Below are 55536 nucleotides of genomic sequence, written 5' to 3' on the forward strand. Positions count from 1 at the left end.
GATATGCGCGGTCAGAACGGCCTCGCGATCCTGGAAGACGATACCGGCCTCGAAATCGTCCTCAGCCACGCAATCGCAAAATTCGGCACCGCCGATCAGGTGGAAATGGGGCGCCAGACCTATCACATCGGCTTCATTCTGCCCGAGAGGGCGGATGTCGATGCGGTCCATGCCGGGCTTGCGGCTGCCGGTGCTGATCTGTCCGGCCCGCCGGCCGCCATGCGCGGCGGCTGGCTGTTTTATTGCACGGCGCCCGGAAACATCCTCGTCGAGGTCGGCTGGCGGCCGGCTTAGACGATACCTAAAAGGAAAGGGCGGCCGCAGCCGCCCTTTCCAATGCCTGTTTTGACCGGCTCAGAATTCCGTCCAGTCCGCATCTGGGCTTGACGATGGTGTGCTGCTGCCGGCGCCGAAGGCGTTGGCGATTTTCTGGCCGAGCGCGCGGGCCGGCGAGGCGGCCGGACGGGCGGTGCCTTCTTTGGCGACGCGGATCGGGGCTGCCCTGACCGCCGGGCGCGGGGCCACGCGCGGTGCTGCGGCCGGGATCGGCGCGCTGGCGGTGAAGCCGCCTGTGCCGGTCAGCCTGAACTGGCCGAGCAGATTGTTCAGCGCCGCCGCTTCGGTGGCGAGGCTGTGGCTGGCGGCGGTGGATTCCTCGACCATCGCCGCATTCTGCTGGGTGCCCTGATCCATGGTGTTGACGGCGGTGTTGATCTCCTGAAGCCCGATCGATTGTTCGCGGGAGGCTTCGGCGATCGCGTGGACATGCTGGTTGATTTCCTGCACTTCGGCAACGATCGCATCGAGCGCCTTGCCTGTCTCGCCGACCAGCGAGACGCCGGTCTGCACATGCGTGCCGGAATTGGTGATCAGCCCCTTGATCTCCTTGGCGGCATTGGCCGAGCGCTGGGCGAGTTCACGCACTTCCTGGGCGACGACCGCAAAGCCCTTGCCGGCTTCGCCGGCGCGCGCCGCTTCGACGCCGGCGTTCAGGGCCAGCAGGTTGGTCTGGAAGGCGATGTCGTCGATGACGCCGATGATGTTGGAGATTTCGCCCGAGGACTTCTCGATCTGCTGCATGGCGGAGACCGCCTTGCGGACGACCTCGCCGGATTTCTCGGCGCCGAGGCGGGTGCGGGCGACGAGCTGGCTCGCCTCCTCGGCACGCTTGGCGGCGTCGCGCACCGTCGTGGTGATCTCTTCGAGGGCCGCTGCCGTCTCTTCGACCGAGGCCGACTGCTGTTCCGTCCGGTGGGAAAGTTCGTCGGCGGACGAGCGGATCTCGTTGGCGCCGGCGCCGATCGCCCGGGCATTGGCGCCGACCGTGTGCATGGTTTCGTTGAGCTTCTCGACCGAATTGTTGAAATCCTCACGCAGCGCATCGAGATGCGCGACGAAGGGCTCGTCGATATGCGAGGCGAGATCGCCAGCGGCAAGGCGGCGCAGGCCGTCGCCGAGTGCGGCAACGGCGCGTTCGAGTTCGGATGCTTCGCGGGCCTTCTGCGCCTCGCGTTCGCGCCGCTCGCCATCGCTGACATTACGGTCGGTTTCGGCGCGCGCCTCGATCTCCGCCCGTTCGATCGCGTTGTCGCGGAAGATCGAGACGGCCTTTGCCATCTGGCCGACTTCGTCGCGGCGGTCGAGGCCGCTGACTTCGCTTGTCGTATCGCCTTCGGCAAGCCGCGTCATGCGCTGGCGCAGCTGCGTCATCGGGCCGGCGATGCCCATCTGGGCGACGACCACGCTGACGCCGACGGCAATGAGAACGGCGATGCCGATCAGCACGAGGCAGAGGACGATCCGCCCGTTGACGGAAGCCGAGAGCGCATCGCCGCCATCATTGAGCATCGCCATCATCGCATCATTGTTGGCGATCATTTTCGGCGTCAGGGCATCGAGCTTGGCATTGATCAGGGCAACATTCGAAAGCGCGCCGGCGCTGTCCTTGGCCTTGCTCTGTTCGATGATCTTGTTTGCCAGGATTTCGATTTCGTCGATGCCGGCCTGGATCTCATCGATCGCCGCCTTGCGGCTGGGCACCAGCGCCAGCGCCTGCTTCATCCGGTCACGCGCCTGCGGCAGCTTGCTCGGCGTGGCGAGCGCCGTCTGGAATGCCGGCGTATCGGGCTTCATGTCGGCAATCAGGGTTACCTGCAGCACCGAGGCCACCGCCGATGCGCTGGCGCGCGCGCTCAGCATCGAGGCCTGCGCTTCATGATCGATGAAGGCGCTGTAGGCGGCGTCCGCACGGCGGAACTCGGAGATGACGTAGATCAGCCCGGCCATCGTGATCAGCCCGAGCAGCGCCACGACCGAGATGATTTTTGTGCGGATTTTCAGATGCTTCAGCATGGAAATGTCACCCGATTGACGGGGCGTGTCGCGCGCCCGGTGCTTTTGAAATCAATTGCTGCAGAAAGGACTGCTTCAATATTGCGGTTCAAGGATAGGTTTGGACTGACGCGTGCATCATGCGATCGGCTGGCGGGGTCCGATGTCGTCGCAACAAATAAAAGGCGATATTCTTTAATTCCGCGCTAACACGGCGGCGCGGATGCCCGCAATTTTTAGGGGCAAGAGCTGCGCGCCATGGCACCCAGGATCAAGCCTCGGAACCGGCATGCAACAGAGCCTCATTCTGAGGTGCTCCGCCGGCCTCGAAGGGCGAGGCGGGTGTGCCGACGCGACTGTCATTCTGCTCCCCCACTCCCACACATATTCCCCGCCACGCATGACTCTGATACATCTCGCCGCAACGCTTCCCACTGAGCCCCGAGATCAAGATCACGATGACGCAATCCAAGCTGGCATCCCTGACTCTGAAGGTTTTCTTCGCGTTCGGCCTGTTTTTGCCAGCGCTCTTTTCGAGCCTTGCCGCATCCGCCCAGCAGGCATCGCCCTCGCTGCCGCTGCTTTTCGATGCGCGCGAACGTCTTGCGAGACCGGATCTCTCCTCGCTGGTGCGCCTGCGCTTCCTGACGTCGGTCGATTTCCCGCCCTTCAATTTCACCGATCAGAACGGCAAGCTCTCCGGCTTCAATGTCGACCTCGCCCGCGAAATCTGCAGCGAGCTGGAGATCTCGGACAAGTGCCAGATCCAGGCGATCCCCTTCGCCGACCTCAAGGATGCGCTTGCCGCCTCGCAGGGCGATGCCGTCATTGCCGGCCTTGCCGTGACGCCGGAGCTGCGCCGGCAATTCGTCTTCTCCCGACCCTATCTGATGCTGCCGGCGCGCTTCGTGCGCAATCTCGCCGTGCCGCTCGACGGCAAGACGGCTGCCGCCCTTTCCAGCCATCCGGTCGGTGTCGTCCGGGGGACGGTGCATGAGGCGATGCTGGCCGCCTTCTTCCCGGCGATCAAGGCGCAAGCCTTCGACACCAAGGACGCCCTGCTGGCGGCACTCAAGGACCGCAAGGTCGATGCCGCTTTCGCCGATGCGCTGCAGCTTTCCTTCTGGGTCTCTTCGCCGGCTTCGGCCAAATGCTGCGCGCTTTTCGACGGTCCCTATCTCTCCGAACATTTCCTCGGCGAGGGCATGACGATCATGCTGCGGCAGAAGGATGGCGTGCTGACGGCGGCCATCGACCACGCGCTCGCCACGCTGTCGCGCAACGGCCGTCTTCAGGAAATCTATCTGCGGTATTTCCCCTACGGGCTCTATTGACGCCGCGGTCCGAACTGCGCGCGCTCAGCCCTTGCGGAAGCGCGCAATCGCGCTGCGCTCGATCGCCGCGCAGGTGAGCTTGTCGAGACCGAGCCGGTCGCGCAGCAGGCTGAGCAGCCGCAATTCTTCCGCCTTGACCGAAAGGTCGGCGGAGGCCACTTCGACGGCCAGCGCATAGGCCGTGTCGTAAAGCTTTACCGGCAGGGTGTCGCGCACGGTTTCGAGCACGACGTCGAGGCCTTCCGGCCCGGCCAGCAGCGCGGCGCAGTCGCGCGCCACCGAAATCAGCTTGTCGTCGTCGAAATCCCGGAAAACCGGCAGGAACCCGATCAACTGGCCGATCCTTGTCATCTCCCTGTCGTTCATCGTGCTGTCGACGGCGGATGCCATGACCATCACGTAGATCAGCGCATCATGGGCGGAAAGCGGCTTGTTCATCTCTGATTCCTTTTTCGATCTGCCCAGATTAGGAATTGGTTGCAGTCATTACAAGAGATCGGCCATATCCGCGGCTGTTCGCGCTTGTCATGGCGGCCGGTCATTTGCGGCGCGGATCGGCGCCATAGACGCCTTTTCCCGCCTGCCTGGCCGTCTCGGCGATCCCCGCAAGCGGCGACCCCGCCGCCGCTTCCGCCCAGCCATTTTCGGCAAGCCATGAGCCGAGATCCTGGGTGCCGAGCCGGCAGGCGGCCGTCACCGTTTCCTTCCATTCCGCTGTCTCGACATCGCAAGTGACGCTGCGGTTGCGCAGCAGCTGACGCAGCGCCGTCTTCGCCATCATGCCGCAGGGCCATTGCCGGCCCGCCGGCCCGCATATTCTGTCCGCCGGCGTCGGCACGATGCCGGTAAGCTGAAGTTTCCGCTCGCCAAAGGAAAGCATGCCGGCATTTTCGACCATCGGCCGCGCCAGTTCCATCGGTTTTTTCGCGGCCGGGCCGGCCGCCTGCCCGGCCGTCGTCTCCGCTTTTTGCGCTATATTGGCGGGTTTGGGTGCGACATCGCCGCCTGGATCCGGAGCGGGCGGAACCGCCGGTTCCGCTGACCGGGCGATCATTTCGGCTTGATCGTCCGAAATCGCAGCGGCTTTGCCGGCTGCGGGGGCAGCCTCCGCCGCAGTCGCCGTTTCCTCTGCGGACGTCGTCTCTTCCCCGACTGCGCCGCTGCGAAGTCTTGCTTCGCCCGCCATCAGCAGGCCGGCCACCACCACCATCCCTGTGAGACCTGTGAAGATGGCGGCAGGGCGCATGGAATATCTTCCTATTGGCTGGCCCAGATGATGCGGGCGATCCAATCGACGTCGGAAAGCTCGAGGGTGCGGTTGGGATGTTCGGGATTGAGTGACATCAGTTCGATCGACCGCGGGCTCTGCCGCAGCAGCACCTTGGCCATCACCTCGCCCTCGTTTGTGCGCACGACGATGCGGTCGTTGCGGCGCACCTGGGCGCCGGGCTCGACGATCAGCACGTCGCCGTCGCGGTAAAGCGGCATCATGCTCTCGCCCTGCACCTCCAGCGCATAGACGCCCGCCTTCTGTGCCGGGGCTGCCGGAAATTCCACCACGTCCCAGCCCTGGCCGGCCGGAAAACCGCCATCGTCGAAGAAGCCGCCGGCGCCGGCCTGCGCGAAGCCGAGCAGTGGAATGGAGCTGCCTTGCGGCGGAAACGCGCCGTCAGACTGTCCGGCCGGCTGGCCCGGCCCGGCGTCCGGCCGCATGAAGGCAAGAAACTCCTCCATGCTCGCCCCTGTCGCGTCGAGCACCTTGGCGATCGATTCCGTCGAAGGCCAGCGCAAGCGCCCGTCGGCGGAAAGCCGTTTCGACTTGTTGAACGAGGTCGGGTCGAGCCCGGCGCGGCGCGCAAGACCGGATGGCGTCAGCTCGCGCCGTTCGGCAAGCCTGTCGATCGCTTCCCAAATCTGGTCGTGTGACAGCATATGCGCCCGATCCCTGCGCGGCTGATTCAGCGGCGCGCTTCAACCGGGCGGAATGTTAACCGACCGGCCCGCCCGAGTAAAGATCAGGAGGAATAAAATCCTGTCACATCAGGCGTGCCACGTTCAGGCAACCATCGCCATATTGATCTTGCCGAGCTGAATCACGGCCTGCGTCCGGCTGTCGACATCGAGTTTCAGCAGGATCGCCGAGACATGCGCCTTGATCGTCGCCTCGGAGACGCCGAGTTCATAGGCGATCTGCTTGTTCAGCAGCCCTTCGCCGAGCATGGTCAGCACCCGGCTCTGCTGCGGCGTCAGCGTATGCAGACGGTGGATCAGGTCGGCGACATCGGGATCCTGCTCCTGCCCGTCGCGGTAGCTTTCCGGCGTGGCGATGTCGCCGGCAAGCACCGTCTGGATGCTGCGGCGGATATCGTCGATGCCGGAAGATTTCGAAATGAAGCCGGAAGCCCCGAGCTCCAGCGCCCGGCGGATCGTCGTCGCATCGTCGGTGGCCGAGACGATGACGATCGGCAGGCTGGCGAATTCCGAGCGCAATGCCATCAGCCCGGAAAAGCCGCTGACGCCGGGCATGGCGAGGTCGAGCAGCATCAGGTCGGCATCCGCGTGGGCGCCGGCGGCCCGGCGTGCGGCCGCGAAATCGCCGGCTTCGACGATCGACTGCCGGCCTTCCATGCCGATCACCGCCTGGCGTAGCGCGTCGCGGAAAAGCGGATGATCGTCGGCAATGATGATGGTTTGTTCCTGCATCGAAAACTCCCTCCCAAGAGCCCGATCATGCCTGCATGCGACGCCGTCCCTCCGCGTTGCATGCTGGCTTGCTGGCATAGGACTATATCAATCAGGTCTTCTGCGGAAGGGGATTGGTGTTTTCCTCAGCCTGGAACTCCTTCACCATCCCCATGAAACTCTTCATCATCCGCTCCATGATGCTGATCGAGCGCTCGACCTCGGCGTCGCTCGGCAGCGCGCGCTGGGCGACATTGCCCTGTTCAAGCGCCGTCACCCGCTTTGCCAGCCGGTCGAGTTCGTCCTCATAGGCCGCCCGCTCGTCGGCCGCCATCCGGCAGACGAGGGCGCCGTCCTTGTCCTGGCAGATCGACATGGCGCCGGTCTGCCGGTCGAGACGGACAAAATGATCGCCGCTCTTCTCCAGCTGGAAGCGGCCGGCGTCGGTTTCAGCCGCCGAGGCCGCCAACGGCAGGAGAAAAACGCCAAGTGTCAGAACTAAAACCTTCATCGTCTCATCCTCCGGATTTTGCTACTGGAGCATGATGCCGAAAAGTGTGCGCGGTTTTCGGACGACATCATGCTCTAATTCTGTTCCAGCGGTCCCGTTTTTCGCGCCGGGGCGTGGACATCGCCGCCTCTTTCCGGCAAAGCCTCGTGACCAAGGACCAGCAGTCGCGAGGCCATGATGACCCTGACACCGACCCTTTACAAGATCGTGACGGAAACGCTCTGGCAGCAAGCCAGACAAACCGGCACTTTTCATGGCGCCGGCATCGATCTCACGGATGGCTTCATCCATTTCTCGACGGCAGCCCAGGTGAAGCAGACCGCCGCCCTGCATTTTGCCGGCCAGTCCGGCCTGCTGCTGATTGCGGTCGATGGCAGCGGCTTCGGTGACAAGCTGGTCTTCGAGCCTTCGCGCGGCGGCGATCTCTTCCCGCATCTCTTCGCCGATCTGCCGCTGGCGGCCGTGCTCTGGGAGGCGCCTCTGCCGCTCGACGAAGCCGGCGCCCATATTTTCCCGGAGCTTAGGCCATGATCGATCCTTTCAAGCGTCTCGCCCGCAAGGGTCTCTTCCTGTTCGATCCGGAAACGGCACACGGCATGTCGATCGCCGCGCTGAAATCCGGCCTCGTGCCCGCCTGCCAGCTCAAGCCCGATCCGCGCCTGCGCCAGACCGTCGCAGGCCTTACCTTCGACAACCCGCTCGGCATGGCCGCGGGTTACGACAAGAATGCCGAGGTGCCGGAGGCGCTGCTGAAGCTCGGCTTCGGCTTTACCGAGATCGGCACGGTGACGCCGAAACCGCAATCCGGCAATCCGCGGCCGCGCATCTTCCGCCTGGTGGAGGATGAAGGCGTCATCAACCGTCTCGGTTTCAACAATGAAGGCCATGATGCCGCCTTTGGGCGCCTCGCCGCGCTAACGGGCGGTGGCATGATCGGCGTCAATATCGGCGCCAACAAGGACAGCGAGGACCGCGTCGCCGATTATGTCGCCGGCATCCGCCGCTTCTATTCCGTCGCCCGCTATTTCACCGCCAACATCTCCTCGCCGAACACGCCCGGCCTGCGCGACCTGCAGGGGCGCGAAAGCCTGGCGGTGCTGTTGTCATCCGTGCTTGCGGCACGCGACGAGATGGCGGCGACAACAGGCCGGAAGATCCCGGTCTTTCTGAAGATCGCCCCCGATCTGACCGAGGAAGGCATGGATGATATCGCCGCCGAAGCACTCTCGCATGCGCTGGATGGCCTGATCGTTTCCAACACCACGCTGTCGCGCGACGGGCTGAAGGATCAGCGCCAGGCGAAGGAGGCGGGCGGCCTTTCCGGCGTGCCGCTGTTCGAAAAGTCGACGGCGGTGCTCGCCAGGATGCGCAAGCGCGTCGGCCCTGATCTGCCGATCATCGGCGTCGGCGGCGTCTCCTCGGCCGAAACCGCGCTGGAAAAGATCAGGGCCGGCGCCGATCTCGTCCAGCTCTATTCCTGCATGGTCTATGAAGGCCCGGGCCTCGCCGGCGATATCGTCCGCGGCCTGTCGAAACTCCTGGACCGCGAAAAGGCCGGCTCGATCCGCGACCTGCGCGATACCAGGCGGGATTATTGGGCGGCGCGGAAGGTCTGATCGGCGCGCCGCTTGACCAGCATCGCCAGGAAGACGCCGCGGAAGAGCAGGAAGGCGTTCATCGCCAGCCACAGGCCATGATTGCCGAAGAGCGGCACGAAGACCGCGAGCATCAGCAGATAGCCGGCAAAGGACATCAGCATCCGGTTGCGCATCTCGGCCGACCATGTCGCGCCGATGAAGACCCCGTCCATCAGGAAGGCGAGCGCGCCGGTCAGCCCCGTCACCGCCGCCCAGGGCAGATAGGTTTCGGCGGCCTGCCGGACCTCGGGTGAAGTCGTCAGCACCGAGATCAGCCAGGGTCCGGCGAGGAAGAAGAAGGCGGAGCCGATCGCCGCCAGCCCGAAGGACCACAAGATCGTCAGCCTCAGCCCGCGGTCGAAGGCCGGCCGGTAACGCGCGCCGATCGCCCGGCCGATAATCTGTTCGGCGGCATTGGCAAGCCCGTCGAGATAGTAGCCAGACAGCAGGAAGAAATTCATCACCACGGCGTTGGCGGCAAGCGTCACCGCGCCGAAGCTGGTGCCGATCCGCGTCATGATGGTGAAGGCGCCGATCAGCACGAAGGTGCGGATCAGGATGTCGCGGTTGAGCGCGAAAAGCTCGGCCAGCCGATGCCGCGAAACGATCTCCGCCCATGCCGGCCGCTCTGCCTTGTTAAAGCCGCGCAGCACGATGACAAGCCCGGCAAGCGCGCCGACGGTTTCGCCCGCCATCGTTCCCCAGGCGACCCCCGTCACGCCCCAATCGAGGGTCAGGCCGAGATAGATGGAAAGCAGGATGTTGATGCCGTTGATGATCGCCTGCAGCAGCAGTCCGATATTGCCCTGTCCGCGTCCGAGCACGAAGCCGAGGATGGCGTAATTCGCCAGCGCCGCCGGTGCCGCCAGCATGCGGATGGAGAAATAGGTGCTGGTCGCCTCTGCGATCGCACCCTCCGCGCCCATCAGCGTCAAGCCCGCCGCCATCAGCAGTGGCGAAAGACAGAGCAGCGCCAGTCCGCAGCCGAGCGCCGAGATCATCGCCCTGGAGAAAACCGCCTGCTGTTCGTGCTGATCCCGGCGGCCATAGGCCTGCGCCGTCAGCCCTGTGGTCGAAGCGCGCAGGAAGTTGAAGCTGCCGAGGATCAGATCGAAGAGCATCGCGCCGATCGCCAGCCCCGCCAGCGCCTCCGCATTGCCCATGCGGCCGACCACGGCGGTGTTGGTCAGCCCGAGCAGCGGCGTCGTCATGAAGCCGAGCGTCATCGGAAGGGCGATCGACAGCACCAGCCGGTGGGTCACGTCGAAAGCGAGCCTGTTGTCGTCGATCCTGCTATCCATGCCTGCCTCGCCGCGACAGCGCCGCGCGTCCTGGTGAGAGGCGCTAGGGACGCTGTAACATTCTGAATTGCTGCAGGCGGAATCGCCTCAGCTGGAAAGCACCATGGCCCAATAGGGCAGGTTCCGGGAAGAGGGATTATGGGCGACGGCGACACCGAGGCCGTCATAACGCCCGAGCATGTTTTCCAGATGATGCGGCGAGTTGATCCAGGCCGTCACCACGGCATCGACGCTCTGCTGGCCGGAGGCGATATTCTCTGCCGCCGGCAGCCGGACACCACTTGCTTTCACACGCGCGCCAAAACTGTCGGTCATGCTCATGAGGTGCGCCATCTTGCCGGCACTCGCCATGCGCTTCGCCTGGAAGAGAGCAGCCGTACTCGCTGCCGGGTCGACGGCCAGCGGCGGCAGGCCGTTTTTGGCTCTGAGCTGGTTGACGAGCGGCAGCACCCGCGCCGTCTCGTCCTCGCCGTCGGACGGCGTCCCGGCGATCCGCGGGGTCGTGGTGCAGCCGGCGATGCCGGCGGCGAGCGCAAGTCCGGAAAGGCGCAGCAGCCCGCGCCTGGAAAGATCGATGGATGTCATGTTACCGGCGGTAGCTGAAAAGACGAAGGATGACGAAGAGCGGGATGACGATCGTCGCGCCGAGGATCAGATAGTCGCCGACGCGCCCGAGTGCCGAAAAGCCCCGGTGCCAGACTTCCAGGATGAAGTCGCGCACGCCGTCGATGATGCTCCACGGCGTCAGGCCGAAGACGGTCATGACGAAACCGACGATCAGCGACACGACGATAAGCTTTATCACTGTGCGGCCGATTGAATCGCCGAGGAACCTGTTCGCCTGATCGGACATAAGCCATCTCCTGTTTGCCCTTGGAATAAGGTCGCGGCCTTCAGCCCGCAAGCCCTTTCCGGAATTGGCCGCTTCGCCTCTGAAATAGGACTTGAGTTTTTTTGTGGCCGCCGCCAAATGCGGGCCAACCAATAGGTCCGTTGATGCACCACCAGCTTTCCTCCGGCGATGTCATCGCCGACCGCCGCGCCGACTATGCCAGGATGCTCGAAGAAGGCGGTGAGCCGGACGCGGCCGCCGAACTGATGGAACAGGCGCTCGAACTCGTGCCGGCCTGGGCCGCCGGCTGGTATCGCCTCGCCACCTATCTGGAAAAGGCGGGCAGGGCGGATGCCGCGATCGAGGCCTACCGCAGGACGCTTGCCTTCGATCCCGATGATATTTTCGGCGCAACGCTCAAGCTCGCCATTCTCGGCGACGTAGCCACGCCCGACCGGCCGCCAAGCCGCTATGTCGAGCGCCTTTTCGACGACTATGCCGATCGTTTCGAATCAGCCCTTGTTGAAAAACTCGACTACAGCGTCCCGCAGAAGCTCGCAGCGCTGATCGCCTCCACCGGCAGGCGTTACGAACGCGCCGTCGATCTCGGCTGCGGCACCGGCCTGCTCGGCCCGGAGATCCGTGGCCGTGTCGACCGCCTGGAAGGCTTCGACCTCTCGCAGAACATGCTGGTGAAGGCGGCCGAGAAACAGGTGTATGACAGTCTCGCCCAGGCCGACCTCTCGCTCGCACCCGATCTCTCCGGTCTCTTTGCCGATGCCGCCCGCCATCGCGCCGATCTGGTGACGGCGGCCGATGTTCTGATGTATCTCGGCAATCTCGAAAGCGTCTTTGCCATCATCGGAGAACTCGCGGCATCAGGCGCCGATATCGCCTTTTCCGTCGAGGATGCGGGAGACGGCGAGGGCTTCCATCTCGCCCCGTCGCTGCGTTACGCCCATTCGGAAAGCTATGTCAGGGCGCTTCTTGCCCGTCACGGCTTGCAAATCCTTGCGACCGTCAAGTCGGTCATTCGCAAAGATGGCGGAAAACCGGTATCCGGCATTCTGTTCCTTACGCGCAAACCAGCGTGAGCGAACATTTCTTGCGATTTTTTAATAGGTCAGCATTGCTTACCTATTTTGCTTGATCAAAAGACCGAAAAACCCGATACTGCGCTGCATCATCAGAGATGCCCGGCAATTATCGCCGAGGCGCTCCGGCTTCTTTCATTATGCAAAATTCCGTCGCGCCCGGGTCTCCCCCAGCGCGTTTTTTAACATCGTCTGCCGTGGAGATTGGCGACATGACACAGCTCATCAATGCTCTTGGCGTCTGGAACACCAGCGCGACGCGCCACACCCCGATCGAGGATGTGCAGGGCATATTCTCCGGCAGCCTGGTTGCCGCGCTCGGCCTCTACGTGCTTGCCAGCGCCGGCCTTCTCACCGGCAGCACCGCCGGTGTGGCCTTCCTTCTGCACTATGCCTTCGACGTCAATTTCGGCCTCGCCTTCTTCCTGCTCAACCTGCCGTTCTTCTATCTCTCGTGGAAGCGCCTCGGCATGGCCTTCACCATCAAGACCTTCGTCGCCATCGGCCTGACCTCGGTGATTGCCGATGTGCAGTCGCGCTTCTTTTCGATTTCGAGCATTCATCCGGCCTGGGCCGCCCTGCTCGGCGGCCTGCTGCTCGGCTTCGGCCTGCTGGCGCTTTATCGCCACCGCGCCAGCCTCGGCGGCGTCGGCATTCTCGGCATCTATCTGCAAGAGCGTTTCGGCATCCGCGCCGGCCTCGTCCAGCTCGCCATCGACATGTGCGTGCTCGCCGCCGCCTTCTTCGTCACCATCCCGCCGGTGGTCTTCTATTCGGTGCTCGGCGCCGTCGTCCTCAACCTCTTCGTCGCCATCAATCACCGCGCCGATCGCTACATCGCGCTCTAACCTTACAAAACGGTAAGCCATTCTAAACAAATCGTAACTTGCCTCAGATCGGCCCCGGCGCGACACTCCTCCCGCGCCGGATTTGATGAGGTGAACTATGTCAGATTTGGAAAAGCTTGTGAGACGCCGTATGCAGGAAGAATACGCCAAGGGCACTTCCGCAGAGGAAATTGCGAAAGTCGTCCGAGACCTGTTCAACAGCATCGACCTCTCGGACAATCGGTTTGACGCCGTTGCCGTACGGGCCACCCGGGATCACGAGTGACCCGATATTCGACCGACCCGAGTTTTCGGGTCGGTTGCCAGAGGATGTTTCCCCTCCAGCAAATATCTCACGCAGCCTTCGTTGCCGCATCAATCGGATGCTGCGAGCGGAAGCCGACGGCAAGCCGGTTCCAGATGTTGATCGCGCCGATCGCCACCGTAATCTCAGTCATCTCCTTCTCGGAGAAATGCGCCTTCAGCGTCTCGTAGTCGCCATCCGGGGCGCCTGTTTTGGCGATGTTGGTCACGGAATCCACCCAGCCGAGCAGCGCCCGTTCACGGGCGTCATAGACCGGCGATTCCCGCCAGACGCACATCAGATTGATCCATTGTTCGGAGAGCCCGTCATGGCGGGCTTCCTTCACATGCATGTCGACGCAATAGGCGCAGCCGTTGATCTGCGAGGCGCGCAGCTTGATCAGGTGGATGAAGCGGCGCTGCAGCCCGGAGGACTGGACATATTGCTCGAGTGCGGCGACCGCCTTGTAGGCATCGGGAGCGGCTTTGGCGAAGTTGAAACGTGGTTGCATGGTCTTTCTCCTGTGTGAGTGGCTCAGCGAGCCGTCTTGCGTTCATGGATTTCGAGGAAAGCGCAGCCTCTGGCTGCGATCGATCCGTCGTCGAGGGCATTCAGTTCGATGCCGAGATCGGCAATGCTGGTCTTGGCAAGTTCGGCCCGATAGACCCGTTCGGCTCTGAGCATCGCCGCACTGATGGTGCAGGGTTGGGCAAAGAACCGATCGGAGACCGGGTTCGGTCCGCGCTGGCGGATTTCGGCGCAGCGGAAGGCCGGCGCCGGTCCTTCGACGGCAAGCAGGATGTCGAGCAGCGAAATCTCTTTCGCCGCCTTTGCCAGCCTGTATCCGCCTTTCGGCCCCGGCACGGTATCGAGGATGCCAGCGCCCGACAGCGCCTGCAGATGCTTCAACAGATAACTCGTCGAGACGCCGTGGAATTCCGCCAGCGCGGCCGCCGAAAGCACGCCGCCTTCGGAGAGGCCGGAAAGCATCGCCACGCTGTGAATGGCCTGCTCGACCCCGTCGCTCATCTTCATGCAGGATGCCTCCTCAATTCGTGGATAAAAAATATCCACGATTATATCGGATGTCAAGAGGCGCGCTTGCTGCTTGCCACTTGCCTTTATCCTGACCCCGGATAGAAGACGGAAAAGCCGACAGGGGAACAACATGGCATCCAACGCTTTCGCAGGCCTTCTGAATTCCAGCGCCGATCGTCATTCGCTCTTCGACGACGCCCAGGGCATCGTCGCCGGCAGCATGCTCGCCGTGCTCGGCGTAACGCTTCTCTCCGGCGCCGGGCTGCTTGCCGGCGGCACGGCGGGCATGGCCTTCCTCGCCCATTATGCGACCGGCTTCAGCTTCGGCCTCTGCTTCTTTGTCGTGAACCTGCCCTTCTATTATCTTGCTTTCCGCCGTTTGGGTCTCGCTTTCACCATCAAGACCTTTGCCGCCATCGCGCTGACCTCGGTCCTGTCTGAATTCGTCTCGGGCTTCATCACCATTGCCCATGTCGATCCGATAGCCGGCGCGCTGTTCGGCGGCCTCGTCATCGGCGCCGGCATGCTGGCGCTCTTCCGCCACCGCGCCAGCCTCGGCGGCATCGGCATTCTCGCCCTCTATCTCCAGGATCGCTTCGGCTGGCGCGCCGGCTTCGTTCAGCTCGGCTTCGACGGCATCATCCTGGCGCTTTCCTTCTTCGTCGCCACCCCCTTCATCATCGCCTGCTCCGTGCTTGGTGCGATCGTTCTCAACCTCACGATTGCCATCAACCACCGCAAGGACCGCTATATCGCCATGTGAAGGCCCGCGGCTCTTCTTTTTCCCTGGCATTTCACTACCTTCCAGGCGTGGACCAGATCGATTCCGAAGCCCGTGCCCTGCTGCCTGCCGCCTTTACCCGCTGGTTTGCGGAAAAGGGCTGGCGGCCGCGCGCCCATCAGCTGGAACTGCTCGCCCGCGCCGAGGCCGGCGAAAGCACGCTGCTGATTGCGCCGACCGGCGCCGGCAAGACGCTCGCCGGTTTTCTGCCCTCGCTCACCGATCTCACCCGCCGCGGCAAGATCCCGCCCGGCTCCGCCTTCACCGGCATCCACACGCTCTATGTCTCGCCGCTGAAGGCGCTCGCCATCGATATCGAGCGCAACCTGATGAAGCCGGTCGCGGAGATGGGCCTGCCGGTCACGATAGAAAACCGCACCGGCGACACGCCGAACGCCAAGCGCCAGCGCCAGAAGCTCAACCCGCCGGATATTCTGCTGACTACGCCGGAACAGGTCGCCCTGCTGCTGGCCAACCGCGAGGCCGAACGCTTCTTCAAGGACCTGAAATATATCGTCCTCGACGAGTTGCATTCGCTCGTTACCTCCAAGCGCGGCCATATGCTCTCGCTCGGCCTGGCTCGTCTCCGCCGCCTTGCCCCCGACCTCAAGACCATCGGCCTCTCGGCCACCGTCGCCGAGCCCATGGACCTGCAGAAATGGCTGGTCGGCCAGGAGGAGGGCAGGGAGCATCATGCCGGCCTCGTCGTCGTCGAAGGCGGCGCCAAGCCCGATATCGCGATCCTGTCGACCGAGGAGCGCATTCCCTGGGCCGGCCATTCCGCCCGGTATGCCATTCCCGACGTCTACAACAAGCTCCTCGAACACAAGACGACGCTGCTTTTCGTCAACACCCGCAGCCAGGCCGAAATGCTGTTTCAGGCGCTCTGGACGATCAATGACGACAACCTGCCGATCGCGCTCCATCACGGCTCGCTCGATGTCGGCCAGCGCCGCAAGGTCGAGGCGGCGATGGCCGAAAACCGGCTGCGCGCCGTCGTTGCCACCTCCACCCTCGATCTCGGCATTGACTGGGGCGATGTCGATCTGGTCATCCATGTCGGCGCGCCGAAGGGCGCCTCGCGTCTTGCCCAGCGCATCGGCCGCGCCAATCACCGCATGGACGAACCCTCGAAGGCGATCCTGGTGCCGGCCAACCGGTTCGAGGTCATGGAGTGCCAGGCCGCCCTCGACGCCAATTATATCGGCGCCCAGGACACCCCGCCCGTCGGCCGCGGCGCGCTCGACGTGCTCGCCCAGCACGTGCTCGGCATGGCCTGCGCCGAACCCTTCGACATGCTGGAACTCTACGACGAGGTCACCAGCGCCTCGCCCTATGCCGATCTCAGCTGGGAGACCTTCGAGCGCATCGTCGATTTCGTCGCGACCGGCGGTTATGCGCTCCGGACCTACGAGCGTTATGCCCGCATCCGCAAGACCAAGGAGGGCCGCTGGCGCGTCTCCAATCCTGCGGTCGCCCAGCAATACCGCCTCAACCTCGGCACCATCGTCGAAAGCCCGATGCTGAATATCCGCATGGTCAAGCGCGGCGAGGGCGGCAGGATCGGCCGTGGCGGCGCCACGCTGGGCAAGGTCGAGGAATATTTCCTCGAGCAGATGTCGCCGGGCGATACGTTCGTCTTCTCCGGCAAGGTGCTGCGTTTCGAGGGCATCCGTGAAAACGAGTGCCTGGCGTCGCAGGCCTTTTCGCTCGATCCGAAGATCCCCTCCTACAATGGCGGCAAGTTTCCGCTGTCGACCTATCTCGCCGAGCAGGTGCGGGCGATGATCGCCGATCCCGACCGATGGCAGCGCCTGCCGGATCAGGTGCGCGACTGGCTGTCCTTACAGAACGACAAGTCGATGCTGCCGAAGCGCGACGAGTTCCTGATCGAAACCTTCCCGCGCGGCAGCCGCGGCTACATGGTCGCCTATCCCTTCGAAGGCCGTCTCGCCCACCAGACGCTCGGCATGCTGCTCACCCGCCGGCTGGAGCGGGCCGGCGCCAAGCCGCTCGGCTTCGTCGCCACCGATTATTCGCTGGCCATCTGGGGGCTCGAGGATATGGGACTGATGATCGGCAATGGCCGGCTCAGCCTCTCCGACCTTTTCGACGAGGATATGCTCGGCGACGATCTCGAAGCCTGGCTCGACGAATCCTTCCTGTTGAAACGCACTTTCCGCAATTGCGCCGTGATTGCGGGCTTGATCGAACGCCGCCATCCGGGCAAGGAAAAGAGCGGCCGCCAGATCACCGTCTCCGCCGATCTGATCTATGACGTGCTGCGCAGCCACGAGCCGGATCACATCCTCTTGCAGGCGACGCGGCAGGATGCGGCGACGGGACTTTTGGATATTGGCCGTCTTGGCGATATGCTGAGGCGAATCAGGGGCCACATCACCCACCGCGCCCTCGACCATATTTCCCCGCTCGCCGTGCCGGTGATGCTGGAAATCGGACGCGAGGCGGTGCCGGGCGAGGCCCATGATGTGCTGCTCGCCGAAGCGGCGGACGATCTGATCGCCGAAGCGCTTGCTTGACGAGGCTTGGGCCTGACGACGGTATTTGGGAATAACAGAAGTGATGAACCGCCTGGCGCTGGCGCGCGACATATCGGGATTGGCCACGGTGCCGGGCGTCGAGACGTCGGTCCATGGCATTGCCGCCGTCTGCGATCCGCTCGGCGCTCTCTATCTGCCGGATGCCGGCCTGCTCGTCGTCTCCGACCTGCATCTGGAAAAGGGTGCGGCCTTTGCCCGCCGCGGCATGATGCTGCCGCCTTATGATACGCTGGCGACGCTGACCGTCCTTGCCGCCGTCATCTCGCGCTACGATCCGAAGCTCGTCGTCTCGCTCGGCGATAATTTCCACGACCGTATCGGCTCAAAGCATCTGCCGGAGAATTTCCGGGCGCTGATCGTCGAAATGGCGCGCGGCCGCGAATGGATCTGGATCAACGGCAACCATGATCCGGATGGCATCGTCGATCTGGCGGGCGCTTCCACCGACGAGATGCATTATGCCGGCCTGACCTTCCGCCACGAGCCGAGGAACGGCTTGCAGAAGGGCGAAATATCGGGCCACCTGCACCCGTCGGCCACGGTCCGCCGCCGCGACAAATCCGTCCGCCGCCCCTGCTTTGCCACCGACGGCGCCCGCCTCCTCATGCCGGCCTTCGGCGTCATGAGCGGCGGCCTCGACCTCGGCCATCAGGCGATGCACGGTCTTTTCGACAGGGGATCGCTGATCGCCCATCTGCTCGGCAGGGACCGGATCTACTCGGTGCGGTATGGGAATTTGCGGGGATAGCGCTACGACCCGATGTGCCGCGTACCCCTCTGCACACCCTTAAATCAATCACACTCCCGCAGCTGCTGCTGATACGTCCCCGCCATCCGCGCGAACCTCTGCGCCGTCTGCTGTAATTGCCCGTTCGAGCGCCAGTCGCCGCGCTTATATCCGGTCGGACCGGAATAATAGGCGAGATAGAGATTATAGGCATCGTTCAGCGGAATGCCGGTCTCCACGCTGTTCTGGTAGTGATACCAGCCGATGAAATCGATCGCGTCGGAAAAGTTTGTCCGGCGCGCGGCCCAGTTCCCCGTCTGCGACTGATAGTGATCCCAGGTCCCGTCCAACGCCTGCGAATAACCGTAGGCCGTCGACGGCCGGGTCCAGGGAATGAAGCCGAACAGCTTGGTGCGCGGCGGCCGCGCATAGGGTTGGAAGCCGGATTCGGTATACATCGTCGCCATCAGGATCGGCACCGGCACGCCGTATTTCTTTTCCGTCCGCTCGGCGGCACGCTGCCAGCTGGTGAAGAGCCCGTCGCGCTCGTCGAAGACGGCGCAGATGTTCCGCGTCTGTTTGGGCGCCGTCGCGCAGCCGGCAAGCAGCGCCAGCCCGACGGCTGTCAGAACGATACGAGTACGCATAACAAAACCTCTCGTTTCCGAGAGATTACTAACTCGTAAATGTTAAAGACCGGTTTTTAGTCGAATACGAAGTTTCCCGGATGCTTTCCCGGGCGGCCAGGGGGATGCTGGCCTGATCGCCGGGAGGCCTAAGGAGAGGGCCCGCTAGGCTTTGACGGGCTCGTAGCGCAGGATCATCGCGCCGCCTTCCGTCGTCGAGGATTCGATCAGCTTCAGCGGCACCTGGCTTTCCGCAGATTTGAAAAGCGGGTTGCCGCTGCCGAGGATAACAGGCACGACGCAGACCCTGATTTCATCGATGAGGCCGGCTTTCAGCAGGCTGTCGGCAAGCTCGGCGCTGCCGAAGATGAAGATCGTCTTGCCGTCCTCCTGCTTCAGCTTCGTCAATTCCGGGATTGGGTCGCTGACGATGCGGGCATTGGTCCAGCCGGGTTCGGTCATCGTCCGCGATACGGCGATTTTGGCGATGCCGTTCATATAGGCTTTGATCTCACCTTCGCCCTCGGCGGTCGGCCAGTAGGAAGCCATGCCCTCATAGGTCTTGCGGCCAAAGATCAGCAGATCGCCCTCCCTGCCGAACTGTTCGGCATAGCGCTGCAGCTCAGGTCCCCAGGCGAGATTGTGGAAGTCGATATCCCAAGGCTTCGTGCCTTCGAAATAACCGTCGAGCGTCATCAGGTTCCAGACAACAAGCTTTCTCATTTCCATCCTCCTCCTGGATTGCTCAAAACCAGTTGCGTTTAACAACTGGTTGAAAACTAAGCTGACTGATAGCGAAATGCAAGCGGTTTTTGGAGTGGACTATCCGGGCAGGCTGCTGCTGCCCGCAGGCCGTCGTGCTCGGCGCCTTGCCGAGCCTGTTTTCGGGGAGAAATCTTGAACGCCCTGCGGCGGATCAGTCCTTACGGAAGATCAGGCTGGCGCCCCAGCCGGTGATGACGGCGAGAGCCACGGCCGCGCAGCCGTAAAGGATCGGCTGATTGTGCGCCGCATCTGTGATCGTCTGTTCGATACCGGTCTTGATGACCCGCAGCGGCAGCGATTTGTCGGTCACGAAAAGGCCGCTCTTGAACAGATAGGCGCGCACCGTGTGCACCCCGTTCGGAATGTTGGCCGGCAGGCGCAGGCTCGCCTTGAAGAGGTTGGAGGAAACGAACCGCACACCGCTGGTGTTCCGGTCATAGAGGCCGCCGCCCTGCTGCAGCCGCCGGAAGGCGTCGCGGAATTCGCCGAGATTGCTGCCGTCGCCGACGAAACCGACCGGCGTGAGCGGAATATGATCGATGCCGATCCCCTGATCGGTCAGCTCGAGCGGCGTCGTCAGATCGTCGGTCATGCGCGAGCTCGACATCGAATAGGAATGCGGCACCGCCTCGAAGGTCATCGAGCGTGTATTCACCCAGATGCCGAAGACCCGTTCCTTCCTGCGCACCGTCGCATCCTCGCGCGGGCCTTCCAGCACCACGACCACGTCATATTGGCCGATGGCGAGCAGCAGCTGGTCGGTGTTCGAGAGCGCCCCGAAGATTGTCAGGTCGGCGCCGTGGAAATCCGAAGTGATGGCGATTTCGCTGGTCGAGGTGCCGATTTCCAACCCTTCACGCACCGCTTCCGTCGCCTGGCCCGGCAGCCATTGCGCTCCGGCAGTCGCCGGCAGCAGGCAAAACAGTGCGATGATGAAAGCCAGCAGGCGCATCAGTTGCCCGCTCCCATGACCACCGAATAGACGTCGGCCGGCGTCACCACCAGCGCGACCGCCAGACGCAGGCCGACGGCGAGCACCAGCAGTCCGAGCAGGGCGCGCAGCTGTTCGCCGCGCAGCTTCTGGCCGACCCGCACGCCGTATTGCGCGCCGATGACACCCGCCACCATCAGGATGAAGGCGAGCACGATGTCGACGGAGAAGTTCGTCGCCGCCTGCACGATCGTCGTATAGGCGGTGACGAAGATGATCTGGAACAGCGAGGTGCCGACGACGACATTGGTCGGGATGCGCAGCAGGTAGATCATCGCCGGCACCATGATGAAGCCGCCGCCGACACCCATGATCGAGGTGAGGATGCCGATCGCAAAGCCGAGCGCGACGACCGGAATGACGCTCAGATAGATCTTCGATTTCTTGAAACGCACCTTGAGCGGCAGTTTGTGCACCCAGTGCTGGTGGCCGGGCTTGCGCGGCGCCGGCGGCTCGTTGCGCGCTGCCCGCCGCATCGCATTGATGCTTTCGAGCAGCATCAGTCCGCCGACGGTGCCGAGGAAGATGACGTACATCAGCGAGATGATGAGATCGAGCTGGCCGACCCGGCGCAAAAGCGAAAAGATCCAGATGCCGACCGTGGCGCCCGATAGGCCGCCCAGCAGCAGCACCGTGCCGAGCTTGACGTCGAGCGTGCCGCGCCGGAAATGGGTGATCGCGCCCGAGATCGACGACGCCACCACTTGGTTGGCGCCGGTCGCGACCGCGACGACAGGGGGAATGTTGTAGAAGATCAGCAGCGGCGTGATGAGAAAGCCGCCGCCGACGCCGAACATTCCAGACAGGAATCCGACGGCCGCCCCCATGCCGAGAATGATGAAGATGTTCACCGACAATTCTGCGATGGGCAGATAGATTGTCACAGCTGACCCCGAATGATGACCGCTCCTGCCGGGCGGTTTCTGTCACGTCCCCGTTCGAATGCGCACCATACTGTGAAATCGTTGCCAGAGGCTTTCGATCGGGCCTGATTGGCGAAGAGATCGGCGGCAGAGGATTCGCCGGATGCGCGGATCGATATGTCCGGGCATAATCCGGCTTTTTTCAGGTTTTGTGACAGGCGGCGGAAAAATTGGAAGAAGCCTTGCGGCATTGTGCCGCCAGGCCCTTCAGATTGCCCAAAGCAGAGATATGAAACGATCCCGTGTCGATGCGACGCGCTTAGATTGCCTTGCTGCCCTGCTTGTTGCGTTCGAGCAGCGCCTTCACGGTTGCGTCGGTCACCTTGCCGTCCGGCTCCTGGCCGACCGACTTCTGGAAGTTCTTGATCGCGGTCACGGTCTTCGCGCCCATTTCGCCGTCCGGCGCGCCGGCGTCGAAGCCGTTATTGTTGAGGATCGCCTGGATGTTGCGGATCGCCTTCTTCATGTCGACGGTCGCCGTCTTGGCGCCGGTGCCGGCCCATTCGTCGGGGATGTCGATGGCGTTGGTGCGGTGGTCGAGCGGCTCCGGCTTCCACAGATCGGCCTTGGCGCGCGCCCGTTCGAGCTGATCGGGCTTCATGGCGTTGGCCACTTCGTCGCGCTTCTGCGCCGCATCCTTGTCGCCGGCCTTGGCGGCAATCGCAAACCACTTGTAGGATTCTTCGAGATCCGCCGGCACCCCGTTGCCCCTGGCGCAGAGGATCGCCAGGTTGAACTGGCTGTCGGTGATGCCGAGATTCGCAGCCTTGGTGAACCACGAGGCGGCCGTCGCATAATCCTGCTGGCCGAGTGCGCCGGAGGCGTAGAGGACGGCGAGATTGTGCATGGCGCTGGCATTGCCCTGGTTTGCCGCCTGCTCGTAGAAGCCCTTCGCCTTGGCGATGTCGCGCTCGACGCCGTTGCCCTTCTCGTACATGCTGCCGAGCCGGTACTCAGCAGGCGCAAAGCCCTTGTCGGCCGAAAGCTGATACCAGCTTGCCGCCTGCTTCTGATCGATCGTCATGCCGTTGCGGCCGTCCGAATAACGCGCGCCGATCTCGAACAGCGCCAGCGCATCGCCGCCGCTTGCCGCATCGGCCAGCGATTTCGGCTGGACAGTGTCGGGAATGGTGATGGCGGCCTGCGGTGCAGGTGCGGGAACGAAGCCCGATGTCTCCTGTGCTGCGCCGGATGGAGCAGGGGGGGCAAACGTCGCAGCCCCTTCGCCGTCGAGCGGTGCTGCGTCGGTCAGATGCTCGCCGGCAACCGGCGGGGCTGCTTCCGGCTGCGCCTGTTCGCCAGCGGGAAGCGTAGCCTCCGCTGCCGGCGCGGTCGTTCCGAGGGCTGCGGCGTCCGGCTGGGCGGGTGTCGCTTCCGGCACAGCAGGCGACGGGTTTTCCGTCGCCCCGCTCAGCGCCGAGACTTCGGCTGGCGCCTGCGGTGCGCTCTCGCCGCTCGTCAGCGTCCGGGCAAGCGGAAAGGCCATGATGGCGAGCAGCACCGCGCCGACCGCCAGCAGGATCGGCCGCCGGTAGCGCGAAAAGGCGCTGGTCTTGTCCGTCTTGTCAGACGTCTTGCCAGCCTTGCCGGCGGTCGCGCCTTTCTTCTCGGGCTTGACGGCGGCCTGCTTCGGATTGGCGTCCACCTCCATCGCGGCCGCCTGCGCCGCACGGCGGGCGGCGGCGATATAATCGGCCCGGTCGGTTTCGCCGGCAGGTTTGCCGCGCGCCGCACTCTGGCTGGCGCGAACCCGTTCCAGGATCTTCTTCACGTCAGGTGTGCCCGAGCCCGGCTCGAGCAGTTCGTTTGCGGCATCCGTCGGCACCACGTCGGCGGGGTCGATCGACGGCGCGGGGTCGATCATCGGGCGTTCGCTCGCCCGGCTCTCGGTTTTCTTGGCCGGCAGCAGCCGCTTGCCGAGGCTGGCGAGCAGGCTGACCTTTGACGGCGCCGGAGCCGCTGCCGCTGCCTCCGTCGTCCGGGTCGCGGCTTCGATGGCGATCACGCTCGTTCCGCTCATGGCGCTGGTTTGAGCCGGGGCGGCAGGTTCGGCTGCGACCTCGGCCGTACGGATCACCGGAGAGGCCTTCAGCGTTGCGGCTGTCTCCGCCGCCCTGTTCATCTCCGCTTCGGCCACCATCAGCGCGTAGGGATCGACATCGAAATCGACCTCGGCCACCGGCATCTGGGCGAGCGGCCGCCCGCGCTCTTCCATGCCGTCGAGGCGGTCGGCGATATGGACCAGCGTCTCGTGCAGCGCCTTGAAAGTCTTGTGCGTGCGCTCCTCGCTGTCGCGGCTGAGATCTTCGAGGTGGCGCAGATCTTCGGCAAGTGCCGTCAGCGCCGACATGTCGGCGGGTGCCACGGCGCCCTGCGGGCCGCCATGGCGCGAATAGGCTTCGACGACGGCTTCGGCCGCCTGGCGTGCGGCTTCGATGATATATTCGTCGCTCGTCGCCATATAGTCTTCGATCGCGCCCATGCGACGGTCGAATTCGGCGGGCATCGCAGCGCTTTCGCGCGGCTCGCTCATCAGCGCCGAAAGATGGGCGATCTGGTCTTCGAGGTTCTTCAGCGCCCGTGGATCGGTCGGCGCTGCGGATGTGCTCTCTTCCAGCCGGGCGGCGATGTCGCTCAGTCGTCCTTCGAGGCGCCGGAAGGCGCCGTCGTCGACCGCAGCGGCCGGCACCGGCACTTGCTGCTGATGCGCCATCTCGTCGATACGCCGGGCGAGATAATCGAGCCGCTGCGCCAGCACATCGTTGACGGCGCCGTTCTCAAGCGCGTCGATCTTGCGGGAAATGTCGGACAGCGTGCCGGTGAGGTCGGGCTGGGGCGCAGCCTTCTGCGTGCGCTCCAGCAGATAGGAAAGATGTTCCAGCCGTTCGTCGAGCCGCGACGTCGCTTCCGCATTCGCCAACTCCTCGACGCGTCCGGTCAGCGCCTCCAGCCGCATCGCCAGCTCGTCGGCCGGCGTTGCACGGCTGGCCGCATCATGGCTCATCAGGTCGATCTGATCGGCGAGCGCCGAAAGCCGGCTTTCCAGCCGCTGCATCAGCGCCGGATCGTTCGCGGCAGCCGCGCGCCCGCTGGCCGCGATCGCCCGGCTGATCTCGTCGAGCCGCATGTCCATGGCGGCGAACTGTTCGGACATGACCCGGTCGTGCGGCTGGATCATGTTGCCGAAATGCTCCATCGCCGTGGCGATGGAGATGAGCTTGTCTTCCAGCGCCCGCACGGCCGGGCTTTCGCCCATGCCGCCGATGTGGCGCTTGATGTCGTCGAGGCGGTAGGCCAGCGAAACCAGCTCTTCCTGCAGCCCTTCGGTATCGAGTGCCGCAAGCCGGCTCTCGACGCCGTCCCAGCGGTTTTCCATATGGCGCAGCGAATCCTCGCGCGCCAGCCCGTCCATCAGCGAGCGCAGCTCCTCGAAATCTTCGCGCAGGCCGGCGGCCTCCGGGCCGCTCGAGCGGCCGGTCAGCTGGGTGATGCTCTGGGCAAGGCGGCCCATATCGGCGCGCATGTCGTCGGCGAAACGGCTGTCCCCGGCATTTTCCTTGATCTCGCGCAGCTCGGCGCGCAGCGTATTCATCTCGCGGGTGACACCCTCGGAAATGTCGCGCTTCAGGTCCTGCCGCAGATTGACGAGCGCCTGGGCGATCTCCGTCATCGTGTCGTCACCGGCGCGGAAGGCGGGCGCCGGCACTGGGGCGGCGGCGCGTGGCGCCGGTTCACGTGAGAGCGGGGCCTGCTCGCGTGTGTAGGGCCGCTCGCGGCCGGCTTCGAGGGCGCGCTGGCGCTGGCGGATTTCGGCGAGCGGATCCGGCCGCGGCTCGGGCGGGGCCTTTGCGGGCCGCGGAGCATAGGAGCCGGCATAGGGATCGCGCTCGGGCGTTGCCGTGCGCGGCCGCTGTTCGCGCCCGGTGCTGCCCATCAGCCCCTCGATGCGCGCCTCCAGCCCTTCGATCGTGCGGTTCAGCGCATCGAGCGAGGTCCTGTCGGACTGTCGGGAAGGATTTGATCGCGATCCGTTCATCTTCTTGCTCGCTTCGACTGCTCGACCTCTCGTCAGAGCTCGATCTTTGGCTTTTCCGTCTGCTGCCCGCGCCTTTGCGCGAACCGGAGCGCACCATTCACAAGAAGTTAGTCAATTAGACTTTCCTCAAGCTGAACGATGTAGCGGCATCCTTAAGGAACGCGAGACTGGGGCAAGGAATGCGGATCGCTACTGCTCAATCCGCACCTTTCACGAAACGTGGTAAACAAGCCGTTAATGTCGCTGAGAATTTTTTAACGTTTGCGGCCCAAACGCCGTTTTTGACGGCAATTGCCGTTCAATTCGTCAGATCGGATGGCGCCGCGACGATCAGGCCGGACGCGGATATTGCAGCTCGATCTTCACGCCCTCGGGGCCGTAGACGAAGACCTGACCGAGATCGGTGTCGGGAATATCGTAATATTCGTAGCGATAGCCGCTCGCCTTGATGCGTTCCAGCGCCGGCCCGAATTCGTAAAGGCTGAAGGCGACATGGTTGAAGATGCCGGGCGGAAAATCGGTGCTGCGCGATGTCAGGCTGAGATGGATGACCGGGCGTTCGTCCAGATAGAGCCAATGGCCGGGCGAGGCGAAGGGCGGCCGATAGCCTTCCCTGACACCGAGCAAGGTTTCGAGAAAACTGATCATGACAGGCGCATCGCGGGTTTCGATGGTGACGTGGTCCAGGCGCGGCATCGGTTTCCTCCCAGCCAGCTCAGAGGACGAAACATAGTGCGTTTGATGCCGCCGCGAAAGTTGCCTTCTCCGGCGGCGGCGCGCTGATCTAGCTCAGAAGCTCTCCGTCCACGGCCGGACTTCCACCTCCAGCGACCACGCGCTGCGGTGCTGGCGAAGCACGTCGACATAGGTCTGGGCGATCGCCTCCGGCAGCAGCGTGCCGTCGGGCTTCTCCGCCCGATCCGGCCGGATCTGCGAGCGCACTGCGCCGTCGATGACGAAATGCGCGACATGGATGCCCATCGGCCCCAGTTCGCGGGCGGCACTCTGGGCAAGGCCGCGCAGCGCGAACTTGCCCATCGCGAAGGGCGCCGATTGCGCAAAGCCCTTCACGCTTGCCGAGGCGCCGGTGATGAGGATGGCGCCGCGGCCGCGCGGGATCATCCGCTGTGCCGCCTGCTGCACCACCAGGAAACCGCCGAAAGCGGTGGTCGTGATCGCCTTCTCGACTTCGGCGGGATCGAGTTCGGCGAGCGGCCCGCGCAGGCGGGCGCTGGCATTGAAAATCACCACGTCGGGCCCGCCGATGGCGGCGGCAGCCTCTTCGAACAGGGCTGCGACGCTCGCCGGCTGCGAGACGTCTGTTGTAAAGGCGCTGGCGCGGGTCTCCTCGATGAGCCCTTGCAGCTTTTCGATATTGCGGGCCGCGAGCCCGACCTTGACGCCCTGCGCCGACAATTGCCGGGCGAGCGAGGCGCTGATGCCGGAGCCCGCGCCGACGATGAGGGCACTCTCATAGGGAAAATCGGTCATGATGTCGTCCTCGATGGATCGTCGCAATCACGTAGGAAGTTCGAACGGCCGGCGCCACCGCTCGACCGGAATTTCAGTGCGCCGAATCGATCGAATAGGCGCTGATGCGTGAGAGATGGATGAGGGAAAGACCGGTTTCCCCGGCCCAGTCGTTGAAGGTCTGCTGGATCAGTTGCTGGTCCTTCTTCGTCGTGCCGGAGGAGGAGAGCGGCACCCCGGCCGATCGGAGGCAGGTGAGCACATCCATCGTTCCGATGAAGCTGTCGCGGCCGATGCCACGCAGGAAATATTGTCCGGTCATGCCGCCGAGCCGGCTGCCGCGTTTGCTCAAGAGGTCGAGAAGGCCGATCTGGTCATCCCGTGGCCAGTCGGCGAAGAAGACGCCGGCGCTGCCATATTCCTTCGCCAACGCCCTGACGAAGGCGGCATTGGCGCGAACCGACATGATCTTGGCGCCGTTGCGGATGATCCGCTCATCCGAGGTCAGGGCATGCCAATAATCGTCGGGTGCGATATTCAGCGTCGCCGGATCGAAACCGGAAAATGCCGCCTCGAAACCCGGCCACTTCGCATCGATCACCTTCTGGACGAAACCGCTGTAGAAGACCCGCCGGGTCATATCCGCCAGGATGCGATCGTCGGGCATGGCGCGCAGCCGCTCGTGATCCGGCCGGTGATTCTGCAGCAGGGCCTGCAACGCGGCCGCTCCGCCCTTTCGTTCCTCGGCACGCTGCCTTATCGCCTCGAAACTGATCATGCAGCCCTCCTGAAGCATTGCCCGATTGCGGCTTGAACGACGCCTCCGCTTATACGCCTTTCCCAGATGGACAAGGAAGATGAGATGGCGTCTCCTCCGCGCACGTCATGGCCCACGGATTCGTGCTCGTGAATTTTTTCACGAAAAGACGGCCAAGGTGCAAAATTTGACGTTTACGCAAACGTCAATATTTTGTAAGACAGTGCCCGAGGCCGGGGCGATCCGGTCAGCCGAATGGGAGGAATTCGAGAGATGCCAGTCTACAAGGCCCCGGTGAACGATACGCTCTTCGTCCTGAACGACGTGCTGGGCCTCGAACGCTACAACAATCTGCCGGGTTTTGCCGACGCGACCCCCGATATGATCGAGGCGATCCTCGGCGAGGCCGGAAGGGTTGCCGAGGAAGCGCTCTTCCCGCTGAATTATTCCGGCGATCAGGAAGGCTGCACGCGCCACGACGATGCCAGCGTCTCGACGCCGAAGGGTTTCAAGGAGGCCTATAAAGCCTATCGCGAGGGCGGCTGGATCGGCCTTGCGGTGCCGGAGGAATTCGGCGGGCAGGGACTTCCCTATACGCTGCATACCGCCGTCGGCGAATATACCTCCGCCGCCAACATGTCGTTGATGATGTATCCCGGCCTGACGCAGGGCGCGATCGCCGCGATCCTCGTCCACGGCAGCGACGAGCAGAAGGCCACCTATCTGCCGAAGATGGTGGACGGCTCCTGGTCCGGCACCATGAACCTCACCGAGCCGCATTGCGGCACCGATCTCGGCATGCTGCGCACCAAGGCGGTGCCGCAGGCTGACGGCAGCTACAAAATATCCGGCCAGAAAATCTTCATCTCTGCCGGCGAGCACGACCTGACCGACAATATCGTCCATCTGGTGCTGGCCCGCATCGAGGGTGCGCCGGAGGGTACCAAGGGCATCTCGCTCTTCATCGTTCCGAAATTCCTCGTCGGCAAGGACGGCGCGCCGGGCGCCCGCAACGCCGTCTCCTGCGGCGCGATCGAGCACAAGATGGGCATTCACGCCAACGCCACCTGCGTGATGAATTACGACGAGGCGACCGGCTTCCTGATCGGCGCCGAAAACCGCGGCCTCAACGCCATGTTCGTGATGATGAACGAGGCCCGCCTGATGGTCGGCCTGCAGGGCATAGCCATTTCCGAGATCGCCTATCAGAATGCCGCCAGCTACGCCCGCGACCGCATCCAGGGCCGCTCGCTGTCCGGCCCCAAGGCGCCGGATAAGAAGGCCGACCCGATCATCGTCCATCCGGATATTCGCCGGACGCTGATGACCATCCGCGCCTTCAACGAGGCCGGCCGCGCCTTCCTGCTCTGGACGGCGCTGAAGTCCGATATCGCCCACCGCGCCACCGATGAGAAGGAGCGCCAGACGGCCGACGATATTCTCGGCCTCGTCACCCCGATCCTCAAGGGCGTGATGACCGACAAGGGCTTCGATCATGCCGTCATGGCCCAGCAGGTCTTCGGCGGCCACGGCTATATCGAAGAACACGGCATGAGCCAGTATGTGCGCGATGCCCGTATCGCCATGATCTATGAAGGCGCCAACGGCATCCAGGCGCTCGATCTCGTCGGCCGCAAGCTCGCCTTGAACGGCGGCCGCGCCGCCATGGCCCTCTTCAAGGAGATCGGCGATTTCTGCGAGGAAAACCGCAGCAACGAAAAGCTCTCCTTCTTCACCAAGCATCTGAAGAAGGGCTTGAACGACGTCCAGGGCGCGACCATGTGGTTCATGCAGAACGCCATGGCCAAGCCCGACAATGCCGGCGCCGGCTCGACCGACTACATGCACCTCTTCGGCCTGGTCGTTCTCGGCTATATGTGGGCGAAGATGGCGAAAGCCGCCGAGGATGGCCTTGCATCGGGCGATGCCGCCCGCGAGGATTTCCTGAAGAACAAGCTGGTCACCGCCCGTTTCTTCATGGAACGCCTGATGCCGGAAACCGCCCTTCGCAAGGCCCGCATCGAAGCCGGCGCCGACACGATGATGGAACTGGCCGCCGAAGCGTTTTAAGACGAATTCCCTCTTCTCCCCAGCGGGGAGAAGATGCCCGGTAGGGCAGATGAGGGGGTGAGCGACAAAGGAGCGAGCAGCCGCGCGCAAGCAAGCTCGAGTTTGTCGCTCCGGCCCTCACATCCGACCTCTTCGAGGCTACCTTCTTCCGCCGGGGAGAAGAGAAAAGACACGAATTCACCGGCGCCGCCGCGCCGTCAGGGAGATGAGATATGACCGAGGTTTTCATTTACGACCACGTGCGTACGCCGCGCGGCCGCGGCAAGAAGGACGGCGCCCTGCATGAGGTGCCATCCGTCCGCCTCGCGGCAAAGACGCTGGAAGCAATCCGCGACCGCAACGGGCTTGATACATCGACGGTCGACGACATCATCATGGGCTGCGTCGATCCGGTCATGGATGCCGGCGCCGTCATCCCCAAGGCCGCCGCCTTCGAAGCCGGTTATTCCACCAAGGCGCCCGGCATGCAGATCTCCCGCTTCTGCGCTTCCGGCCTCGATGCCGTCAATTTCGGTGCCGGCAAGATCGCCCAAGGGGCCGACGACATCGTCATCGCCGGCGGCGTCGAAAGCATGTCGCGCGTCGGCCTCGGCATGTCCGGCGGCGCCTGGTTCATGGACCCTTCGGTGAATTTCCCGGCCTATTTCATGCCGCAGGGCGTCTCGGCCGATCTCATCGCCACCAAATACGGTTTCAACAGGACCGATGTCGACGCCTATGCGGTCGAGAGCCAGAAGCGCGCCGCCCATGCCTGGGAAAAGGGCTGGTTCGACAAGTCGGTCGTTCCGGTCAAGGACCAGAACGGACTGACGATCCTTGATAAGGACGAGCACATGCGCCCCGGCACCGACATGCAGGCGCTCGCCTCGCTCAATCCATCCTTCCAGATGCCCGGCGAGATGGGCGGCTTCGAGGCCGTCGGCATCCAGGCCCATCCGGAGATCGAGCGCATCAATTATGTCCATCATGCCGGCAATTCCTCCGGCATCGTCGATGGCGCCGGCGTCGTGCTGCTCGGCTCCAAGGCCGGCGGCCAGAGCATGGGGATCAAGCCGCGCGCCCGCATCAAGGCTTTCGCCAATATCGGCTCCGATCCGGCCCTGATGCTGACCGGACCCGTCGACGTCACCGAGAAGCTGCTGAAGCGGACAGGCATGAGCCTTGCCGACATCGACCTCTTCGAACTGAACGAGGCCTTCGCCGCCGTGGTGCTGCGCTACATGCAGGCCTTCGAGATCGATCACGACAAGATCAACGTCAATGGCGGAGCCATCGCCATGGGCCATCCGCTCGGCGCCACCGGCGCAATGATCCTCGGCACCGTGCTGGACGAACTCGAGCGCCGCGACCTCAACACCGCGCTGGTGACGCTCTGCATCGGCGCCGGCATGGGCACGGCAACTGTCATCGAACGCGTTTGATGGGATAGCCCTCTCCACAAGGGGAGAGGGCTCCACGGCAAAAGAATTCAGGGAGAGGAATTCCCAAGATGAGCACCTACACCAATTTCACGCTCGAAACCGACGCCGACGGCATCGCTCTCGTCACCTGGGACATGCCCGGCAAATCGATGAACGTCTTCACCGCCGAGGCGATGGCCGAACTCGACGCCATCATCGACGCCACGACCGCCGATGCCGCCGTCAAGGGTGTCGTCTTTACCTCGGGCAAGTCCTCCTTCTCCGGCGGTGCTGACCTCTCGATGATCAAGTCGATGTTCAGTTCCTATCAGGAGGAGAAGGCAAAGAGCCCGGAGACGGCGGTGCAGAACCTCTTCGGCCTGGTCGGCCGCATGAGCGGCCTGTTCCGCAAGCTCGAAACATCGGGCAAGCCCTGGGTGTCCGCCATCAACGGCACCTGCATGGGCGGCGCCTTTGAATTGTCGCTCGCCTGCCACGGCCGCGTTGCCTCCAATGCCAAGAGCGTCAAGATCGCGCTGCCCGAAGTGAAGGTCGGCATCTTCCCCGGCGCCGGCGGCACCCAGCGTGTGCCGCGGCTGGCGAACGCCCAGGATGCGCTGCAGATGATGACGACGGGCCAGTCGCTGACCGGCTCCCGCGCCAAGGCGATGAACCTCGTGCATCAGGTGGTCGAGCCGGATCAGCTTATCCCCGCCGCCAAGCAGATGATCAAGGATGGCCTGAAGCCGGTCGCCCCCTGGGACGAGAAGGGCTTCAAGGCGCCCGGCGGCGGCATCTGGACGCCAGCGTCCGCCCAGCTCTGGCCGGCGGCGCCGGCGATCCTGCGCCGGGAAACATCGGGCAATTATCCGGCAGCGCTTGCCATCCTGAAATGCGTCTATGAAGGCCTGCAGGTGCCGTTCGACACCGGCCTGAAGATCGAGCAGCGTTATTTCACCGAGGTGCTGCAGACCCGCGAAGCCTTCTCGATGATCCGTTCGCTGTTTATCTCCATGCAGGAGCTCGGCAAGGGCGCCCGCCGCCCGGCAGGCATCCCGAAGACCGAGCTGAAACATGTCGGCGTCGTCGGCGCCGGCTTCATGGGCGCCTCGATCGCTTACGTCACTGCCGCCGCCGGCATTCCCGTGACGCTGATCGACCGCGACATCGAAGCGGCGACCAAGGGCAAGACCGTCTCCGAAGGATTGGTCAAGGATTCTGTCGGTAAGGGACGTCTTACGCAAGACGAGGCAGCCGCACTGCTCTCCCGCATCACGCCGTCGGCCGATTATGCCGACCTCGCCAATGCAGATCTCGTCATCGAGGCGGTGTTCGAGGATCGCGAAGTGAAAAAAGCCGTCATCGAGGCCGTGGAAGCCGTGCTGCCGGAGGGCGCGATTTTCGCCTCCAATACCTCGACCCTGCCGATCTCGGGTCTTGCGAAGAATTCGAAACGGCCTACCGATTTCATCGGCATCCACTTCTTCTCGCCTGTCGAAAAGATGATGCTGACGGAGGTCATCCTCGGAAGCGAAACCGGCGACAAGGCGCTGACCGTTGCTTTGGATTATGTCGCCGCCATCAAGAAGACGCCGATCGTCGTCAACGACACCCGCGGCTTCTTCGTCAATCGCTGCGTGCTGCGCTACATGTCGGAAAGCTACGACATGCTGATCGAGGGCGTGCCGCCTGTGATGATCGAAAACGCCGCCAAGATGGCCGGCATGCCGGTCGGTCCCTTGGCGCTGAACGACGAGGTCGCCATCGACCTTTCGCTGAAGATCCTCAAGGCGACGGTCGCCGATCTCGGTGAAAGGGCCATCGACCCCAGGCATATGGACCTCATCTCCCGCATGGTGGAGAAGGAGGGCCGTTTCGGCCGCAAGAATTCCAAGGGCTTTTACGACTATCCGCCGAAGCCGGCGAAGAAGTCGCTCTGGCCTGATCTCAAGACGCTCTACCCGCAGAAGCCGGCGGATGAAGTTGATGTCAACGTCCTGAAGCAGCGCTTCCTCGTCACCATCGCGCTGGAAGCCGCCCGCACCGTCGAGGAAGGCATCGTCACCGATCCGCGCGAGGCGGATGTCGGTTCGATCCTCGGCTTCGGCTTCGCGCCCTATACCGGCGGGGCGCTGAGCTATATCGACGGCATGGGTGCCAAGACCTTCGTGGAGCTGGCCGAAAAGTTAGCTGGTGCTTACGGAAATCACTTCCAACCGACGCCGCTGTTGAAGGACATGGCCGCCAAGGGCGAGACCTTCTACGGGCGATTCGATCCCTATGCGAAGGTCGGGCAAGCGGCGTAAGCCGTCCTTTCCCCTTGTGCCGCGGCGCCCGCTCTGGCCTGCCGCGGCACAACGTTAGAGAACGCTTGACCCGCTGAACTCGACTTTTCCTTGTTGCGGCCTTGCCACGGACACAATTCCCGATTAAACGTTCACGCATCGATCTTGCTAGATGAACTTTGAAACGGCGCTAGCGTCGTTCCTGGCGAACTTCCTCCAAAATCGGTTTTCATCGCCGCTTGGGCATCTGTCCGGGCTGCATTCTTCTATGAACGATTCGAAAAGGATATCGTCATGAGCACTGGTACCGTAAAGTGGTTCAACGCAACCAAGGGCTTCGGCTTCATTCAGCCGGATGACGGCGCAGCCGACGTTTTCGTCCACATCTCCGCCGTTGAACGCGCTGGCATGCGTGATCTCAAGGATGGCCAGAAGCTGTCTTACGAGCTCGTCCGCGACAACAAGTCCGGCAAGATGTCGGCAGACCGCCTCCAGGCGGCCTGAGCCTTTAAGGCTTTGAATATCATCTCCGGATCGTGACCACGGATGTACTGGCACGGTTCGTTGAGATAGCAGGGAAGGTCGGGTTAGCCCGGCCTTTTTTTGTTTGTGGCTGGGGGATGCTGTACCCTTTCCCAAGAAATACATCCGCGACACCCCCTCTGCGGCCACAGCACGACCTCAAAGAATCTTTCGCGCCACCAACTGAATTCGCCGCCAGCGACAACAAGCCTCGCAAGGCAGCTAAACCACTCAACCTCCACCCGTCTCACCACCTTCCAGCAGCTCCATCACCCGCGCCATCACCGCCCGCGCCGCATCGAGCTCGGCTGCCGTAAACGCGGCACCCAGCCCGTCCGCCCATCCGGCCTGCGCGATCTCGATGACGCCGAGCCGTGCGGCCCCTTCCGCCGTCAGTCGCACCAGTTTGGCGCGCTGGTGCTGCGGGTTGTCGGCATAGGCGATCAGCCCTTCGCCCTCCAGCACATCGGCAAGCCGTTGCACGCCCTGGCGGGCGAGGCCGAGGGCGCGGGCGATCTGCGCCACCGACATGTCGCCGCGCCGCGCTGCGGCCAGCACCTGCCAACGTGCGCTGGTTTGTCCCGCCGGCTTTGCCAGCTGGTCGCCGGCCGCCGTCAGATGGCCGGCGAGGCGAAGGGCGGTGATCGCGAAAGCGGAAAAGGCATCCCCTTCCATCGTTCGCTCCGGTCGATTTTGTTTGACAACATGTTGTCTATTTTGTATCTCATCCATAGTGACAACATATTGTCATATTGGAATGGCAAAGGCAACGCCGAGGGAGGAGAGCGCCATGAAGAAAACCTACAGAGGAAGCTGCCATTGCGGCAAAGTGCACTACGAGGTGGACATCGACCTTGAGGAAGGCACCGGCCGCTGCAATTGCTCGATCTGCACCAAGCGCCGCTATTGGGGCGCCAACGTCAAGCCGGAGGATTTCCGGCTGATGTGCGATCCGGTGGAAACGACCGATTACCAGTTCAACACCATGAGCGGTCATCACCGCTTCTGCCGCACCTGCGGTGTGTCAGCTTTTGGCGACGGTTATGTCGAAGCGATCGGCGGCGCCTATGTCTCGATCAACATCGCCTGCCTCGACGATGTCACCCCTGAGGAACTGGCAGCACTGCCGGTCCGTTATTACGACGGCAGGCACGATGCCTGGTGGAACGAACCTGAAGTGACGCGTTATCTCTGAAGCAATTCCAGCAAGACTGCGCAGCAGTTTTGCCGGAGTTGCGCAAACCGAGAACCATCTCTGTCGGATCGTCGTCCTCCCCTTCGTCCTCTGTCCATAACGGAGAAGGAGAACTGATGTGAAAGACGAAGCGAGTGCCAGGATCGAGGAAGAGGCGATCATCGCCATGCTGATGATGCGCGCCAAGGCGCTGGGCGAAAAGAATGCCAAGGACGCGCTTTCTTACGAGGTGGAGGATTCCGTCGAGTTTTCGCTGGCGCCGCCGCTTGCCTATTACGGCCAGGACGAGGCGGGTCTGCAGGCCTGGTTCGATACCTGGGAAGGCCCGATCGGCGGCGAGGTGCGCGATGCCAAGCTGACGGCCGGCGAAGATGTCGCTTTCTGGAGCGGCCTCATGCGCATGACGGGAACCAAGACCGATGGCGCTGAAGTCGATCTCTGGTTTCGCCAGACGCTGGGCCTCGTCAAGCGGGATGGCCGCTGGCTGGTCGCCCACCAGCACGCCTCGGTGCCCTTCGCCATGGATGGCAGCGGCCGGGCGCTGCTCGATCTCAAGCCCTGAACTGCGTCCTCAGGCGGCGCTCTCCGCCACCCTGCGCCGGTCGGCGCGAATGCTCAACAGTCCGGCGCCCATCAGCAGCAGGATTGCCGTCGCATAAATGTCGGTTGTCAGTGCGTAACCGGCTGATTTCGCCAGGAACCCGGCAAGGATCGCCGGCAGGCTGAAGGCGAGGTAGCTCTGCACGTAGAAGGCCGACAGCAGCCCGGCCCGCTCGTCCGGTTTGGCGAGGGGCATGATCGTGCCGATCGAGCCGAGGAAATTGGTGCCGAAACCGGCGCCGGTAAAAATCGTGCCGATGAGCAGCAGCGGCACATTGGCGAGATGCACGCCGGCAACGACGGTCAGGATGCCAAGCGTCTTGGCCGACACGCCGAAGCCGAGATTGGCCGAGGCCGTCTTGCTGCGCCTGAGATAGACGGCGATCGCCCCGCTCACCATCAATGCGGTGACGACGGCCCCGCCCGTCAGCGGCGCCCGGCTGCCGGTGGTGGTGGCGACCAACGACGGCACCAGGGAGAGATAGAAGCCGGCAAGCGTCCAGTTGGCGATGTTGATCGGCGTCACCAGGGAGAGCGGCCGTTTCACCTGCGGCGGAACGGTGACCCGTGGGATCAGCGAGCCGAGCGCGCCGGGTCGCGTTGCCCCGCTCTCGCGCGTCAGCCAGATGGCGGCCGCCTGCAGCGTGAAGGCGACAAGCAGCAGCGCATAGACCAGATGCATCGGGAAGGGGCCGTATTGGATCAGGGCGCTGGTGCCGACCGCGCCCACCGCCATGCCGGAAAGCGGCGCAATCGAGTTGACGATCTGGCCCTTGGCCCGGTCGACATCGACGAGCGCCGCTCCGAGCGAAGCGCCGGCGATCCCGGTCGCCAGCCCCTGGACGATCCGCGCCGCAATCAGCCAGCCGGGGCCGCTGGCGACGACGAAGAGGCCCATGGCGATGATTTCGAGCACCAGGGCGAAAAAGATCACCGGCTTGCGGCCGAGATGATCCGAGATCGAACCGGCAGTCAGCAATGCCGCCAGCAGCGCGAAGGCGTAGACCGCGAAGATCACCGTGATCAGCACCGGCGAGACGGAGAAGTTTTCCTGGTAGATCCGGTAGAGCGGCGTCGGCGCCGCGGAGGCGCCGAAGAAGGTGGCGAGCGTCAGCGCATGAAAACCGATCGAGGGGCGCGGCGAATTCTCTGTGGATTTGGCGACGGCGACCATATATAAGCCCCTTAAAGCTAAACCATTGCTTTAGCCTATGTAGAGCCGGCATTTTGTAAAAGCAAATTATTTGCATTAATAGGTCTGTCAAAGATTTTGAACCATCGGCGTAAAAGGGGGAAAGTTGCGCGCATGACAGTGAAAGAGAATCTCCGTCCGGGCGGCCGAAGCGCGAGGGTCCAGGCATCGGTGCACAAGGCGGTGCGTGAGCTGATGGCCGAGATGAGCCGTGCCGATGTGACGATTCCGCTGATCGCCGGCAAGGCGGGGGTGACGCCGTCGACCATCTATCGCCGCTGGGGCGACCTGCAGGAACTTCTCGCCGATGTCGCCGTCGATCGGCTGCGGCCGGATATGCAGCCGGTCGATGCCGGCAGCGGCAGAGCCGATCTTCAGGCTTGGGCCGAGCAATATGCCGAGGAAATGTCCTCCGGGCCGGGCCGCGAGATGATCCGCGACGTGCTGGCGGCGCAGGCCGGCGCAAATGCCTGTAAATGCGCCGAGTTTACCCGCCAGCAGATCGGTCTCATCGCCGAGAGGGCGAAGGCTCGCGGCGAGACCTTTCCGGATGTCGACCGGGTCATGGACCAGGTGGTGGCGCCGATCATGTACCGTATCCTGTTCGGCGATGTGCCGGATGCAGCACGCGTGCGCGATCTCGTCGCCCGTGTCATGGGCGCGGCGCTGTAAGCGGTCTCTTACTCAGCGGCGGCGCGCTTGAGGCCTGATATCTGGGTGATATAGGCGCGCAGCGCCGCCGGCCGCACGGGTTTGTGCTGAACGGCGATGCCGTATCGCTCGGCCTCGCTGCGCACCTCCGGCGTCCGGTCGGCGGTGATCATCAGGGCAGGGATATCGGCGCCGAACTGCCGGCGCAGATGCAGGATGGCGGCTATGCCGGTGCCGTCGCCGAGATGATAATCGGCGATGACGATGTCAGGCGGTCCTCCCTGGCCGTCGCTTGATATCACGTCGGCGAGGCAATCCAGCGCCTCCACCTCGCAGCCCCAGCCGCTGATCAACAGCCGCATGCCTTCGAGGATTTTCGGCTCGTTGTCGATGCAGAGGATCTTCAGTCCGCTCAGCGGCTGCCCCGGACGGTCGGCGGGCGTGACGGCCGCTGCGGCCGCGGCCGGGCGCGAGACGTCGAGCGGCATGGCGATGCGGAATTCCGTGCCCTTGCCATGGGTCGACTGCAGTTCGACCGGATGGTTGAGCACCCGGGCGATGCGGTCGACGATCGATAGGCCGAGCCCCAGGCCAGAGGCGGTTTTGGCGCCTTCGTCCAGCCGCGCGAATTCCTTGAACACCGTGCGGAATTTCGATGGCGGAATGCCGATGCCGGAATCGATCACCTGGATGATCACCTGGTTGCCGCGCCGCCGCGCGCCGACCAGCACCTTGCCGGTGATCGTGTATTTGATGGCGTTGGAGACGAGGTTCTGCACCAGCCGGCGCAAGAGGTTGGGGTCGGAGCGGACGCGCAGCGACGTCGGCATGACCACCAGTTTCAGCTGTTTTTCCCGCGCGATCGGCGCAAAATCGGTCTCGATCCGCTTGAGCAGGTCGGAGAGCGCGACGGCGGCGAGCCGCGGCCGCATGGCGCCGGTGTCGAGCCTTGAAATATCGAGCACCGCGCCGAGAATGGTCTCGACCGATTCCAGCGCCGAATCGATGTTGCGCACGATCGGGCTGTTGTCGGATTGCGCCATGCGCTCGACCAGCGCCGAGGAATAAAGCCGGGCGGCATTCAGTGGCTGCAGGATGTCGTGGCCGGCGGCCGCAAAGAAGCGTGTCTTGCCGATATTCGCCTCGTCGGCGGCGGCGCGTGCCTCGCCGAGTTCGCGGTTGACGCGGGTCAGCTCGGCCGTGCGTTCGGCGACGCGCTGCTCCAGCGTCTCGTTCGCCTGTTTCAGCGCCTGGTCGGCAGTGACGCGCTGAGTAATGTCGGTAAAGGTGGCGACGATGCCCTTGTCCGGCATGGCGTTGGAGCGCACCTCGATGATCCGCTCGCCGCCGTCAAGCACCAGCGAAAAGGGTTTGTCGAGCGTCAGGAAATGCCGCACCGTCTGGCTGAGATCGCCGGGCGCGATATCGCCGCGCTGGCTGAGCGTGGTGACGATCTCGGACAGGGGAAAGCCGACCTGCCCGGCGCTTTCCGGCAGATCCAGCAATTGCCGGAAGCGCCGGTTCCAGATCGTCAGCCGGTTGGAACTGTCGAAGACCGCAATGCCCTGGTCCATCTGCGACAGCGCCGTCTGCAGCATGTCCTGGTTATATTGCAGCGCCTCGCTCGCCTGGTCGAGCAACCAGGCGGTATCGGAAGAAGCATCTTCGATCTTCTGCAGGATCAAGGACAGCACCAGCCGGGCCGAGGACGAGCCGATGGCGCTGCCGAGCAGCTGTTCGCTGAAATGGATGAGCGCCATATCGGCCGGCTGCTCGTCCTCCAGCTTGCGGCCGGAGCTTTGTTCATAGGTGGTGAACGAGCGCTGCATGCGCTCTTCGCCGAGATAACGCGAAATCGCCGCTTTGAGGTCGCCGACGCTGATACGGGTCTTCCAGCCGCGCGTGGCAAATTGCGAGCGCGAATGCCGCTTGACGAAGATGCCGGCCTGAATGCGCTCCAGCGGCCTGGCATTGCGGGTGAGCGAACCGACGATGAAGAAGGCGGTGTTGACGAGCAGGCTCATGACAGTCGCATTGACGAGCGGATCGGCATCGGCTGCGGTGAACAAGGTGGTCCCGGGAAAGATGAAGCCGAGCACGGCGCTCGCCACATAGGAATAATCAGGCCCGCCGAGCGAGGGCAGGAACAACAGGTACACCCAGATGATGAAGCCGGAGGAAAGCCCCAGGATCGCGCCGCGCGCATTCGCCCGCCGCCAGATCAGCCCGCCGAACAGCGCTGGGGCGATTTGCGCGATCGCGGCAAAGGAAAGCAGGCCGATCGAGGCGAGGCCGGCGGTGCTGTCGGTCGAACGGTAATAGGCATAGCCGAATAACAGCACGGCGAAGATGGCGCTGCGGCGGATGTTCAGCAGTGTCTTGGCGAAATTGTCGCGCAGGCTGGCGCGGCCGGCGAGTTTGCGCCGGAGGAAGATCGGCATGATGATGTCGTTCGACACCATGATCGACAGCGCCACGGAATCGACGATGACCATCGCCGTTGCGGCCGAAAAGCCGCCGATGAAGATGATCAGCGAAATGACGGGCATCTGACCGGCAAGCGGCAGCGACAGCATGTAGAAATCGGCATTGCCGGCGCCGCCGAAGGTCAAGAGCCCGCCGATCGCCACCGGCAGCACGAAGAGATTGATGGCGATGAGATAGGTAGGAAACAGGAAGCCGGCGAGTTTCAGCTGTTTCGGCGTCCGGTTTTCGACAACCGTCACGTGGAATTGCCGCGGCAGCAGGATGATCGCGAAGGCCGACAACAGGATCAGGGTGATCCAGCGGCTGATCGGCGTATGGTAGCTGAGCGCCGACATGACCAGTTCGTTGTCGACGGTCTTCTGCCAGAGATCGGTCGGGCCGTCGAAGAGAAACCAGATGACGCAGACGCCGGCCGTCAGGAAGGCGACGAGCTTGACGACGGATTCCATCGAGACGGCGAGGATCAAGCCGTCCTGGTGTTCGGTCGCATCCGTATGCCGCGTGCCGAACATGATGGCGAAGCAGGCAAGCACCAGCGTCGCGAGGAGCGGCAGGTCGAGGAAGTAGAGATTGCCGCTGCCGATGCCGTAATCGGACGGATTGACCATGGCGCTGACGGTGCTCGAAATCGCTTTCAGCTGCAGCGCGATATAGGGAATGGCGCCGATCAGCGAGATCAGCGCGACGATCGTGGCGACCGTCGGGTTCTTGCCGTAGCGCGCGGCGACGAAGTCGGCCACGGAGGTGAGCTTTTCCGCCTTGGCGAGCTCGATGATGCGGCGAAGCAGCGGCATGCCGAGCGTGAAGACCAGGATCGGGCCGATATAGATACCGGCAAATTCCAGCCCCCGCTGCGCCGCAAGCCCGACACTGCCGAAATAGGTCCAGGAGGTGCAGTAGATCGCAAGGCTCAGCGCATAGACCACCGGCCATCCGCCTTCCAGCGTGCCCGGGCCGAGCATGCCTGGGCTGCGGTTCTTGCGGTCGCCATAGCTTGCCACGGCAAAAAGCAGGAGCAGATAGCCGAAGGCAGACGCGAATATGACCCAGCCTGGAAGCATTGACCCTCCGCCGGCGGAAACCCGCCGGGACCTCCCGCAACATTGGTCAGCTTAAGTTATTTCAGACGCTTTGAAAATTCCCGGCCATCTAGGCCTTAAGTCATAGGCCGCGAAGGGTATCGGCGAATAATTGCGATTGCCGATTGATGAATTGCAATGAAGGTGCAGCTACTGCATAATTCCTCAAGTCGAAATTGATTAAGAATAAATTGTGCGTCAATTCAAAGCGTTGCAGCCTCCTTCACGAGGCTGAAGAGAGGCGTGACGCTGTAAAAGACAGTTGCATATCTTTGAAATGCATCGAAGGGAGACGGATCCGATGCTCAATGAGTTCAAGGCCTTTATCGCCCGCGGCAATGTCATGGATCTTGCCGTCGGCGTCATCATCGGCGGCGCCTTCGGCGGCATCGTCAAATCGCTGGTCGACGACCTTATCATGCCGATCGTCGGCGCCATTTTCGGCGGCTTCGATTTTTCGAATTATTTCCTGCCGCTGTCGTCGGCCGTCAACGCGCCGTCGCTTGCGGCCGCCCGTGCGCAGGGAGCGGTGTTTGCCTATGGCAGTTTCCTCACCGTCCTCATCAATTTCCTCATTCTCGCCTGGATCATCTTCCTGATGGTCAAGGGCGTGAACATCCTGCGTGCCCAGGTCGAGCGCCAGGAAAAGGCCGCACCGGAAGAGTTGCCCCCGCCGCCCGCAGACGTGCAGCTGCTGACCGAAATCCGCGATCTGTTGGCCAAGCGCCCGACGGCTTGATCGGCTGGAGCCCGTCCGTTCCGGCCGGGCTCATTCATCACCAAAATCGATATGCCATCACTGGATATCATGGGATTTGCCGACGCAAATCCTCTATGAAGGCGAAAACCGGAGATATGCATGTCGATCTTGAGCAGCCTTAGCCCGCGCGCCGTGGCGGCGCCCGAAAGCGGGATCGTCGAAGTCGTCAATTATGCCCGTGGCCGTGAGGGCCTGTTGCCGCTCTGGGTGGGGGAAGGTGACCTGCCGACGCCGGATTTCATCAGCAAGGCGGCGATGGATGCGCTGGCGGCCGGCGAGACCTTCTACACCTGGCAGCGCGGCATTCCGGAGCTTCGCCAGGCGCTTTCGGATTATTACAGCAGACATTTCGGAATCCGGCTTCCGGTCGAGCATTTCTATGTCGCCGGCTCCGGCATGCAGGCGATCCAGATCAGCGTGCAGGCTCTGACCTCGCCGGGCGACGAAATGATTTACCTCACCCCCGCCTGGCCGAATATCGCCGCCGCCCTCGAGATCGCGGGCGCACGCTCGGTCGGCGTTCAGCTGCAGTTCGAAGGCGGCAAATGGGCGGTCGATCTTGACCGCATCGAAGCCGCGATCACGCCGAAGACCAGGGGGCTGTTCATCAACACGCCGTCGAACCCGACAGGCTGGACGGCAACCAGGAAGGATCTTGGTGATCTCCTGGCGCTGGCCCGCAAGCACGACCTCTGGATCATGGCGGATGAGATCTATGCCCTCTATTATTTTCCAGGCGGCCGTGCGCCCTCTTTCCTCGACGTGATGGAGCCTGATGACAAGGTCATCTTCGTCAATTCCTTCTCGAAGAACTGGTCGATGACCGGCTGGCGCGTCGGCTGGATCGTCGCACCCCCAGAGATGGGCCAGGTGCTCGAAAACCTGATCCAGTATTCGACATCGGGCGTGGCGCAGTTCATGCAGAAGGGCGCGGTCGCAGCCCTCAATGAAGGCGACGATTTCGTGCTCGCCAATATCGCCAAGGCGGCCCGTTCCCGCGATATTCTCTGCGATGCGCTCGTTGCCACCAACCGCGTCGAGACGCTGAAGCCGGATGGTGCGCTTTACGCCTTCCTGAAGATCGACGGCGTCACTGACAGCCGCAGGGCTGCGCTCGATATCGTCGACAAGACAGGCGTCGGCCTTGCCCCCGGCACCGCTTTCGGCCCCGGCGGCGAACTCTTTCTGCGCGCCTGTTTCCTGCGTGACCCAGCCCAGGTGGCGGTCGCCGCCGAGCGTCTCTGCGACTATATCCTCAAGCTCTGACCAACATTGGCCACGAGACCCCATCTGGTGGCCGGCCAAGTCGACTTTGTGCCGGAATCGCCGGATCGATAAAACTCTAGCAATGCCCGAAATCGGCCTCTAACCACGACTCCAAACATACCGGTTCAAAGGCCCTCGAACGGCCATTCGATAAGAAAATTGGAAAGAAAAACCGGCGCCTGATGCCCCTGCTTATAAAAACGAAAGCAGGGATGCGGGACATGGCGGTTTTGGTGACGGGCGGGGCCGGATATATCGGCAGTCACATGGTTTGGGCGCTGCTCGATGCGGACGAGGATGTGGTCGTGCTCGACCGCCTCTCGACGGGCTTTCGCTGGGCCGTGGCGCCGGCGGCGCGTTTCTATCTCGGCGACATTGCCGATCCCGACATATTGAAGAAGATCTTCATCGAAAACGACATCGAGGCGATCATCCATTTCGCCGGCTCCGCCGTCGTCCCGGTCTCCGTCGCCGATCCGCTTTCCTATTACGACAACAATTCCGGCAAGACCCGGGCGCTGCTGAGCGCTTCGGTCAAGGCCGGTATCCGCAATTTCGTCTTCTCCTCGACGGCGGCCGTCTACGGTCAGCAAAAGTCGGACCTGCCGGTGAAGGAGACTGCCTCCCTCAATCCGGAAAATCCTTACGGCCAGTCGAAGCTGATGACCGAATTCATGCTGCGCGATGCCGCCGCCGCCTATGATTTCAACTATGTCGCGCTTCGCTATTTCAACGTCGCCGGCGCCGATCCGCACCACCGTGCCGGCCAGTCGACCTCAGGCGCCACGCATCTCATCAAGGTCGCCTGCGAGGCAGCGCTCGGCAAGCGCAACAGCGTCCATGTCTACGGCATCGACTATCCCACGCATGACGGCACCGGCGTGCGCGACTACATCCATGTCAGCGATCTCACGGATGCTCATCTGAAAGCGTTGCAGCATCTGCGCAAGGACAGGGGCTCGCTCGTCGCCAATTGCGGTTATGGCAGCGGCTATTCCGTGCTCGACGTGCTGAACATGGTCACCCGCCTGCACGGCCATTCCTTCAAGATCCACATGGCGCCGCGGCGCGCCGGCGATTCCGCCAGCGTCGTCGCAGACGCGTCGCTCGCAAGGCAGGTGCTCGATTGGAAGCCCAGATACGATTCGCTGGAAACCATCGTCCAGAGCTCGCTTGATTGGGAACTGTTCCTGTCGAACAAGGGTGTCGACGATCTGCAGAGTATCCACCGGGCACTCGCCGCCGCGTCGTTCTGAGCGGCGCATGACAGCGCCGCGCGCCTTTTCAGACGCGCAGGACGCTGTAGCACTTTGAACTGCTGCATCACTCCCTCAATCGATCTCGATTGAAGGAGTGATGCAATAGCCTGTTTATATCCCCCGCCTGCGGGGTCGCATGCCGTTACGTGAATAAGGAAAAATCAGGCTTTCTCTGGCTGGCTCGGGCCAACGGAAAAGAGAAGATGAAGAAATTTCTGGCCGCATTGCAGCTGCAAAAGGACAATCCGACGCTTCTGACGGCGCAGTTTCGGGCCCCGTCGTCACAGATCCCCATTCTCTACGTCCTCCTGATCATCAACGCCCTTGCGGTGGCGATCACTCACCTCAAATCCGCACCCCTCTGGCTTTCGCTCTACATTCCCGTCGGCTTGAGTGTCCTCTGCGTCTTCCGTCTCTGCTGGTGGGAGATCCGGGGCAAGGAAAACGTCACCGCCGAACGGGCCTATAAGCTGATGAAGGTGACAATGGTCGGGGCCGGCGTCCTGACTTTCGCCTTCGGCGGCTGGGCGATCGCGCTTTATCAATATGGCGACGCCTCCCAGCAGGGCCAGATCGCCTATTTCCTCGTCGTCACCGGCATCTCCTGCATCTTTTGCCTGATGCACCTGCCGATGGCGGCGGCACTGACCACGGTGATCACCTTCTCGGCCATGATTGCGACCTTCATGTTCTCGGGCAATCCCGTTTTCGTCGCCACCGCCGTCAGCGGCCTGTTCCTGATCCTGCCCTTCCTCAGGGTGATCAACAGCTATTTCCAGAATTTCGTCGGCCTCGTGCAATTGACCGAGGAGCTGAAGCAGAAGCAGGCGGAGGCCGAGGAACTGAACCTCGTCAACAGCCGCAACGCGCTGCATGACCAGCTGACCGGCCTTGCCAACCGCCGCAGCTTCTTTCTCTCGCTGGAGAAACGGCTGCAGAAGGACCCGTCCGCGCCGCCCGTCCTCGGCATTCTCGATCTCGACGGCTTCAAGCCCGTCAATGACGTCTTCGGCCATGCTGCGGGCGATCTCGTGCTCAAGGAGACGGCCCGCCGCTTCGTCGCGCTGGTCGGCGAAGAGGGCATCGTCTCCCGTCTCGGCGGCGATGAGTTCGGCATCATCTTCCCCTGTTCGATGACGCGCCAGGCGATCGCCGATCTCGGCCAGGCGCTTTGCGCCGCCGTCCGCGAACCTTACGAAATCCCCGACGGCTCGGTCCGCGTCTTCGGTTCCTGCGGCATCGTCTATCCCGATATCGGCGAGTACACGGCCGAGGATCTCTACGAGAAAGCGGACTTCGCTCTTTACCAGGTCAAGAGCAAGCGCAGCAGCGGCGTCGAATTCTTCTCGCCCGACCACGAGAAGATCCTGACGCAGCGCCACCTGATCGAACTCGAACTGCAGGCGAACGACTTCGCCAAGGAATTGAAACTGGACTATCAGCCGATCGTCGAATTGAGGAGCGGCCGCGTCGTCGGCTACGAGGCGCTCGCCCGCTGGGACAGCGCCCGCTTCGGCCGCATCAGTCCGGAAGCCTTCATTCCCGCTGCCGAGCGCACAGCGGTCATCGGCCGTATGACCCGCATCCTCTTCGCCAAGGCGCTCGAAGCGCTGGCGATCATTCCCAGGCATCTCAGGCTGTCCTTCAATCTCTCGGCGCGCGATATCTGCGACCACGAGACCTCGATGGCGCTGCTTGCCATGATCACTCGCTCCGGCATCGATCCGAAGCGCATCGAATTCGAGATCACCGAGACCGCACTGCTCTCCGATTTCGACACCGCCGATCAGGTGATATCAATGCTGCGCGCCGCCGGCATCTCGATCGCGCTCGACGATTTCGGCACCGGCTATTCGAGCCTCAGCCATATCCACCGTCTCGGCTTCGACAAGCTGAAGATCGACAAGGCCTTCGTGATGAATTTCGATCGCGACGCTCGTTGCATGAACATCACCCGCTCGGTCGCCAATCTCTGCCAGAATCTCGGCATTGCCTCCGTCGCCGAAGGCGTCGAAAGCGAAGAGATCGCCGAAGGATTGAAGGCGATGGGCGTTCGCCTGGCGCAGGGCTATCATTTCTCGCGGCCGCTGCCGCTGGAGCTTGCCATCGACTACGCCGCAAGGTGCGATGCCGCGGCCTCCGCCCGCAATTCACTGTCTGCCTGAACAATCAAATCCGCGACCGGTCGCAAAGCGACTGGAGCGAAGCTGGATCGTCGTCTATTCATGGTCGTAACCGAGGAGGTGAACCATGCAGGACGGCGAAGTCATCATTGAACGGCGGGGCACCGCAGGCGTGATCCGGCTCAACCGGCCGCGGGCACTGAACAGCCTGACGCTGCCGATGATCCGCGCGATCACCGAGGCGTTGCAGGCTTTTGCCGGGGATTCCGAGGTGGCAAGCGTCGTGGCCATGGGCGAGGGCGAACGCGGCTTCTGCGCCGGCGGCGATATCCGCGCCCTGCATGAGAGCGCCCGCGCCGGCGATGGCCTGGCGGCAAGCTTCTGGCGCGAGGAATTCCGCCTCAACCATCTGATCGCCTCCTACCCCAAACCCTATGTCGCGCTGATGGACGGCATCACCATGGGCGGCGGCGTCGGCCTGTCGTCGCACGGCCGCCACCGCATCGTTACCGAGCGCACGCGGCTTGCCATGCCCGAAACCGGCATCGGCTATGTCCCCGATGTCGGCGCCACCTGGCTGCTGCCGCGTAGCCCCGGCGAAGCCGGAACATGGCTCGCCCTGACCGGCCTCGATATCGGTGCCGCCGATGCCATCCATGCCCGCCTCGCCGACCTGCAGATCGCCTCGTCGCGGCTCGGCGCGGTGATCGATGCTCTGTCGACCCTGCCGCGCGGCAGTTCGTCCGGCGATGTCGATGCCGTCTTGCAGGCGCTTTCCGAGTCTCCAGGAGAAAGCCGGCTCAGGCAGAATGCGGCGATGATCGATCGCGCCTTCCGTTTCAACAGCGTCGAGGAGATCCTGGCCGCCCTTGCCGGGGAGGAGGGCGACTTCGCCGCCGAGACGCGGCGGGTGCTGCTGACGCGGTCACCGACCAGCCTGAAGCTCGCTTTGCGGCTGCTCAGGGCCGGCCGTCGCAGCGCCTCGCTCGCCGAATGCCTCGGCCGCGAACTCGGCGCCTGCCTGCAGATGCTGGATAATCCGGACTTCTTCGAGGGCATCCGCGCCGCCGTCATCGACAAGGACCGCAATCCGAAATGGTCGCCCGCGTCAGTCGAGGCCGTGCAGGTCGCAACAATCGAGCATTTCCTGAAACCGGCCGAGCCGCCGCTTTCGCTCTGAACTGTCCTGGGCCTATCGCCACATGCCGCGCATGCGGGCGCCGACATCGATGCGTACCTGCCGCGCCTGCGCTTGAGCGGCGGTCTGCGATTTCACCTGCGGCCAGCTGCAGGCCTCGAAGAACTGCAGCAGGGTGGCGGGAATGAAGCGGCTGCGTGAGGCATAGACATGCCGGTCGCCCTGCGAATTCTGCCCATAGGTGAAGAAGCGTTGCGGCACGACCAGATCGAGGCCGTCTCTCGCCCGCGTCATCGCGACATAGAGCAGCCGGCGTTCCTCCTCGATTTCGGCGCTGGCGCCGACGGCGAGATCGCTCGGAATGCAGCCGTCGACGACGTTCAGCATGAAGACCCGCGTCCATTCCTGGCCCTTGGCGGAGTGGATGGTCGACAGGATGAGATAATCGTCGTCGAGGAGCGGCACGCCCGCCTGGTCGCTGGTCGCATCCGGCGGGTCGAGGGTGAGTTCGGTGAGGAAACGCTCGCGCGAGGCATAACCGCTGGCGATCTGCTCGAGCTGCAGCAGATCGGCCTGGCGCGTCGCGGCGTCCTCATGCAGCCGTTCCAGATGCGGCACGTACCATTGCCGCGCCAGACCGATTTCCGCCGGCCAGCCGGCCTTGCCGGTCTTCAGCTCCTGCAGCATCGAAACGAAATCAGTCCAGTCCTCGCCGGAGCGCGGCGGCGCGGGCATGGCGGCAAGCGCGGATAACGGGCTGGCATCCTCGGCCATCAGGTCGAGCGCCTTCTGCGCCGTCGACGGCCCGACGCCCGGCAGGATCTGCATCAGCCGGAAGCCCGCCACCCGGTCGCGCGGGTTCTGCGCGAAGCGCAGCGCAGCCAGCATGTCCTTGACATGCGCGCTGTCGAGAAATTTCAGCCCTCCGAACTTGACGAAGGGAATGTTGCGCCGGGTCAACTCGACCTCAAGCGGTCCACTGTGATGCGAGGCGCGGAACAGCACGGCCTGCTGCTTGAGCTTGAGACCTTCTTCGCGGTTGTCGAGCACCATATCGGCAACGTATCGCGCCTGCTCGGCCTCGTCGCGCACCGTCACCAGGCGCGGCCGCTCGGACGATTGCCGCTCGGTCCAGAGATTCTTGGTGAAGCGCTCCGAGGCAAGATCGATGACGGCGTTGGCAGCCGCAAGGATCGGCTGCGTCGAGCGGTAGTTGCGGTCGAGCGTGACGATATCGGCGGCCGGGCTGAAGGCGGCGGGAAAATCGAGGATATTGCGCACCGTCGCGGCACGGAAGGAATAGATCGACTGCGCATCGTCGCCGACGACGGTCAGCCCCTGGCCGCCGGGCTTCAGCGCCATGAGGATCGAGGCCTGCAGCCGGTTGGTGTCCTGATATTCATCGACCAGCACATGGTCGAAGCGGCTGCCGATATCCTCGGCAATGACAGTCTCGCCGACCATCTGCGCCCAGTAGAGCAGCAGGTCGTCGTAGTCGAGCACGTTCTGGCTCTGCTTGGACTCGACATAACAGGCGAAAAGTTCGCGCAGCTGTTTCTCCCACGCCGCGCACCAGGGAAAGGCGTCGCGCAGCACGAGATCGAGCGCGGTTTCCGAATTCACCGCTCGGGAATAGATGGCAAGACAGGTGCCCTTCGTGGGAAAGCGGCTTTCCGTCTTGGAGAAGCCGAGGTCGTGCCGGATGAGGTTCATCAGGTCGGCACTATCTTCGCGGTCGTGGATGGTGAAATCCGGATCGAGGCCGATCTGCTGGGCGTAATCGCGCAACAGCCGCGCGCCGATGCCGTGGAAGGTGCCCGACCAGGAAAGCGCGTCGGCCATGACGCCGGCATTGGCGCCAAGCACATCGCGGCAGATGCGCTCGACGCGCCGCGCCATCTCGGCGGCTGCCCGGCGCGAGAAGGTCATCAGCAGGATGCGGCGGGGATCGGCGCCCTTGACGATCAGATGGGCGACCCGATGCGCCAGCGTATTCGTCTTGCCGGAGCCGGCGCCGGCAATGACCAGCAGCGGCCCGGCAATATGGCTGCCGTCGGTGAGCGTGCCGTGCTCGACGGCCATGCGCTGCTGCGGATTGAGCTTTTCGAGGTACATCCAGCCGTCCGGTCGGGCTCCCGCAGAATCACTGGGGAAAGATTAGATGTTCCTTGAATGTTCGCGATTGCCCCCGCTGTCAAGCGCCGCGCTACGTCGAGCACGCCTCAATCGGGGAAATCCGGGCCGACCACGCGCCGCACCAGTTTCAGGCTGCGATCCGGCTGGAGAATATAGGTTTCCTCCACGCGCTGGCCCGTTTCGTTGTAGAACTGGTTGTAGACGGCGCTGCCGACCGGCGATTTGGTGAGCTTCGTTCGCGGCTGGCCGCCATAGGTAATGCTGCCGGGAATGGGGTCCAGCGCCGGGCTATCGGCCGAGGAGCAGCCGGCAAGCAAGGCCGCGGTTAACAAGGCTGATAGAAGCGCTTTCATCGTCTTCATCCCTCTTTCGACTGCAGCCAGATATGGAAATCGCCGCGTCTTTCGCCAAGGGCTGGCCACCCGGCCGCAACGAAATGCCTCGCCGCGGCGTTAACTGATATCTACCAACATCAGGAGACGGTCACGGTGCTCGGATTTCCAGCATTCACCGGCCATGAGGAGTCCGGCCGGCAGGGCCACAGCGATGCGGCGACGCGCGCTTCGGTGGAAAGCGCCCTTCATGCGGCCGGCGATATCGAAGCGGCGGACATCATCGTCAGCATATCGGGCGCCTATGTTGTCCTGGAAGGTTTCGTGCGCCGGCGCGGCGATGTCGAGCGGGCCGTCGAGATTGCCGAGAGCATCGTCGGCCGAGGCCATGTGCGCGGACGCCTGCTGCGACGCTAGCCGGCCCGCGTGCCCTCCATGTCTTGCGGCGCATGAAGGGAACCAAAATGCCCTCCGCGGGTTGAAAGGCCGGACCCAAACGCTGGAGACCCTCATGCAGTCGCTTCTTCGCATCTCTGCAATGACCTTGATTACAGGCGGTGTCCTTGCCGGCTCCGCCCATGCCTCGCTGGAAACCGGCACGAATTATTCCGCTCTGCCGAAGGACCAGATCGCCCTCAACGAATATACCGGGGCCGTCGCCTGCCAGCCGGTAGAGCCCCACTATCTCCCCTCCTTCATCCGCGCGGCGGACGGTACGATCATCGGCGTCGGTTATGTCGAGGTCGAGGACGAGGGCGGCGCAGACTGCTGAAAACATGAGGACTTGCTCGGACGAGGCTCGCCTGCGTCTCCGCTAAGGGTACGAGCCTCTAACCATCATCATGATGGCTGGGCATCTTCTATGAAGACACCTGTACCAGGCGCAACACCTGTTGCACCAAAACCCGGCGCGAGTTCGATGCAGGGTTAAGCAAAATTAAAACATTGTTCCGTTCCGGCACGTTCCGTTTACGAACGACCTGAAGTGACTTGGAAATCCCGACCGAAGTGCAGCGCATAACCCCGAAAATCGGAATCGATTTTCGGAAAGGATTATGCGCCAGTTCAATGCAGCTTCAGCTTCGCCTCTTCGGCCGCCGCCAGGAACTCGGCTCTTGCTTCTTCCACGCTCTTGCGCCCGTCGAGCGCTGCCCGGCAGGCGCTGCGGGCCTTGATGTAACGAAGCCCGCGCATACTCGGCCAGAGATCCGCCAGGCACTTCAGCGCATCGAACGGACCATTGACCGTTCGCGCATCGGCACCTTCGAAACCGACCTTGACCGGGCTGTTCCATCTTTCAGTTGCCATCGATACTCCTCCACGATTGTCGACAGAAACGACGTGCAGCATCTCCCAGTTCCTCCGGGGAAACTCCGCCATGATAGGCATTCTAGCGCGATTTTTGCGGTCAACAATGGTGAATCGATTATTGCTGATGAGACGAAATGTCAGCCTGCATGGCCTTCCCGGCTCTCGTCAGATGGCTGCCCTGCGAGAGGTTGGTGAAACGGAGAGCGTGCGGCCGGGTCCCTTCGCCCCGTTTACGGGAGAAGGTGGCGGCGGCCGGACGAGGGGCCGGCCTCACCGAGTGAGCAAAATGGTTCCTAATACTGAAAGAAAACTGGTGCTGCCGAGTGGGATTGAACCACCGACCTCACCCTTACCAAGGGTGTGCTCTACCACTGAGCTACGGCAGCAGGACCAGATCCGCGCGAGCCGGGGCTCAATCGCGGGAACGGGGCGGCTATTGCCACAGCTTGACGGCAAGCGCAAGCAGCAAATTCCAACTTCGCGTGGATTGCCGTGCAAGGGGCTTTTGGATCGGCGCGAATTCGGCTAATCCTTTTGGCATGAACGACAAGACCGAAACCGGCCAGCAGAGCCGCAAGCAAGCGCTCGAGGCACAGGCGAAACTGCGTCGCGAGCGCGCCGCTGAAAAGCTCAGGGAAAATCTGGGGCGACGCAAACAGCAAGTGCGCGCCCGCCGTTCGGGCCAGGCCGACGAAACAAATGGACTGCCCGCCGCAAAAATGGACGAATCGTAATGTTCCGTCCCGGACGAATTGAAGCGTCGTCAGAAATCCCCTAAACACTCCACTCCTTATTCCAAGGCAGAACTTTCAGGAAAGGCGGGCGCGGCCCGTAAGCGCACATGGATCGTATCAGAATCGTCGGCGGTAATGAGCTGAATGGCATCATTCCGATTTCCGGCGCCAAGAATGCCGCACTGCCGCTGATGATCGCCTCGCTTCTGACCAGCGATACGCTGACGCTCGAAAACGTGCCGCATCTGGCCGATGTCGAACTCTTGATGCGCATCCTCGGCAATCATGGCGTCGATGTCGCCGTCAACGGCCGCCGCGAGCGCCAGGAAGATTCCTACGCCCGCACGATCCATTTCACCTGCCGCACCATCGTCGATACGACAGCCTCTTATGAGCTGGTCTCGAAGATGCGCGCCTCCTTCTGGGTCATCGGCCCGCTGCTCGCGCGCGAAGGCCATTGCCGCGTCTCGCTGCCGGGCGGCTGCGCCATCGGCACCCGCCCCGTCGATCTCTTCATCGAAGGCCTGACGGCGCTCGGCGCGACGATGGACATCGATGCCGGTTATATCAACGCCAAGGCACCGGCCGGCGGCCTGATCGGCGCGCGCTACACCTTCCCGAAGGTCTCCGTCGGCGCCACCCATGTGATGATGATGGCGGCAACGCTTGCCCGCGGCACGACGGTTATCGGCAATGCCGCCCGCGAGCCCGAAGTGGCCGATCTCGCCAACTGCCTGAACGCCATGGGCGCCAAGATCACGGGCGCGGGGACTGCGACGATCACCATCGAAGGCGTCACCTCGCTCTCCGGCGCCCGTCACCGCGTCCTGCCGGACCGCATCGAGACCGGCACCTATGCCATGGCCGTCGCCATGACCGGCGGCGACGTCGTGCTCGAAAATACCGATGTGGCGCTGCTCGAGACCGCGGTGGAAACGCTGCGCCGGGCCGGCGCGGAGATCTCGTCGACCAACAACGGCATGCGCATCAAGCGCAACGGCGCCGGCATCAAGCCGGTCGATATCGTCACCGATCCCTTCCCCGGCTTCCCCACCGATCTGCAGGCGCAGTTTATGGCGCTGATGACGCGTTCTTCCGGCGTCTCGCATGTCACCGAGACCATCTTCGAAAACCGCTTCATGCATGTGCAGGAGCTTGCCCGCCTCGGCGCCAGGATTTCGCTCTCCGGCCAGACGGCGAAGATCGAAGGTGTCCAGCGCCTGCGCGGCGCGCCCGTCATGGCGACCGACCTGCGTGCCTCGGTTTCGCTCGTCATCGCCGGCCTTGCCGCCGAGGGCGAAACCACGGTGTCGCGCGTCTACCACCTCGACCGCGGTTTCGAGCGGCTCGAGGAGAAGCTGACCCGCTGCGGCGCCATCGTCGAGCGCATCAGCGAGTAAACGCGCCCTTATCCCGGTTGCGTAATCCGCTGCGGCATCTTATTTCCCTTCTGACGCATCGCCATTCCGGCGGTGCCCGCGGGGGATGAGGCTGAATGACCGACCTGAAGCTTATTGCGCTCGATGACGAGGACCTTGCGGTCGTTTCCGCGCATATGCAGGACAGTGTCTTCAAGGTCGGAGACATCGACTGGTCGCCGCGCGACGCGCAGTTCGCGCTTGCCGTCAATCGTTTCGTCTGGGAAGGTGCCGAGCGCAAGCGCCGCGGTTTCGAGCGCCGCCGTGCCGCCCTGGTCTTCAAGCGTGTGCTGGCCGTCCGGTCGCTCGGCATCGATCGTGGCAAACGCGACGAGGTGCTGTCACTGCTGGCGCTGCGCTTCGAGCCGAAGGGCGAGGGGCCGGATGGTACGGTCGAACTGTCGCTGTCCGGCACGGCCTCGATCGCGCTCGATGTCGAATGCATCGAGGTCCAGATGGCCGATATCGGCGGCGCCTGGGAGGCCTCTTCCAAGCCGCGTCACCGCTAGTGCATGTCGCCCGGAAGTGTGCAGCGGTTCCGGGATAACGGCATGCATAAAAAGAGCTTCAGTGCTTGACGCCTGAAGTTTGAATATCGCAGTTTCGAGTTGAGAGGGAATATCGGCCTTGGCAATCTGGCTGGATCAGGCATCGGAAGGTTTCGAGCAGCATTTTGCCGCCTTTCTGACGACCAAGCGTGAAATCTCCGAGGATGTGAACACCGTCGTTCGCGCCATCATCGATGATGTCAGGGCCCGCGGCGACGTGGCGCTCGCCGAATATTCGCTGAAATTCGACGGCATCGATTTCGCCACCGTGCCGATGCGCGTCACACCAGAGGAGATCGACGCCGCCGTCGAGGCGGTGCCTTCGGAAGTGCTGGGCGCGCTGAAGCTTGCGGCACTGCGCATCGAATCCCATCATCGCCGGCAGCTGCCGAAGGACGATATCTACGAGGACGACATGGGCGTCGGTCTCGGCTCGCGCTGGACGGCGATCGAAGCGGTCGGGCTCTATGTTCCGGGCGGCACGGCGAGTTATCCGAGCTCGGTGCTGATGAACGCCGTGCCGGCCAAGGTCGCCGGCGTCGATCGCATCGTCATCGCCGTTCCCGCCACGGGCGGCGCCGTCAATCCGGCGGTGCTTGCCGCCGCCAAGCTCGTCGGCGTCACCGAGATTTATCGTGTCGGCGGCGCCCAGGCGATCGCGGCTCTTGCCTATGGCACCGAGACGATCGCCCCGGTCGCCAAGATCACCGGCCCCGGCAATGCCTATGTCGCTGCCGCCAAGCGCCATGTCTTCGGCACCGTCGGCATCGATATGATCGCCGGCCCCTCCGAGGTGCTGGTCATTGCCGATAAGGACAACAATCCGGATTGGATTGCCGCCGACCTCCTGGCGCAGGCCGAACACGACGTCAGCGCCCAGGCGATCCTGATCACCGACGATGCCGCGTTCGGCAAGGCGGTGGAGCAGGCGGTCGAACGCCAGCTGAAGACGCTGAACCGCGCCGAGACGGCGGCGGCGAGCTGGCGCGATTTCGGGGCGGTCATCCTCGTTGCCGAAGTGAAGGATTCCATTCCGCTGGCCAACCGTATCGCCGCCGAGCATCTGGAGCTCGCCGTCGCCGATCCGGACCGGCTGCTCGACGGCATCCGCAATGCCGGCGCGATCTTCATCGGCGCTCATACGCCCGAGGTGATCGGCGATTATGTCGGCGGTTCGAACCACGTGCTGCCGACGGCGCGTTCGGCGCGCTTCTCTTCCGGTCTTTCGGTGCTCGATTTCGTCAAGCGCACCTCGATCCTGCGCCTCGGCCCGCAGCAGCTGCGCAGCCTCGGCCCGGCGGCGATCGCGCTTGCGGTTTCCGAAGGCCTCGATGCCCATGCGCGGTCGGTCGCGATCCGCCTCAACCTCGAAAGGTGAGGGCATGGCGAAGGGCGAATTCCGGCTTTGCGACGTCGTCCTTGACGATACGATCGGCCGTTCGACGCCCGATGTCGAGCATGAACGCGCTGTCGCCATCTTCGACCTGATCGAGGAAAACAGC

The 55536-nt window shown here is 63.3% G+C and carries 55 protein-coding genes and 1 tRNA gene (2 of these 56 cut by a window edge); 29 read left to right on the forward strand and 27 right to left on the reverse strand.

Annotated features, from left to right (window positions below):
- Positions 1-294 carry the 3' portion of a VOC family protein gene (locus FHX10_RS20610; protein WP_183844908.1) on the forward strand. 87 nt of this gene lie to the left of the window's left edge, so the window shows 294 of its 381 coding nt (coding positions 88-381); its start codon lies off the left edge, out of view; the stop codon is at positions 292-294.
- A 60-nt stretch (positions 295-354) separates the two neighbouring features.
- Here FHX10_RS20610 and FHX10_RS20615 read toward each other — a convergent pair whose 3' ends face one another.
- Entirely contained in the window at positions 355-2352 is a 1998-nt protein-coding gene (locus FHX10_RS20615) for a methyl-accepting chemotaxis protein (RefSeq protein WP_183844909.1), read from the reverse strand.
- A 437-nt stretch (positions 2353-2789) separates the two neighbouring features.
- On the opposite strand from FHX10_RS20615, the gene FHX10_RS20620 reads away from it, so the two are divergent.
- Entirely contained in the window at positions 2790-3665 is an 876-nt protein-coding gene (locus tag FHX10_RS20620; protein ID WP_047617030.1) for a transporter substrate-binding domain-containing protein, read from the forward strand.
- A 24-nt stretch (positions 3666-3689) separates the two neighbouring features.
- Here FHX10_RS20620 and FHX10_RS20625 read toward each other — a convergent pair whose 3' ends face one another.
- From FHX10_RS20625 to FHX10_RS20645, 5 genes are all read right to left on the reverse strand, one after another.
- On the reverse strand, positions 3690-4103 hold the full coding sequence (locus FHX10_RS20625) for a tellurite resistance TerB family protein (protein WP_025570278.1): 414 nt from the start codon (positions 4101-4103) through the stop codon (positions 3690-3692).
- 100 nt (positions 4104-4203) lie between these two features.
- Positions 4204-4911: a thermonuclease family protein gene (locus FHX10_RS20630; RefSeq protein ID WP_183844910.1), complete on the reverse strand. Its 708-nt coding sequence runs from the start codon at positions 4909-4911 to the stop codon at positions 4204-4206.
- A gap of 11 nt (positions 4912-4922) precedes the next feature.
- Positions 4923-5597 carry a S24 family peptidase gene (locus tag FHX10_RS20635; protein WP_183844911.1) on the reverse strand — a complete coding sequence of 225 codons (675 nt, stop codon included), beginning with the start codon at positions 5595-5597 and terminating at the stop codon, positions 4923-4925.
- Positions 5598-5720: 123 nt separating this feature from the next.
- The gene (locus tag FHX10_RS20640; protein WP_028756106.1) at positions 5721-6368 is read right to left on the reverse strand and encodes a response regulator; all 648 of its coding nucleotides are present in this window, start codon (positions 6366-6368) and stop codon (positions 5721-5723) included.
- Between the two features lie 91 nt (positions 6369-6459).
- On the reverse strand, positions 6460-6858 hold the full coding sequence (locus FHX10_RS20645) for a hypothetical protein (protein ID WP_025570286.1): 399 nt from the start codon (positions 6856-6858) through the stop codon (positions 6460-6462).
- Between the two features lie 177 nt (positions 6859-7035).
- Here FHX10_RS20645 and FHX10_RS20650 point away from each other — a divergent pair, with 177 nt between their 5' ends.
- Together FHX10_RS20650 and FHX10_RS20655 are read left to right on the forward strand one after the other, a co-directional pair.
- Entirely contained in the window at positions 7036-7389 is a 354-nt protein-coding gene (locus FHX10_RS20650) for a DUF952 domain-containing protein (protein WP_025570287.1), read from the forward strand.
- Complete coding sequence (locus FHX10_RS20655) at positions 7386-8474, forward strand: quinone-dependent dihydroorotate dehydrogenase (RefSeq protein WP_028756105.1); 1089 nt, start codon at positions 7386-7388, stop codon at positions 8472-8474. The genes FHX10_RS20650 and FHX10_RS20655 overlap by 4 nt, the downstream gene beginning before the upstream one ends.
- Here FHX10_RS20655 and FHX10_RS20660 read toward each other — a convergent pair.
- The 3 genes from FHX10_RS20660 to FHX10_RS20670 form a co-directional block, all read right to left on the reverse strand.
- Complete coding sequence (locus FHX10_RS20660; RefSeq protein WP_028756104.1) at positions 8450-9796, reverse strand: MATE family efflux transporter; 1347 nt, start codon at positions 9794-9796, stop codon at positions 8450-8452. The two genes, FHX10_RS20655 and FHX10_RS20660, sit on opposite strands and share 25 nt — an antisense overlap.
- Positions 9797-9883: 87 nt before the next feature.
- Positions 9884-10381, reverse strand: a complete 498-nt coding sequence (locus FHX10_RS20665) for a CAP domain-containing protein (protein WP_028756103.1) — start codon at positions 10379-10381, stop codon at positions 9884-9886.
- 1 nt (position 10382) lies between these two features.
- Complete coding sequence (locus tag FHX10_RS20670; RefSeq protein ID WP_028756102.1) at positions 10383-10649, reverse strand: DUF6460 domain-containing protein; 267 nt, start codon at positions 10647-10649, stop codon at positions 10383-10385.
- Between the two features lie 140 nt (positions 10650-10789).
- On the opposite strand from FHX10_RS20670, the gene FHX10_RS20675 reads away from it, so the two are divergent.
- The 3 genes from FHX10_RS20675 (at position 10790) to FHX10_RS20685 (ending at position 12835) form a co-directional block, all read left to right on the forward strand.
- Positions 10790-11722, forward strand: a complete 933-nt coding sequence (locus tag FHX10_RS20675; protein WP_088930333.1) for a class I SAM-dependent DNA methyltransferase — start codon at positions 10790-10792, stop codon at positions 11720-11722.
- A gap of 212 nt (positions 11723-11934) precedes the next feature.
- A complete protein-coding gene (locus tag FHX10_RS20680) occupies positions 11935-12570 on the forward strand; it encodes a YitT family protein (RefSeq protein WP_028756100.1) in 636 nt (211 codons plus the stop codon).
- A gap of 97 nt (positions 12571-12667) precedes the next feature.
- Positions 12668-12835, forward strand: coding sequence for a hypothetical protein (locus FHX10_RS20685; protein WP_155295742.1), 168 nt, complete (start codon positions 12668-12670; stop codon positions 12833-12835).
- 67 nt (positions 12836-12902) lie between these two features.
- Here FHX10_RS20685 and FHX10_RS20690 read toward each other — a convergent pair whose 3' ends face one another.
- A complete protein-coding gene (locus FHX10_RS20690) occupies positions 12903-13364 on the reverse strand; it encodes a carboxymuconolactone decarboxylase family protein (protein WP_028756099.1) in 462 nt (153 codons plus the stop codon).
- 23 nt (positions 13365-13387) lie between these two features.
- Positions 13388-13888, reverse strand: coding sequence for an RrF2 family transcriptional regulator (locus FHX10_RS20695; protein ID WP_028756098.1), 501 nt, complete (start codon positions 13886-13888; stop codon positions 13388-13390).
- 133 nt (positions 13889-14021) lie between these two features.
- On the opposite strand from FHX10_RS20695, the gene FHX10_RS20700 reads away from it, so the two are divergent.
- From FHX10_RS20700 to pdeM, 3 genes are read left to right on the forward strand one after another with little or no spacing between them, the layout of a single operon-like run.
- Positions 14022-14654, forward strand: coding sequence for a YitT family protein (locus FHX10_RS20700; protein WP_025570301.1), 633 nt, complete (start codon positions 14022-14024; stop codon positions 14652-14654).
- A 47-nt stretch (positions 14655-14701) separates the two neighbouring features.
- Complete coding sequence (locus FHX10_RS20705) at positions 14702-17212, forward strand: ligase-associated DNA damage response DEXH box helicase (protein WP_097544959.1); 2511 nt, start codon at positions 14702-14704, stop codon at positions 17210-17212.
- Between the two features lie 43 nt (positions 17213-17255).
- Positions 17256-17981 carry a ligase-associated DNA damage response endonuclease PdeM gene (gene pdeM / locus FHX10_RS20710; RefSeq protein ID WP_184390232.1) on the forward strand — a complete coding sequence of 242 codons (726 nt, stop codon included), beginning with the start codon at positions 17256-17258 and terminating at the stop codon, positions 17979-17981.
- 44 nt (positions 17982-18025) lie between these two features.
- Here pdeM and FHX10_RS20715 read toward each other — a convergent pair whose 3' ends face one another.
- From FHX10_RS20715 to FHX10_RS20755, 9 genes are all read right to left on the reverse strand, one after another.
- Complete coding sequence (locus FHX10_RS20715) at positions 18026-18607, reverse strand: transglycosylase SLT domain-containing protein (RefSeq protein WP_025570306.1); 582 nt, start codon at positions 18605-18607, stop codon at positions 18026-18028.
- Between the two features lie 144 nt (positions 18608-18751).
- On the reverse strand, positions 18752-19309 hold the full coding sequence (locus FHX10_RS20720) for a dihydrofolate reductase family protein (protein ID WP_184390116.1): 558 nt from the start codon (positions 19307-19309) through the stop codon (positions 18752-18754).
- Between the two features lie 193 nt (positions 19310-19502).
- Positions 19503-20303 carry a TIGR02186 family protein gene (locus FHX10_RS20725; RefSeq protein WP_047617015.1) on the reverse strand — a complete coding sequence of 267 codons (801 nt, stop codon included), beginning with the start codon at positions 20301-20303 and terminating at the stop codon, positions 19503-19505.
- Positions 20303-21226 carry a sulfite exporter TauE/SafE family protein gene (locus FHX10_RS20730; RefSeq protein ID WP_047617014.1) on the reverse strand — a complete coding sequence of 308 codons (924 nt, stop codon included), beginning with the start codon at positions 21224-21226 and terminating at the stop codon, positions 20303-20305. Before FHX10_RS20730 ends, FHX10_RS20725 begins: the two co-directional genes overlap by 1 nt.
- The gene (locus tag FHX10_RS20735) at positions 21223-21456 is read right to left on the reverse strand and encodes a hypothetical protein (RefSeq protein WP_047617013.1); all 234 of its coding nucleotides are present in this window, start codon (positions 21454-21456) and stop codon (positions 21223-21225) included. The genes FHX10_RS20730 and FHX10_RS20735 overlap by 4 nt, the downstream gene beginning before the upstream one ends.
- A gap of 68 nt (positions 21457-21524) precedes the next feature.
- Positions 21525-25301, reverse strand: coding sequence for a peptidoglycan-binding protein (locus FHX10_RS20740; RefSeq protein WP_184390118.1), 3777 nt, complete (start codon positions 25299-25301; stop codon positions 21525-21527).
- Between the two features lie 330 nt (positions 25302-25631).
- Entirely contained in the window at positions 25632-25997 is a 366-nt protein-coding gene (locus FHX10_RS20745) for a VOC family protein (RefSeq protein WP_063473923.1), read from the reverse strand.
- Positions 25998-26090: 93 nt separating this feature from the next.
- A complete protein-coding gene (locus FHX10_RS20750; protein WP_184390121.1) occupies positions 26091-26792 on the reverse strand; it encodes an SDR family NAD(P)-dependent oxidoreductase in 702 nt (233 codons plus the stop codon).
- 73 nt (positions 26793-26865) lie between these two features.
- Entirely contained in the window at positions 26866-27549 is a 684-nt protein-coding gene (locus tag FHX10_RS20755; protein ID WP_097544981.1) for a DNA-3-methyladenine glycosylase I, read from the reverse strand.
- 252 nt (positions 27550-27801) lie between these two features.
- On the opposite strand from FHX10_RS20755, the gene FHX10_RS20760 reads away from it, so the two are divergent.
- From FHX10_RS20760 to FHX10_RS20775, 4 genes are all read left to right on the forward strand, one after another.
- Complete coding sequence (locus tag FHX10_RS20760) at positions 27802-29598, forward strand: acyl-CoA dehydrogenase C-terminal domain-containing protein (RefSeq protein WP_028756808.1); 1797 nt, start codon at positions 27802-27804, stop codon at positions 29596-29598.
- A 212-nt stretch (positions 29599-29810) separates the two neighbouring features.
- Positions 29811-31019 (forward strand): acetyl-CoA C-acetyltransferase, encoded by a 1209-nt coding sequence (locus tag FHX10_RS20765; RefSeq protein ID WP_028756809.1) that lies wholly within the window; start codon positions 29811-29813, stop codon positions 31017-31019.
- A 68-nt stretch (positions 31020-31087) separates the two neighbouring features.
- A complete protein-coding gene (locus FHX10_RS20770; RefSeq protein WP_028756810.1) occupies positions 31088-33304 on the forward strand; it encodes a 3-hydroxyacyl-CoA dehydrogenase NAD-binding domain-containing protein in 2217 nt (738 codons plus the stop codon).
- Between the two features lie 273 nt (positions 33305-33577).
- Positions 33578-33787: a cold-shock protein gene (locus FHX10_RS20775; protein ID WP_003545273.1), complete on the forward strand. Its 210-nt coding sequence runs from the start codon at positions 33578-33580 to the stop codon at positions 33785-33787.
- A 249-nt stretch (positions 33788-34036) separates the two neighbouring features.
- On the opposite strand, the gene FHX10_RS20780 is transcribed toward FHX10_RS20775, so the two are convergent.
- Entirely contained in the window at positions 34037-34537 is a 501-nt protein-coding gene (locus FHX10_RS20780) for a MarR family winged helix-turn-helix transcriptional regulator (RefSeq protein ID WP_028756811.1), read from the reverse strand.
- Between the two features lie 58 nt (positions 34538-34595).
- On the opposite strand from FHX10_RS20780, the gene FHX10_RS20785 reads away from it, so the two are divergent.
- Positions 34596-35000 carry a GFA family protein gene (locus FHX10_RS20785; protein WP_028756812.1) on the forward strand — a complete coding sequence of 135 codons (405 nt, stop codon included), beginning with the start codon at positions 34596-34598 and terminating at the stop codon, positions 34998-35000.
- A gap of 118 nt (positions 35001-35118) precedes the next feature.
- Positions 35119-35562 carry a nuclear transport factor 2 family protein gene (locus FHX10_RS20790; protein ID WP_028756813.1) on the forward strand — a complete coding sequence of 148 codons (444 nt, stop codon included), beginning with the start codon at positions 35119-35121 and terminating at the stop codon, positions 35560-35562.
- Positions 35563-35571: 9 nt separating this feature from the next.
- Here FHX10_RS20790 and FHX10_RS20795 read toward each other — a convergent pair whose 3' ends face one another.
- Positions 35572-36774: an MFS transporter gene (locus tag FHX10_RS20795; RefSeq protein WP_028756814.1), complete on the reverse strand. Its 1203-nt coding sequence runs from the start codon at positions 36772-36774 to the stop codon at positions 35572-35574.
- A gap of 132 nt (positions 36775-36906) precedes the next feature.
- Between FHX10_RS20795 and FHX10_RS20800 the strand changes: the two genes are divergently transcribed.
- The gene (locus tag FHX10_RS20800; protein ID WP_063473919.1) at positions 36907-37464 is read left to right on the forward strand and encodes a TetR/AcrR family transcriptional regulator; all 558 of its coding nucleotides are present in this window, start codon (positions 36907-36909) and stop codon (positions 37462-37464) included.
- A gap of 8 nt (positions 37465-37472) precedes the next feature.
- Here the strand turns inward: FHX10_RS20800 and FHX10_RS20805 are convergent, their stop codons facing one another.
- A complete protein-coding gene (locus tag FHX10_RS20805) occupies positions 37473-40991 on the reverse strand; it encodes a hybrid sensor histidine kinase/response regulator (RefSeq protein ID WP_028756816.1) in 3519 nt (1172 codons plus the stop codon).
- Positions 40992-41310: 319 nt separating this feature from the next.
- Here FHX10_RS20805 and mscL point away from each other — a divergent pair, with 319 nt between their 5' ends.
- From mscL to FHX10_RS20830, 5 genes are all read left to right on the forward strand, one after another.
- Positions 41311-41748 carry a large conductance mechanosensitive channel protein MscL gene (gene mscL / locus FHX10_RS20810; RefSeq protein ID WP_028756817.1) on the forward strand — a complete coding sequence of 146 codons (438 nt, stop codon included), beginning with the start codon at positions 41311-41313 and terminating at the stop codon, positions 41746-41748.
- 120 nt (positions 41749-41868) lie between these two features.
- The gene (locus tag FHX10_RS20815) at positions 41869-43035 is read left to right on the forward strand and encodes a pyridoxal phosphate-dependent aminotransferase (RefSeq protein ID WP_028756818.1); all 1167 of its coding nucleotides are present in this window, start codon (positions 41869-41871) and stop codon (positions 43033-43035) included.
- Positions 43036-43256: 221 nt separating this feature from the next.
- Positions 43257-44291: a UDP-glucose 4-epimerase GalE gene (gene galE, locus FHX10_RS20820; protein WP_184390124.1), complete on the forward strand. Its 1035-nt coding sequence runs from the start codon at positions 43257-43259 to the stop codon at positions 44289-44291.
- Between the two features lie 206 nt (positions 44292-44497).
- Positions 44498-46459 (forward strand): bifunctional diguanylate cyclase/phosphodiesterase, encoded by a 1962-nt coding sequence (locus tag FHX10_RS20825; RefSeq protein ID WP_184390125.1) that lies wholly within the window; start codon positions 44498-44500, stop codon positions 46457-46459.
- An 85-nt stretch (positions 46460-46544) separates the two neighbouring features.
- Positions 46545-47597 (forward strand): enoyl-CoA hydratase/isomerase family protein, encoded by a 1053-nt coding sequence (locus tag FHX10_RS20830; protein ID WP_127430959.1) that lies wholly within the window; start codon positions 46545-46547, stop codon positions 47595-47597.
- Positions 47598-47609: 12 nt separating this feature from the next.
- Here the strand turns inward: FHX10_RS20830 and FHX10_RS20835 are convergent, their stop codons facing one another.
- Positions 47610-49670: an ATP-dependent helicase gene (locus FHX10_RS20835; RefSeq protein ID WP_184390126.1), complete on the reverse strand. Its 2061-nt coding sequence runs from the start codon at positions 49668-49670 to the stop codon at positions 47610-47612.
- Positions 49671-49777: 107 nt separating this feature from the next.
- The gene (locus FHX10_RS20840) at positions 49778-50044 is read right to left on the reverse strand and encodes a hypothetical protein (protein ID WP_097594990.1); all 267 of its coding nucleotides are present in this window, start codon (positions 50042-50044) and stop codon (positions 49778-49780) included.
- A gap of 135 nt (positions 50045-50179) precedes the next feature.
- Between FHX10_RS20840 and FHX10_RS20845 the strand changes: the two genes are divergently transcribed.
- Both FHX10_RS20845 and FHX10_RS20850 read left to right on the forward strand, forming a co-directional pair.
- Positions 50180-50440 (forward strand): BON domain-containing protein, encoded by a 261-nt coding sequence (locus FHX10_RS20845; protein WP_097631395.1) that lies wholly within the window; start codon positions 50180-50182, stop codon positions 50438-50440.
- A 94-nt stretch (positions 50441-50534) separates the two neighbouring features.
- The gene (locus FHX10_RS20850; RefSeq protein ID WP_028756825.1) at positions 50535-50795 is read left to right on the forward strand and encodes a hypothetical protein; all 261 of its coding nucleotides are present in this window, start codon (positions 50535-50537) and stop codon (positions 50793-50795) included.
- Between the two features lie 293 nt (positions 50796-51088).
- Here the strand turns inward: FHX10_RS20850 and FHX10_RS20855 are convergent, their stop codons facing one another.
- Complete coding sequence (locus FHX10_RS20855; RefSeq protein WP_011650393.1) at positions 51089-51331, reverse strand: DUF982 domain-containing protein; 243 nt, start codon at positions 51329-51331, stop codon at positions 51089-51091.
- A gap of 314 nt (positions 51332-51645) precedes the next feature.
- Positions 51646-51720, reverse strand: a tRNA-Thr gene (locus tag FHX10_RS20860).
- 153 nt (positions 51721-51873) lie between these two features.
- Here FHX10_RS20860 and FHX10_RS20865 point away from each other — a divergent pair.
- The 5 genes from FHX10_RS20865 to FHX10_RS20885 all read left to right on the forward strand — a co-directional run.
- Positions 51874-52068: a hypothetical protein gene (locus tag FHX10_RS20865; RefSeq protein WP_184390127.1), complete on the forward strand. Its 195-nt coding sequence runs from the start codon at positions 51874-51876 to the stop codon at positions 52066-52068.
- Positions 52069-52175: 107 nt separating this feature from the next.
- Positions 52176-53468, forward strand: a complete 1293-nt coding sequence (gene murA, locus FHX10_RS20870) for a UDP-N-acetylglucosamine 1-carboxyvinyltransferase (protein WP_028757476.1) — start codon at positions 52176-52178, stop codon at positions 53466-53468.
- A 95-nt stretch (positions 53469-53563) separates the two neighbouring features.
- Positions 53564-53995 (forward strand): DUF2948 family protein, encoded by a 432-nt coding sequence (locus tag FHX10_RS20875; protein ID WP_028757475.1) that lies wholly within the window; start codon positions 53564-53566, stop codon positions 53993-53995.
- 118 nt (positions 53996-54113) lie between these two features.
- Entirely contained in the window at positions 54114-55412 is a 1299-nt protein-coding gene (gene hisD / locus FHX10_RS20880; RefSeq protein ID WP_184390128.1) for a histidinol dehydrogenase, read from the forward strand.
- A 4-nt stretch (positions 55413-55416) separates the two neighbouring features.
- Positions 55417-55536, forward strand: the 5' end (the start) of a protein-coding gene (locus tag FHX10_RS20885; RefSeq protein WP_097544977.1) for a UPF0262 family protein. It continues 354 nt past the right edge of the window; the window shows 120 of its 474 coding nt (coding positions 1-120); its start codon is at positions 55417-55419; its stop codon lies off the right edge, out of view.

The sequence above is a fragment of the Rhizobium sp. BK591 genome (genome assembly GCF_014195045.1).
GTDB classification, from domain to species: Bacteria; Pseudomonadota; Alphaproteobacteria; order Rhizobiales; family Rhizobiaceae; genus Rhizobium; species Rhizobium anhuiense.

Bases quoted from the DNA above. Each gene is read 5' to 3' on its own strand.
- FHX10_RS20615 (WP_183844909.1), bottom strand. From the start codon at position 2,352: ATGCTGAAGCATCTGAAAATCCGCACAAAAATCATCTCGGTCGTGGCG.
- FHX10_RS20620 (WP_047617030.1), top strand. From the start codon at position 2,790: ATGACGCAATCCAAGCTGGCATCCCTGACTCTGAAGGTTTTCTTCGCG.
- FHX10_RS20625 (WP_025570278.1), bottom strand. From the start codon at position 4,103: ATGAACAAGCCGCTTTCCGCCCATGATGCGCTGATCTACGTGATGGTC.
- FHX10_RS20630 (WP_183844910.1), bottom strand. From the start codon at position 4,911: ATGCGCCCTGCCGCCATCTTCACAGGTCTCACAGGGATGGTGGTGGTG.
- FHX10_RS20635 (WP_183844911.1), bottom strand. From the start codon at position 5,597: ATGCTGTCACACGACCAGATTTGGGAAGCGATCGACAGGCTTGCCGAA.
- FHX10_RS20640 (WP_028756106.1), bottom strand. From the start codon at position 6,368: ATGCAGGAACAAACCATCATCATTGCCGACGATCATCCGCTTTTCCGC.
- FHX10_RS20645 (WP_025570286.1), bottom strand. From the start codon at position 6,858: ATGAAGGTTTTAGTTCTGACACTTGGCGTTTTTCTCCTGCCGTTGGCG.
- FHX10_RS20650 (WP_025570287.1), top strand. From the start codon at position 7,036: ATGACCCTGACACCGACCCTTTACAAGATCGTGACGGAAACGCTCTGG.
- FHX10_RS20655 (WP_028756105.1), top strand. From the start codon at position 7,386: ATGATCGATCCTTTCAAGCGTCTCGCCCGCAAGGGTCTCTTCCTGTTC.
- FHX10_RS20660 (WP_028756104.1), bottom strand. From the start codon at position 9,796: ATGGATAGCAGGATCGACGACAACAGGCTCGCTTTCGACGTGACCCAC.
- FHX10_RS20665 (WP_028756103.1), bottom strand. From the start codon at position 10,381: ATGACATCCATCGATCTTTCCAGGCGCGGGCTGCTGCGCCTTTCCGGA.
- FHX10_RS20670 (WP_028756102.1), bottom strand. From the start codon at position 10,649: ATGTCCGATCAGGCGAACAGGTTCCTCGGCGATTCAATCGGCCGCACA.
- FHX10_RS20680 (WP_028756100.1), top strand. From the start codon at position 11,935: ATGACACAGCTCATCAATGCTCTTGGCGTCTGGAACACCAGCGCGACG.
- FHX10_RS20685 (WP_155295742.1), top strand. From the start codon at position 12,668: ATGTCAGATTTGGAAAAGCTTGTGAGACGCCGTATGCAGGAAGAATAC.
- FHX10_RS20690 (WP_028756099.1), bottom strand. From the start codon at position 13,364: ATGCAACCACGTTTCAACTTCGCCAAAGCCGCTCCCGATGCCTACAAG.
- FHX10_RS20695 (WP_028756098.1), bottom strand. From the start codon at position 13,888: ATGAAGATGAGCGACGGGGTCGAGCAGGCCATTCACAGCGTGGCGATG.
- FHX10_RS20700 (WP_025570301.1), top strand. From the start codon at position 14,022: ATGGCATCCAACGCTTTCGCAGGCCTTCTGAATTCCAGCGCCGATCGT.
- pdeM (WP_184390232.1), top strand. From the start codon at position 17,256: ATGAACCGCCTGGCGCTGGCGCGCGACATATCGGGATTGGCCACGGTG.
- FHX10_RS20715 (WP_025570306.1), bottom strand. From the start codon at position 18,607: ATGCGTACTCGTATCGTTCTGACAGCCGTCGGGCTGGCGCTGCTTGCC.
- FHX10_RS20720 (WP_184390116.1), bottom strand. From the start codon at position 19,309: ATGAGAAAGCTTGTTGTCTGGAACCTGATGACGCTCGACGGTTATTTC.
- FHX10_RS20725 (WP_047617015.1), bottom strand. From the start codon at position 20,303: ATGCGCCTGCTGGCTTTCATCATCGCACTGTTTTGCCTGCTGCCGGCG.
- FHX10_RS20735 (WP_047617013.1), bottom strand. From the start codon at position 21,456: ATGCCGCAAGGCTTCTTCCAATTTTTCCGCCGCCTGTCACAAAACCTG.
- FHX10_RS20740 (WP_184390118.1), bottom strand. From the start codon at position 25,301: ATGAACGGATCGCGATCAAATCCTTCCCGACAGTCCGACAGGACCTCG.
- FHX10_RS20745 (WP_063473923.1), bottom strand. From the start codon at position 25,997: ATGCCGCGCCTGGACCACGTCACCATCGAAACCCGCGATGCGCCTGTC.
- FHX10_RS20750 (WP_184390121.1), bottom strand. From the start codon at position 26,792: ATGACCGATTTTCCCTATGAGAGTGCCCTCATCGTCGGCGCGGGCTCC.
- FHX10_RS20755 (WP_097544981.1), bottom strand. From the start codon at position 27,549: ATGATCAGTTTCGAGGCGATAAGGCAGCGTGCCGAGGAACGAAAGGGC.
- FHX10_RS20760 (WP_028756808.1), top strand. From the start codon at position 27,802: ATGCCAGTCTACAAGGCCCCGGTGAACGATACGCTCTTCGTCCTGAAC.
- FHX10_RS20765 (WP_028756809.1), top strand. From the start codon at position 29,811: ATGACCGAGGTTTTCATTTACGACCACGTGCGTACGCCGCGCGGCCGC.
- FHX10_RS20770 (WP_028756810.1), top strand. From the start codon at position 31,088: ATGAGCACCTACACCAATTTCACGCTCGAAACCGACGCCGACGGCATC.
- FHX10_RS20775 (WP_003545273.1), top strand. From the start codon at position 33,578: ATGAGCACTGGTACCGTAAAGTGGTTCAACGCAACCAAGGGCTTCGGC.
- FHX10_RS20780 (WP_028756811.1), bottom strand. From the start codon at position 34,537: ATGGATGAGATACAAAATAGACAACATGTTGTCAAACAAAATCGACCG.
- FHX10_RS20785 (WP_028756812.1), top strand. From the start codon at position 34,596: ATGAAGAAAACCTACAGAGGAAGCTGCCATTGCGGCAAAGTGCACTAC.
- FHX10_RS20795 (WP_028756814.1), bottom strand. From the start codon at position 36,774: ATGGTCGCCGTCGCCAAATCCACAGAGAATTCGCCGCGCCCCTCGATC.
- FHX10_RS20800 (WP_063473919.1), top strand. From the start codon at position 36,907: ATGACAGTGAAAGAGAATCTCCGTCCGGGCGGCCGAAGCGCGAGGGTC.
- FHX10_RS20805 (WP_028756816.1), bottom strand. From the start codon at position 40,991: ATGCTTCCAGGCTGGGTCATATTCGCGTCTGCCTTCGGCTATCTGCTC.
- mscL (WP_028756817.1), top strand. From the start codon at position 41,311: ATGCTCAATGAGTTCAAGGCCTTTATCGCCCGCGGCAATGTCATGGAT.
- FHX10_RS20815 (WP_028756818.1), top strand. From the start codon at position 41,869: ATGTCGATCTTGAGCAGCCTTAGCCCGCGCGCCGTGGCGGCGCCCGAA.
- galE (WP_184390124.1), top strand. From the start codon at position 43,257: ATGGCGGTTTTGGTGACGGGCGGGGCCGGATATATCGGCAGTCACATG.
- FHX10_RS20825 (WP_184390125.1), top strand. From the start codon at position 44,498: ATGAAGAAATTTCTGGCCGCATTGCAGCTGCAAAAGGACAATCCGACG.
- FHX10_RS20830 (WP_127430959.1), top strand. From the start codon at position 46,545: ATGCAGGACGGCGAAGTCATCATTGAACGGCGGGGCACCGCAGGCGTG.
- FHX10_RS20835 (WP_184390126.1), bottom strand. From the start codon at position 49,670: ATGTACCTCGAAAAGCTCAATCCGCAGCAGCGCATGGCCGTCGAGCAC.
- FHX10_RS20840 (WP_097594990.1), bottom strand. From the start codon at position 50,044: ATGAAAGCGCTTCTATCAGCCTTGTTAACCGCGGCCTTGCTTGCCGGC.
- FHX10_RS20850 (WP_028756825.1), top strand. From the start codon at position 50,535: ATGCAGTCGCTTCTTCGCATCTCTGCAATGACCTTGATTACAGGCGGT.
- FHX10_RS20855 (WP_011650393.1), bottom strand. From the start codon at position 51,331: ATGGCAACTGAAAGATGGAACAGCCCGGTCAAGGTCGGTTTCGAAGGT.
- FHX10_RS20865 (WP_184390127.1), top strand. From the start codon at position 51,874: ATGAACGACAAGACCGAAACCGGCCAGCAGAGCCGCAAGCAAGCGCTC.
- murA (WP_028757476.1), top strand. From the start codon at position 52,176: ATGGATCGTATCAGAATCGTCGGCGGTAATGAGCTGAATGGCATCATT.
- FHX10_RS20875 (WP_028757475.1), top strand. From the start codon at position 53,564: ATGACCGACCTGAAGCTTATTGCGCTCGATGACGAGGACCTTGCGGTC.